This is a genomic window from Bordetella tumbae (genome assembly GCF_054780995.1).
This window is the reverse complement of record NZ_BAAGVG010000026.1, coordinates 1-55696: the sequence shown is the minus strand read 5'-3', so window position 1 is coordinate 55696 and position 55696 is coordinate 1. Positions and strand designations below refer to the sequence as shown.

At 60.8% G+C, this 55696-nt stretch carries 56 protein-coding genes and 1 other RNA gene (1 of these 57 cut by a window edge); 18 read left to right on the top strand and 39 right to left on the bottom strand.

What is annotated here, in order from left to right:
• The 8 genes from ACYVI2_RS28010 to ACYVI2_RS27975 form a co-directional block, all read right to left on the bottom strand.
• A protein-coding gene (locus tag ACYVI2_RS28010) for a TRAP transporter large permease (protein WP_415819234.1) crosses the window boundary here: on the bottom strand, window positions 1-65 show its beginning. The gene continues 1228 nt to the left of window position 1, outside the view; 65 of the gene's 1293 nt are visible here — the first part of the coding sequence; the start codon lies at window positions 63-65; its stop codon lies off the left edge, out of view.
• Entirely contained in the window at window positions 62-547 is a 486-nt protein-coding gene (locus ACYVI2_RS28005; RefSeq protein ID WP_415819235.1) for a TRAP transporter small permease, read from the bottom strand. The genes ACYVI2_RS28010 and ACYVI2_RS28005 overlap by 4 nt, the downstream gene beginning before the upstream one ends.
• 62 nt (window positions 548-609) lie before the next feature.
• On the bottom strand, window positions 610-1635 hold the full coding sequence (locus ACYVI2_RS28000; protein WP_415819236.1) for a TRAP transporter substrate-binding protein: 1026 nt from the start codon (window positions 1633-1635) through the stop codon (window positions 610-612).
• A 56-nt stretch (window positions 1636-1691) separates the two neighbouring features.
• A complete protein-coding gene (locus ACYVI2_RS27995) occupies window positions 1692-2642 on the bottom strand; it encodes an SDR family oxidoreductase (RefSeq protein ID WP_415819237.1) in 951 nt (316 codons plus the stop codon).
• Window positions 2639-3433 (bottom strand): hydroxypyruvate isomerase family protein, encoded by a 795-nt coding sequence (locus ACYVI2_RS27990; RefSeq protein ID WP_415819238.1) that lies wholly within the window; start codon window positions 3431-3433, stop codon window positions 2639-2641. Before ACYVI2_RS27990 ends, ACYVI2_RS27995 begins: the two co-directional genes overlap by 4 nt.
• Window positions 3433-4329 (bottom strand): NAD(P)-dependent oxidoreductase, encoded by an 897-nt coding sequence (locus ACYVI2_RS27985; RefSeq protein ID WP_415819239.1) that lies wholly within the window; start codon window positions 4327-4329, stop codon window positions 3433-3435. Before ACYVI2_RS27985 ends, ACYVI2_RS27990 begins: the two co-directional genes overlap by 1 nt.
• Entirely contained in the window at window positions 4326-6038 is a 1713-nt protein-coding gene (gene ilvD / locus ACYVI2_RS27980; RefSeq protein ID WP_460490383.1) for a dihydroxy-acid dehydratase, read from the bottom strand. The genes ACYVI2_RS27985 and ilvD (ACYVI2_RS27980) overlap by 4 nt, the downstream gene beginning before the upstream one ends.
• 27 nt (window positions 6039-6065) lie before the next feature.
• A complete protein-coding gene (locus tag ACYVI2_RS27975) occupies window positions 6066-6752 on the bottom strand; it encodes a GntR family transcriptional regulator (protein ID WP_415819241.1) in 687 nt (228 codons plus the stop codon).
• A 259-nt stretch (window positions 6753-7011) separates the two neighbouring features.
• Between ACYVI2_RS27975 and ACYVI2_RS27970 the strand changes: the two genes are divergently transcribed.
• A complete protein-coding gene (locus tag ACYVI2_RS27970) occupies window positions 7012-7938 on the top strand; it encodes a ChbG/HpnK family deacetylase (RefSeq protein ID WP_415819242.1) in 927 nt (308 codons plus the stop codon).
• A 106-nt stretch (window positions 7939-8044) separates the two neighbouring features.
• On the opposite strand, the gene ACYVI2_RS27965 is transcribed toward ACYVI2_RS27970, so the two are convergent.
• The 7 genes from ACYVI2_RS27965 to ACYVI2_RS27935 all read right to left on the bottom strand — a co-directional run bounded on the left by ACYVI2_RS27965 (window position 8045) and on the right by ACYVI2_RS27935 (window position 15250).
• Window positions 8045-8815, bottom strand: a complete 771-nt coding sequence (locus ACYVI2_RS27965) for an enoyl-CoA hydratase/isomerase family protein (protein WP_415819243.1) — start codon at window positions 8813-8815, stop codon at window positions 8045-8047.
• Entirely contained in the window at window positions 8808-9956 is a 1149-nt protein-coding gene (locus tag ACYVI2_RS27960; protein ID WP_415819244.1) for an extracellular solute-binding protein, read from the bottom strand. The genes ACYVI2_RS27965 and ACYVI2_RS27960 overlap by 8 nt, the downstream gene beginning before the upstream one ends.
• Entirely contained in the window at window positions 9953-11149 is a 1197-nt protein-coding gene (locus tag ACYVI2_RS27955; protein ID WP_415819245.1) for a CaiB/BaiF CoA transferase family protein, read from the bottom strand. Before ACYVI2_RS27955 ends, ACYVI2_RS27960 begins: the two co-directional genes overlap by 4 nt.
• An 11-nt stretch (window positions 11150-11160) precedes the next feature.
• Complete coding sequence (locus ACYVI2_RS27950; RefSeq protein WP_415819246.1) at window positions 11161-11931, bottom strand: SDR family NAD(P)-dependent oxidoreductase; 771 nt, start codon at window positions 11929-11931, stop codon at window positions 11161-11163.
• Entirely contained in the window at window positions 11928-13124 is a 1197-nt protein-coding gene (locus ACYVI2_RS27945; protein ID WP_415819247.1) for an aldose 1-epimerase family protein, read from the bottom strand. The genes ACYVI2_RS27950 and ACYVI2_RS27945 overlap by 4 nt, the downstream gene beginning before the upstream one ends.
• Before the next feature lie 78 nt (window positions 13125-13202).
• A complete protein-coding gene (locus ACYVI2_RS27940; protein ID WP_415819248.1) occupies window positions 13203-14117 on the bottom strand; it encodes a sugar phosphate isomerase/epimerase family protein in 915 nt (304 codons plus the stop codon).
• Window positions 14118-14155: 38 nt separating this feature from the next.
• Window positions 14156-15250, bottom strand: a complete 1095-nt coding sequence (locus tag ACYVI2_RS27935) for a Gfo/Idh/MocA family protein (RefSeq protein ID WP_415819249.1) — start codon at window positions 15248-15250, stop codon at window positions 14156-14158.
• Window positions 15251-15620: 370 nt separating this feature from the next.
• Here ACYVI2_RS27935 and ACYVI2_RS27930 point away from each other — a divergent pair, with 370 nt between their 5' ends.
• On the top strand, window positions 15621-16631 hold the full coding sequence (locus ACYVI2_RS27930; RefSeq protein ID WP_415819250.1) for a LacI family DNA-binding transcriptional regulator: 1011 nt from the start codon (window positions 15621-15623) through the stop codon (window positions 16629-16631).
• 13 nt (window positions 16632-16644) lie between these two features.
• Here the strand turns inward: ACYVI2_RS27930 and ACYVI2_RS27925 are convergent, their stop codons facing one another.
• The 3 genes from ACYVI2_RS27925 to ACYVI2_RS27915 all read right to left on the bottom strand — a co-directional run bounded on the left by ACYVI2_RS27925 (window position 16645) and on the right by ACYVI2_RS27915 (window position 19324).
• Window positions 16645-17559: an alpha/beta hydrolase gene (locus ACYVI2_RS27925; protein WP_415819251.1), complete on the bottom strand. Its 915-nt coding sequence runs from the start codon at window positions 17557-17559 to the stop codon at window positions 16645-16647.
• Between the two features lie 166 nt (window positions 17560-17725).
• Window positions 17726-18361, bottom strand: coding sequence for a LysE family translocator (locus ACYVI2_RS27920; RefSeq protein ID WP_415819252.1), 636 nt, complete (start codon window positions 18359-18361; stop codon window positions 17726-17728).
• Window positions 18362-18400: 39 nt separating this feature from the next.
• Window positions 18401-19324, bottom strand: coding sequence for a DMT family transporter (locus ACYVI2_RS27915; RefSeq protein ID WP_415819253.1), 924 nt, complete (start codon window positions 19322-19324; stop codon window positions 18401-18403).
• A 156-nt stretch (window positions 19325-19480) separates the two neighbouring features.
• Here ACYVI2_RS27915 and ACYVI2_RS27910 point away from each other — a divergent pair, with 156 nt between their 5' ends.
• The 4 genes from ACYVI2_RS27910 to fusA all read left to right on the top strand — a co-directional run bounded on the left by ACYVI2_RS27910 (window position 19481) and on the right by fusA (window position 24494).
• Window positions 19481-20878: an aminotransferase-like domain-containing protein gene (locus ACYVI2_RS27910; protein ID WP_415819291.1), complete on the top strand. Its 1398-nt coding sequence runs from the start codon at window positions 19481-19483 to the stop codon at window positions 20876-20878.
• A 76-nt stretch (window positions 20879-20954) separates the two neighbouring features.
• A complete protein-coding gene (locus tag ACYVI2_RS27905) occupies window positions 20955-21302 on the top strand; it encodes a protein tyrosine phosphatase family protein (protein WP_415819254.1) in 348 nt (115 codons plus the stop codon).
• A gap of 91 nt (window positions 21303-21393) precedes the next feature.
• Window positions 21394-21861, top strand: coding sequence for a universal stress protein (locus tag ACYVI2_RS27900; protein WP_415819255.1), 468 nt, complete (start codon window positions 21394-21396; stop codon window positions 21859-21861).
• Window positions 21862-22382: 521 nt separating this feature from the next.
• Window positions 22383-24494, top strand: coding sequence for an elongation factor G (gene fusA / locus ACYVI2_RS27895; protein ID WP_415819256.1), 2112 nt, complete (start codon window positions 22383-22385; stop codon window positions 24492-24494).
• Window positions 24495-25046: 552 nt separating this feature from the next.
• Here the strand turns inward: fusA and ACYVI2_RS27890 are convergent.
• Entirely contained in the window at window positions 25047-25850 is an 804-nt protein-coding gene (locus tag ACYVI2_RS27890; RefSeq protein WP_415819257.1) for an alpha/beta fold hydrolase, read from the bottom strand.
• A gap of 140 nt (window positions 25851-25990) precedes the next feature.
• Here ACYVI2_RS27890 and ACYVI2_RS27885 point away from each other — a divergent pair, with 140 nt between their 5' ends.
• The gene (locus ACYVI2_RS27885; RefSeq protein WP_415819258.1) at window positions 25991-26512 is read left to right on the top strand and encodes a YbaK/EbsC family protein; all 522 of its coding nucleotides are present in this window, start codon (window positions 25991-25993) and stop codon (window positions 26510-26512) included.
• Complete coding sequence (locus ACYVI2_RS27880) at window positions 26509-27417, top strand: EamA family transporter (protein WP_415819259.1); 909 nt, start codon at window positions 26509-26511, stop codon at window positions 27415-27417. Before ACYVI2_RS27885 ends, ACYVI2_RS27880 begins: the two co-directional genes overlap by 4 nt.
• 225 nt (window positions 27418-27642) lie before the next feature.
• Here ACYVI2_RS27880 and ybgF read toward each other — a convergent pair whose 3' ends face one another.
• From ybgF to ACYVI2_RS27840, 8 genes are all read right to left on the bottom strand, one after another.
• The gene (ybgF, locus tag ACYVI2_RS27875; RefSeq protein WP_415819260.1) at window positions 27643-28326 is read right to left on the bottom strand and encodes a tol-pal system protein YbgF; all 684 of its coding nucleotides are present in this window, start codon (window positions 28324-28326) and stop codon (window positions 27643-27645) included.
• An 86-nt stretch (window positions 28327-28412) separates the two neighbouring features.
• Complete coding sequence (gene pal / locus ACYVI2_RS27870) at window positions 28413-28916, bottom strand: peptidoglycan-associated lipoprotein Pal (RefSeq protein WP_415819261.1); 504 nt, start codon at window positions 28914-28916, stop codon at window positions 28413-28415.
• Between the two features lie 33 nt (window positions 28917-28949).
• Entirely contained in the window at window positions 28950-30269 is a 1320-nt protein-coding gene (gene tolB / locus ACYVI2_RS27865) for a Tol-Pal system beta propeller repeat protein TolB (protein ID WP_415819262.1), read from the bottom strand.
• 16 nt (window positions 30270-30285) lie between these two features.
• Window positions 30286-31470 carry a cell envelope integrity protein TolA gene (gene tolA / locus ACYVI2_RS27860; RefSeq protein ID WP_415819263.1) on the bottom strand — a complete coding sequence of 395 codons (1185 nt, stop codon included), beginning with the start codon at window positions 31468-31470 and terminating at the stop codon, window positions 30286-30288.
• A 33-nt stretch (window positions 31471-31503) separates the two neighbouring features.
• On the bottom strand, window positions 31504-31980 hold the full coding sequence (tolR, locus tag ACYVI2_RS27855) for a protein TolR (protein WP_094819866.1): 477 nt from the start codon (window positions 31978-31980) through the stop codon (window positions 31504-31506).
• Window positions 31980-32660, bottom strand: a complete 681-nt coding sequence (gene tolQ / locus ACYVI2_RS27850; protein ID WP_415819264.1) for a protein TolQ — start codon at window positions 32658-32660, stop codon at window positions 31980-31982. Before tolQ ends, tolR begins: the two co-directional genes overlap by 1 nt.
• Window positions 32661-32663: 3 nt before the next feature.
• Window positions 32664-33083: a tol-pal system-associated acyl-CoA thioesterase gene (ybgC, locus tag ACYVI2_RS27845; RefSeq protein WP_415819292.1), complete on the bottom strand. Its 420-nt coding sequence runs from the start codon at window positions 33081-33083 to the stop codon at window positions 32664-32666.
• Between the two features lie 52 nt (window positions 33084-33135).
• Window positions 33136-34866, bottom strand: coding sequence for a proline--tRNA ligase (locus ACYVI2_RS27840; RefSeq protein ID WP_415819265.1), 1731 nt, complete (start codon window positions 34864-34866; stop codon window positions 33136-33138).
• 64 nt (window positions 34867-34930) lie between these two features.
• On the opposite strand from ACYVI2_RS27840, the gene ACYVI2_RS27835 reads away from it, so the two are divergent.
• From ACYVI2_RS27835 to ACYVI2_RS27825, 3 genes are read left to right on the top strand one after another with little or no spacing between them, the layout of a single operon-like run.
• Window positions 34931-35506 carry an RNA pyrophosphohydrolase gene (locus ACYVI2_RS27835; protein ID WP_094819908.1) on the top strand — a complete coding sequence of 192 codons (576 nt, stop codon included), beginning with the start codon at window positions 34931-34933 and terminating at the stop codon, window positions 35504-35506.
• Window positions 35487-36173: a response regulator gene (locus ACYVI2_RS27830; RefSeq protein ID WP_415819266.1), complete on the top strand. Its 687-nt coding sequence runs from the start codon at window positions 35487-35489 to the stop codon at window positions 36171-36173. Before ACYVI2_RS27835 ends, ACYVI2_RS27830 begins: the two co-directional genes overlap by 20 nt.
• A 16-nt stretch (window positions 36174-36189) precedes the next feature.
• A complete protein-coding gene (locus ACYVI2_RS27825; protein WP_415819293.1) occupies window positions 36190-37779 on the top strand; it encodes a sensor histidine kinase in 1590 nt (529 codons plus the stop codon).
• On the opposite strand, the gene ACYVI2_RS27820 is transcribed toward ACYVI2_RS27825, so the two are convergent.
• The 11 genes from ACYVI2_RS27820 to ACYVI2_RS27770 all read right to left on the bottom strand — a co-directional run bounded on the left by ACYVI2_RS27820 (window position 37776) and on the right by ACYVI2_RS27770 (window position 49225).
• Complete coding sequence (locus tag ACYVI2_RS27820) at window positions 37776-38708, bottom strand: LysR family transcriptional regulator (protein WP_415819267.1); 933 nt, start codon at window positions 38706-38708, stop codon at window positions 37776-37778. The two genes, ACYVI2_RS27825 and ACYVI2_RS27820, sit on opposite strands and share 4 nt — an antisense overlap.
• A gap of 20 nt (window positions 38709-38728) precedes the next feature.
• Window positions 38729-39634 carry an NAD(P)-dependent oxidoreductase gene (locus ACYVI2_RS27815; RefSeq protein WP_415819268.1) on the bottom strand — a complete coding sequence of 302 codons (906 nt, stop codon included), beginning with the start codon at window positions 39632-39634 and terminating at the stop codon, window positions 38729-38731.
• A gap of 158 nt (window positions 39635-39792) precedes the next feature.
• Window positions 39793-40770 carry a D-erythronate dehydrogenase gene (gene denD / locus ACYVI2_RS27810; RefSeq protein WP_415819269.1) on the bottom strand — a complete coding sequence of 326 codons (978 nt, stop codon included), beginning with the start codon at window positions 40768-40770 and terminating at the stop codon, window positions 39793-39795.
• Entirely contained in the window at window positions 40770-41567 is a 798-nt protein-coding gene (otnI, locus tag ACYVI2_RS27805) for a 2-oxo-tetronate isomerase (protein ID WP_415819270.1), read from the bottom strand. Before otnI ends, denD begins: the two co-directional genes overlap by 1 nt.
• 66 nt (window positions 41568-41633) lie before the next feature.
• Entirely contained in the window at window positions 41634-42953 is a 1320-nt protein-coding gene (locus tag ACYVI2_RS27800; protein WP_415819271.1) for an MFS transporter, read from the bottom strand.
• A 78-nt stretch (window positions 42954-43031) separates the two neighbouring features.
• The gene (gene otnC / locus ACYVI2_RS27795; protein ID WP_415819272.1) at window positions 43032-43694 is read right to left on the bottom strand and encodes a 3-oxo-tetronate 4-phosphate decarboxylase; all 663 of its coding nucleotides are present in this window, start codon (window positions 43692-43694) and stop codon (window positions 43032-43034) included.
• Window positions 43694-44980, bottom strand: coding sequence for a 3-oxo-tetronate kinase (gene otnK / locus ACYVI2_RS27790; RefSeq protein WP_415819273.1), 1287 nt, complete (start codon window positions 44978-44980; stop codon window positions 43694-43696). Before otnK ends, otnC begins: the two co-directional genes overlap by 1 nt.
• A 74-nt stretch (window positions 44981-45054) precedes the next feature.
• Window positions 45055-45969, bottom strand: a complete 915-nt coding sequence (gene ltnD / locus ACYVI2_RS27785; RefSeq protein WP_415819274.1) for an L-threonate dehydrogenase — start codon at window positions 45967-45969, stop codon at window positions 45055-45057.
• Window positions 45970-46078: 109 nt separating this feature from the next.
• Window positions 46079-46951, bottom strand: coding sequence for a FadR/GntR family transcriptional regulator (locus ACYVI2_RS27780; protein ID WP_415819275.1), 873 nt, complete (start codon window positions 46949-46951; stop codon window positions 46079-46081).
• 290 nt (window positions 46952-47241) lie between these two features.
• Entirely contained in the window at window positions 47242-48747 is a 1506-nt protein-coding gene (locus ACYVI2_RS27775) for a tripartite tricarboxylate transporter permease (protein WP_415819276.1), read from the bottom strand.
• A gap of 13 nt (window positions 48748-48760) precedes the next feature.
• Entirely contained in the window at window positions 48761-49225 is a 465-nt protein-coding gene (locus ACYVI2_RS27770) for a tripartite tricarboxylate transporter TctB family protein (RefSeq protein WP_415819277.1), read from the bottom strand.
• 436 nt (window positions 49226-49661) lie between these two features.
• On the opposite strand from ACYVI2_RS27770, the gene ACYVI2_RS27765 reads away from it, so the two are divergent.
• The 4 genes from ACYVI2_RS27765 (at window position 49662) to ACYVI2_RS27750 (ending at window position 51519) form a co-directional block, all read left to right on the top strand.
• Entirely contained in the window at window positions 49662-50123 is a 462-nt protein-coding gene (locus ACYVI2_RS27765; protein WP_415819278.1) for a hypothetical protein, read from the top strand.
• The gene (locus tag ACYVI2_RS27760) at window positions 50123-50425 is read left to right on the top strand and encodes a cell division protein ZapA (RefSeq protein WP_415819279.1); all 303 of its coding nucleotides are present in this window, start codon (window positions 50123-50125) and stop codon (window positions 50423-50425) included. The genes ACYVI2_RS27765 and ACYVI2_RS27760 overlap by 1 nt, the downstream gene beginning before the upstream one ends.
• Window positions 50426-50484: 59 nt before the next feature.
• A non-coding RNA gene (gene ssrS / locus ACYVI2_RS27755) (6S RNA) lies at window positions 50485-50670 on the top strand.
• A 78-nt stretch (window positions 50671-50748) separates the two neighbouring features.
• On the top strand, window positions 50749-51519 hold the full coding sequence (locus ACYVI2_RS27750) for an SIMPL domain-containing protein (protein WP_415819294.1): 771 nt from the start codon (window positions 50749-50751) through the stop codon (window positions 51517-51519).
• Here ACYVI2_RS27750 and lgt read toward each other — a convergent pair.
• Window positions 51494-52282 carry a prolipoprotein diacylglyceryl transferase gene (gene lgt / locus ACYVI2_RS27745; protein WP_415819280.1) on the bottom strand — a complete coding sequence of 263 codons (789 nt, stop codon included), beginning with the start codon at window positions 52280-52282 and terminating at the stop codon, window positions 51494-51496. The genes ACYVI2_RS27750 and lgt overlap by 26 nt on opposite strands.
• 259 nt (window positions 52283-52541) lie before the next feature.
• On the opposite strand from lgt, the gene ilvD (ACYVI2_RS27740) reads away from it, so the two are divergent.
• From ilvD (ACYVI2_RS27740) to msrA, 3 genes are all read left to right on the top strand, one after another.
• A complete protein-coding gene (gene ilvD / locus ACYVI2_RS27740) occupies window positions 52542-54227 on the top strand; it encodes a dihydroxy-acid dehydratase (RefSeq protein ID WP_415819281.1) in 1686 nt (561 codons plus the stop codon).
• Between the two features lie 131 nt (window positions 54228-54358).
• Window positions 54359-54724, top strand: coding sequence for a c-type cytochrome (locus tag ACYVI2_RS27735; protein ID WP_415819282.1), 366 nt, complete (start codon window positions 54359-54361; stop codon window positions 54722-54724).
• Window positions 54725-54882: 158 nt separating this feature from the next.
• A complete protein-coding gene (gene msrA / locus ACYVI2_RS27730; protein WP_415819283.1) occupies window positions 54883-55446 on the top strand; it encodes a peptide-methionine (S)-S-oxide reductase MsrA in 564 nt (187 codons plus the stop codon).
• Window positions 55447-55696: the final 250 nt, after the last annotated feature.

The following is a 55696-nucleotide window of genomic DNA, read 5'->3' as shown; positions in this document are numbered from 1 at the left end:
GCAACGGGCACGCGCAGGAACACCAGCGCCAGCATGGCGCCCAGGGCAATCAGAGATTCGGTCATGGCGTTTCGCTCTGGGTGGAGGCAATGGGGCGCAGGGCATTGGCCGCGTGGTAGATGGCGTCCAGGGCCAGCAGCACCGCCATGAAATAGACGAACGGCGCCAGCGGGATACCGAGCATGGCGGTCATGTCGCCGTAGTCGGCCGTGCTGGTAGCCTTGCCCCACGTGACCCAGGCCAGGAAGCCGCTGACCACCGTGGCCAGCAGGGCGCCGAAGCGGTCTTGCAGGGCCACGGTGCGCGCCGAGAACAGATGACTGAAGCCGTCCACGGTGATGTGTCCGCGCGAGCGGGTCATCAGGGGGATGCTGGAGAAAATCACCGCGATCATCATCAGTTCGACCAGTTCGACCGAGCCGATGATGGGATAGTTGAGCAGGTAGCGGCCGGTCGCATCGACGACGGTCAGCAGGCTCATGCCGCACAGGCTGGCTACGGCAATGGCCTTGAGCAGGGCCACGATCGCGCAGTTCAGGGTTTTCATAGTGTTCTCGCTGTGGCGGGCGCGAGGCGTGGCGCCAGGCCTCGCCTTGCACCCGAGGTCGTTCATTGGCCGTCGAGCTGCTTGATCTCGGCGCGGAACGACGCCAGCGCGGCGGGGCCATCGACACCCGCGGCCGCGGCGGCATCCAGCCAGGTCTGCTCAAAGCCTTTAGTACGTTCTCGCACGGCTGCCACGAGGGCTTCGTCGGCCTGTACAACCTGGATATCGCCTTTTTTCATCACGTTGTTGGCAACTGCGTCGTGCTTGTCCCAGGCCTTGCCGGCCAGTTCGGCCAGGTGCCGGCCCGACAGCTTCAGCACCGTGTCCTGGTCCTGTTTGGACAGGCGAGCGAAGGCATCTTCGTTCATGATGACGGCGTGCGTATCGGAATACAGGCCGCCGGGGAACGTGGTTGCATGCTTGATGATGCTGTCCAGCTTGAACGACACCAACGATTCGGCAGGAAAGAACACGCCGTCGACGACGCCGGTGCTCAGCAGTTCGTATGATTCGGGGGCCGGCTTGGCGATTGGGCTGACGCCCAGCGCCTTGGCTACGTCGGTGGCCATGCCGCCGCCGACGCGGATCTTCAGCCTTTCGAAATCTTCGATGCGGGTGATCGGCTTGCTGGTGGTGAACGCGATGCCGGGGCCGTGTGTGTAAATGCCCAGCAGTCGCACACCCTTGTGCTCGTCGGCCTTGAGCAGGTATTTCTCGTAGGTGTCCCACGCCGCCACCGAGCGCGACAGCGCGGTGTTGCCGGAGAGCGGCATTACCGCGAACTTGGTCAGCTGAAAACGGCCCGGATAGTACGAGTGCGAGATAAACGTGATGTCGACCAGGCCGTCACGCACGGCGTCGAAATGGCCCGCCGGATTGGTGACCGCCTTGGGCAGCAGGCGCAGCGTGACGCGGCCGTCGGTGGCTTGCTCGATTTCTTTCGCCCAGGGCGTAATGAAGTCCGCTACCAAGGCATGCGTGGGTGGCAGCCAGCTGGATACGGTCAACTGCACTTTCTGGGCGTACGCGGGCACGGTGGCGGCGAGCGCCGCGCCAGCTATCGCGAGTGTGGCGAGGGCTTTGATCATGGATGTCTCTCCTGAGGTGGTTTTCGTGTTTTCGTTTGGGCCGATGGGCGGGGGAGTTATGGCGCTTGCGCGGCGCGGTCCAGCAAGGACTCCAGGGTGCCGTCGTGGCGAAAGCCCTCGGCGTCGGCGGCGGGCGTGAACAGTGGTGGCTGACTGCCGAACTGCACTTCGATGCCGGGCTCGGGGGCATAGCGCACCCGCGTGCCCGCCTGGCCGTCGCCGCGTACATCGAACGCCTGCACGATGTCCTGTACCGACACGTGCAGCGCGGGCAAGGTCCAGGCCGTGCGGTCGCCGGCCGGCAGCGTGGCGAGCCAGGCCGCGTGCAGCAGGTTGTCAATGCAACATTGCCGTGACATCAACCACAGCGTGGCTCGTGGGCCGACTGGCAGCGTGCAGGGTTCGCCAGCTGTCAGCGCGCGGATCAGCGTGCTGGAGAAGGCCGACCAGGCGCCATTGGGGGTTGGCGGTCGCGGCACGATGCCGGGCAGACGCACCGAGCGGGCGCGCAGGAAGCCGCGCCGCGTATAGTCCGCGAGCAAGATTTCCATGGCCAGCTTGTGTGCGCCGTAGCTCAGGGCCGGCGCGGTCGGCGTGTCGTCGTCGACGCGATCGGGCAGTGGCGCGCCGAATACCGCGATGCTGCTGGTGAATATCAGGCCGGGCGATTTGCCCTGTTGGCGTAGGCGTTCGAGCAATTGCAGCGAGCCGGCCAGATTGACCTGCAGGCCCAGCTCGAATTGTTCTTCGGCGCGTCCGCTGGCCACGCAGGCCAGGTGGAACACCAAGTCGGGTGCGGGATCAGTGATTTCAGCCAGCACGGACGAGTCGGCGAAACTGCCGGTGACGACGCGCACGCGAGAGTCAGTTGGCGGTTCGTCCATGGCCAGGTCGCACAACGTGATGGTGGCCGGCCTGCCGTAGCCGGGCAGGCTGGGCAGCGCGCACAGCCGCTGCGTCAGCGCGCGGCCGACATAGCCATTGGCGCCGGTGACAAGAATATTCATGGTGCACCGTCCTCGTCTAGTACGGCTTGGTAGGCCTGGCGCCAGGCCAGGCCGGCCGATGTGTCGCCAGCCGGGATGTATTCGCAACCGACCCAACCGGTATAGCCGTGGCGGGCCAGCGTACACAGTGCACGCGCCACGGCGGGGGCGGTCGGGTCGGGCTCGTGGCGACCGGCCGGGCTGGCGAATTGCACGTGGCGCACCAAGGGCAGCACGCTGTCCAGCACTGCGTCCATGTCCAGGCCCTCGCGTTGGGTGTGGTACAGATCGAATTGCAAGCGCACAGCGTCGTGGCCGACCGCCGCGATGATGTCGGCGACCTGGTCGGGACGGTTATAAAAATAGCCAGGCACGTCGGTGCGGTTGAGCGCTTCCAGGGTCAGTGCCACGCCGGCGCGGTTGGCGAGCACTGCACCCTTGCGCAGATTGTCGATCAGCGTGGCGCGGCACGCTCCTGGCGCAGCGTCTGCCGCCGGCACGCCCGCCATGGCGTGGATCATGCCGCACTGCGTGGCCTCGCAGACCTGCAACGCGCGTTGCAGTGCGTGGCTGAAGTCGGCCTCGCGGCCGGGCAGGCAGGCCAACCCTTTTTCGCCTGGTTGTCCGGGCGGGGTGTTGATCAGCACCAGTTGCAGGCCGTGGTCGCGCAACATGGCGGCCAGTTCGTGTGGCGCCAGATCATAGGGGAACAGGATCTCCACGGCGGCGAAACCGTCGCGCGCGGCCGCGGCCATGCGCTGCGCCAGCGGCAGTCCGGGGTATAGCAGCGAAAGATTGGCAGCCAGTTTCATCAGGTTTCCTGGACGGCGGCCGGACCCGGGCGTTCGGGCCAGGCAACGCGCACGATGTCGGACAGGTCGGCCGAGCCCAGCCCTTGCGCGGCTGCGGTCCGGTAGCTGGCGAGCACGCCATTCAGGCCGGCCAGCTCGGTGCCGGTAGCATGTGCCAGCGCCGCGACGTTTTCGACATCCTTGAGCATGGTGGCCACCGTGCCCAGCAACTGCTCGACCGGGGCCGTCATGCGCGGGACAAAAATCTGCAGCAAAGTGGAGTCGGCCCAGCCGCCCGCCAGTGCGGTGTTCAGGACGGCCGCGTCGATGCCGCTGCGCTGCGCCAGCGCCACAGCTTCGGCGATGGCGTTGACGGTGCTGGCTACGATGGTTTGATTACACAGCTTGGCGACCTGGCCGGCGCCTACCGGCCCCATGCGGGTGACGCGGCTGCCATAGGCGCGCATGTAGGGCGAAGCCGCGTCGATTGACTCGGCGGGTCCTCCCGTCATGATGGATAGCGTGCCGGCCTGTGCGCCAGCCACGCCGCCGGAGACCGGCGCATCGATCCAGACGCGGCCGCAGGCCTGCTCCAGCCGATTGGCAAATTGGCGCGCTGTGTCGGGCGCGATGCTGGAGTGGTCCACCAGCCAGGCACCGGGGGCATGATGCACGCCCTGTGCACCGAACACGGTGTCTTGCACGGCGCGCTCGTCGGTCAGGCATAGGAACACACCGTCGCAGCCGCGCGCCGCTTCGGCCGGCGTAGCGGCAAGCTCGGCGCCGTCGGCCTCTAGCGTGCGGGTTTTTTCGGGGCTGCGGTTCCAGATTCGGACGCGATGCCCAGCGGCCAACAGGCGCCGCACCATCGGCGCGCCCATCAGGCCGGTGCCGCAGAATGCCAGCGTTGAGCTCATTCGGCCTCCGGGGTTTCGTACTGCCATTGCACGTTGCCGGAATGGGTGACCGCGCCCTCGTGGGCGGGCCTCACCAGTAGCGCGTATTTTTCCAGCGCGCCGGCCAGCCGAGGCTGTTGTGGCGGCGTATAGGCGGCGCGACGGGCCGCCAGTTCGGCGTCGCTCAGTTCGACATTCAAAGTGTTGGCTTGTGCATCGATGTGGATGATGTCGCCGTCGCGGATCAGGCCGATGGGGCCGCCGGCTGCCGCCTCCGGGCCGGCATAGCCGATGCACAGACCGCGGGTGGCGCCGGAGAAGCGGCCATCGGTCAGCAGCGCCACCTTTTCGCCCATGCCTTGCCCGTACAAGGCCGCCGTGACGCTGAGCATTTCTCGCATGCCGGGTCCGCCCTTGGGGCCTTCGTTGCGGATGATCAGCACCTCGCCCGGGCGGTAGGTGCGTTGCGAGACGGCGCGCATGCAATCTTCTTCGTTCTCGAATACGCGGGCCGGGCCGGAGAACTGCAGCGATTTCAGGCCGGCGATCTTGAGCAGCGCCCCTTGCGGACTGAGGTTGCCCTTGAGCACCGTGACGCCGCCCGACGGATGAATGGCGCGCGAGCAGGGGCGCACCACCTCGCCGTCGGGTTCGGGGACGTCGGCCAATGCCTGTTCCAGTGTGCGGCCGTCGAGCGTGAGCACATTACCGTCTACGTAGCCGCCCACCAGCAGGGCCTTGAGCACGACGGGCACGCCGCCGATTTCATGCAGATCGCGGGCCAGAAAGCGTCCACCGGGCTGCAGATCGGCAATCAGCGGCGTGCGCTGGAACACCTCGGCCACGTCGTCGAGGGTGTAGCGGATGCCCGCTTCGTGCGCGATGGCGGGAATGTGCAATGCAGCGTTGGTCGAGCCGCCCGTCGCAGCGACGGCCGCGCAAGCGTTGTCCAAACTGGCTCGCGTGATCAGCTCGCGCGGCAGCGGACCGCCTTGTGCCAGCGCGCGCATGACGCGCTCGCCGGCCTGCTGGGCAATGGCCAGGCGTTCGCTGTAGACCGCTGGCATCATGGCCGAGCCCAGCGGCGACAGGCCCAGGGCCTCAGCCACCATGGCCATGGTATTGGCCGTGAACTGGCCGGGGCACGAACCTGCCGATGGCGTACAGGTGCGTTCCATGGTTTTCAGATCGGCAGCCGTCATGGTGCCGTGCTGGACACGGCCCACTGCCTCGATGGTGTCCAGGATGGTGGCCTGGCGGCCCAGAGCATGCCCGGGCAGCGTGGCGCCGCCGTACAGGAACACCGCTGGCACGTTCAGGCGCACGATGGCCATCATCATCGCGGGCAGTGTCTTGTCGCAGCCGGCGAGGGCGACCAGCCCATCGTAGGCGTGGCCGCGCACTACCAGCTCGACACTGTCGGCGATTGTTTCGCGCGACAGCAGGCTCATGCGCATGCCGGCGTGGTTCATCGAGGTGCCGTCGGATACTGAGATGGTCGAGAAACTGACCGGCACGCCGCCGCCCGCCGCCACGCCCAGGCGGGCCCGGTCGGCTTGCGGCGCCAGTGCCATCGAGCAGGGCGTGTTCTCGCCCTGGGTGCTGACGATGCCGACGATCGATTTTTCCAGGGCCGCGTCGTCAAAGCCGGTGGCGCGCAGGAATGCGCGGTGCGGCGTGCGGGTCAAGCCATGAGTGACCATGCGGGAGCGGTGCTTGTGCAGGGACATGCGGGTTCCTTGTGAGGCGTACGGGTGCTATGCGCCGGCCAGGGCGGTGCGGTGTGCTGCGAGTTGGTCGAACGCCCAGCAGATGTCGCGTTCCATGGCGGCACGGGCCGCGTCGGCGTCGCGCCGGGCGATGGCTTGCACGATCGTGGCGTGGAGCTCGTCTGACGGCCGTTCATCGGAATGCATCAGTTCGCGGCTGGCGCGCAGGTAAGGGCCCGATTGCAGCCAGAGGCTTTCGATGGTGGCCATCATCGATTCCGAGCGCGCGGCGCGGTAGATCGTGAAATGGAACAACTGGTTGTTTTCGAGGCCGTCCGGCACGGAGCGCGCATCGGCCAGCGACTGGCCGATCTGCGCGGCCAAGCCGCGCAGCATATCCAGTTCGTCGCCGGTGATGTGCTCGACCGCCCACGCCGTCACGCTGCCTTCGATCAGCACGCGGGCGCGCCGGATGTCTTCCAGGCGCGCGCGGGAAATGACCGGCACGCGCATTGACCTGCTTTTCATGGGCTCCAGGGCGCGTTGAGCGGCCAACCGGCGCAGCGCCTCGCGCACAGGCATGGCGCTGGTGCCGAAGGCGTCGGCGAGCTCCTGGATGCCCAGTACTTCGCCTGCCGCGTAGTCGCCCCGCATCAGGTGGTCGCGCAGCCGGCGGTAGACGGCTTCGTTGACCGAGGTGTGGACCAGGGGTTCCAGGGTGCGAGTCGTGGGCATTTAGATCTTTGATCAAAAATCAAAGATGCTAGTTTGGACAAAAACCCGTCGTTCCGCCTATCCAGGTTTCCCCTAGGCAAGCCGGCTGCGCGGCGAACACGGCTGATGGGAGCGGCCATCGTGGTACCGCGGGCCGCTGGCGTTCTGTCCGCTATGTGGTCTGATTCTGGTCCATCGGTTGAGCGTTGCAATCAGAACGACATGCTGAGCGGTTATGGTTACCGGTAATTCCCGCCTCATGGCGAAAAGTGAGCCCAGGATGCCCCACGGCAACGCTGCTACCCGATTGTTCGATTACCGCTCCCTGCCTGCCCAGCCGCCGGTTAGCCGGCCCTCGTCGGACGAAGGTACGGGGCAATGGTGGAAACGCATTGTGGTGTGCGGCGATGATTTTGGTATGAATGCCAGCATCGACGCCGGGATCACGCGCCTCGCGCGACTGGGGCGTTTGAGCGCTGTCAGTTGCTTGGCCCAGGGGGCGACCTTTTCCGACCACGGGCCGGATTTACGAGGGTTTGACCTGGATCTGGGTGTGCATCTGAATCTGACCCAGAGTCTCTGCGACGCCGGGCAGACGTCGACCATGGCCTTGCCTGTGCTGATCGCACGAGCCTATGCGGGGCGCTTGGACGAGGCGTGGGTCGATACTCAGTTGTCTCGTCAGTTCGACGCATTCGAAAACGTCATGGGCCGGGCCCCCGACTATGTGGATGGGCATCAGCACGTGCATCAATTGCCCGGGGTGTTGCCGCGCTTGCTGCAGCTGCTGGAGCGGCGTTATGGTTCTCACGCCCCGTGGCTGCGCCATACGGCGCCGGGGATGCAGGACGGCATCCCCTTGCGCGAGTCGGCCAAGGCGCGGCTGGTGGGCGCATTGGGGGCGAGTGCTGTGGCCCGGGTGGCTGACCGCGACGGATGGCGCACGAATCGTCGGCTATTGGGCGTCTATGAGCAGCAGGGTGGCGGGCGCCGCTATGCGAGGCTGCTGCAGCGCTGGTTACACAACGCGCGCGACGGGGATTTGGTCATGTGTCATCCGGCGTTGCCAGGCGGCTGCGATGCGCTGGCATCGCAGCGTGTGGCGGAGTTCGAGGTGCTGGCGCGCCCTGAGCTCGGCGATTGGATGCGCTGGAATGGTGTGCGTGTTGCGCGGCCGGTTTGCCAGCAGCGCAGTGTTGGTGTGTGAGCTGCGTTAGCGCCACCTGTGTGTACGGATTGGCATAGACATCGGTTCTCCCGTCATCCTATCCGTGTTCGGATCCTTCCCGTACGGCGATGGAGGCCGGCGGGCCTCAACGGCGCTGGAATTTGGGCGGGCGTTTCTCTTGAAACGCCTTGCGTCCCTCCATGGCGTCCGCGGTGGCAAAGCAGATAGTTTGCAGATCGCGTTCGTAGGCGGTGGCCTGCTCCATGGGCATGCTCAGCGCCGCGCGCAAATTTACCTTGGCGGTTTCGGCTGCAATGGGAGCGCGGGCGGCGATCGCCCCGGCAATCGCGGCTGCACGTTCGCGTAACGCATCAGCGGCAACGACGTCACTGACCAAGCCCCAACTCAACGCCTGCTGGGCCGTGATGGGATCACCCGTCATAACCATCAGCGCGGCGTTCGATGCGCCGATGGAATGCAGCAGTTGCGCCGTCATGCCGCCTCCGCCGATCCAACCGAGCTTGATTTCCGGAGAGCCGAGCTTGGCATTGTCCGAGGCGATCCGAATATCGCACGCCAGCGCCATCTCGAGGCCACCGCCAAATGCATAGCCATTGATTGCCGCAATGGCGGGCTTTTTGAGCGCGCGTATCAGATCGCAGTAATCGCGGCGATTGCGGAAATCCCATGGCGTGGCATAGCTGTCGAGCTCCACGATATCCGAGCCTGCGCAAAATGACTTGGGTCCCGCACCGGTCAACACCACGGCACGTACGTCATCGCTTTGATTGCAGGTCTGCACTGCCTGCACAAGCAACTCAGCCATCTCGGGCGTCATGGCATTGAGTTTTTCGGGCCGGTTCAATTCGATCCAGGCCACATGATCTTGAATATGCAGGTTGACGAGACTAGTCACAGAAATTCCTTTCAGCAATCGTGGAGTGCGGCGCGCACAGCGTGTTCAATCCGTCGGCCAGTGTTGCGGGCGAGGCGCCATTGAACAGCCCTTCGCGCAGAAATGCCGACGCGCAGCTTTGCAAAGCGATGAATCCATCATGGCGAGGGCGCAGGCTGGCCGCATTCAAGGTGTCGAATGTAGCGAGATAGAAATGGCTGCTGTCTGCGTTGACAGCTGGGTCTCGCCAACTGGACAGGTGACTCGGCTGGCCGGCATGCTGCGGAATGAAATGGGTTTGCGCATTCTCACCGAGCAACCACAGCAGATGCTCGACCAGCGGAGCGTCGATCTGGCAACGCTGCGAAATCGCGATACCAGTACCGCCGAGAATGGAGCCGGGCGCATTCGATGCGACACGTGGTGCATTATGAAACGTCAATGCTGCACCGGCAGCGACTCTTGTGTAATTCACGTAGCCATAGACCAAAGGGCATAGCAGCACGTCGTCGTGCGTGGTCATGTGATGCAGCAGGGCAATCGGGTTGGCGTCTCGTACGGAAACGGGGCTGAGTGCGGCGAGTTCGACCAGCCATTCGCAGGCTTGTTGAAGTGCTTCCGGTTTATGCCAGCGTTTACCGTCATCTAAAGTGAGGCCCCGGTCCAGCGCGGCACACATCGATAGCAGCGTCAGAAAGGCATGAGGACCCGCCAGCGACAGGGCGACTTGCTTCGTTTGGCGTGACAGCGCCAGGACATCCTGCCATTGCGCAGGCACGGAATGACCCGCTCGCGTCAGCAGATCAGGACGTGCCGCCATCACTTGTGTTGCCGCATCCAACGGTAACGCCCATTGCTGGCCGGCCATGTGATAGCTAGCGTAGGTCAGCCCGATGCTGTTGCGTTCTATCGAACGCAGTGCCTCATCGGGCAAGATCTGATCCAGCGGTTGCAGGCAGCCTTGTGCCAAGGCTTCGCCCAAGTGCGGATGATCGAGCACGATCAGATCGTATTGCTCGCACAATTGCGCGATGGGGGCGGACTCGAAGCCCTCGAGCGAATGCGTATGCCAGTCGATCAATCCAGTCTGATTCGCGGCGGCCTGTAAGGCGGCATAACCCCTGGGATGATCCCAGGTCAGTCCTCGCCAACGTCGGCTCATGCCTGTTCCCCGCACACAATGGCGCCGTGCGCTTCAAAGGCGGCTATACGATCCGCATCGAAACCGTATTCGCGCAGAATCTGTGCGCTGTGTTGGCCGGTCAAGGGCGCACCGCGCTCCACTCGCGCAGGTGTTTTGGTAAAACGAATGGGAAAGCCCGGCGTTTTGACGTGGCCTTCGGTGGGGTGTTCGTATTCGACAAAGGTCCCGTTGTGCGCGATCTGCGGGTCGGCCACGAGCTCGGCATAGCCGTAGACAGGGCTGCACCAGATACCCGCGGCGTTGAGCCGTTCGAACCAGTCCTGCGTCGTGCGACGGGTCATCGCTTCGCGTACGAGGCGGAAAATTTCATCGCGCTGGTTCCAGCCCGCTGCCTCATCGACATGGTCGAGCAGCGCCGGTTGCTCCAGCTCGCGGGCCAACACGGTCATGTCAGGCATGGCCAGCGCCAAATAACCGTCTTGCGTCGCAAAGGTGCCATAGGGCGCACGAATATAACTGTGCGCATGCGGTTCGGCGCTGCGGATCTGGGGCTTGCCGCCCACAGTAAATACCGACAACTCCTGCATTTGCAGCGTTGTGATCGCGTCCAGCATATTGACTTCGACTTTCTGGCCTTCGCCGGTACGTTCGCGATGAAGCAGCGCGGCCAATACGCCCTCAAAGGCGCAGTAGGCCGTGACCGCGTCCACCAGATATTGACCAGCGGCACGCGGCGCCTCGCCATCGCGGCCGGCCGATAGCATGGCGCCGGACATGGCCTGCAACAGCAGATCCTGCCCGGGCCGGCGGGCATAAGGGCCGTCTTCGCCGAACCCCGACATCGAGACATAAATCAGCCGTGGATTCAACGCCGACAGGCTTTCATAGTCGACGCCCAGGCGTTGAGCGACGCCGGGACGGTAGTTTTGAATGAACACATCGGCCTGACTCGCCATCTGGCGAATGATGGCCTGGCCGTCTTCGCTTTTCAGGTCGACGGCGAGCGAACGTTTGTTGCGATTGAGCGAAAGAAAGGACACATTGATTTTGTTGCCCTTGATCCCGCCGGCGGGTGCATGGCGTTGCCATTCGCCCTCTTTGGGTTCGATCTTGATCACGTCCGCGCCGAGGTCGCCCAGCCGTTGTGCGGCAAATGGACCGGCCATGGCGATCGAGCAATCCAGGACCTTGTAACCCGTCAAAATTCCCATGATGAAACCTTTTAGTGCATAACCCAGCCGCCGTTGACAGCGAGGGTCTGGCCGGTGATGAAGCCCGCTTCTTCGGAAGCGAGGAATACGATGGCAGCCGCGATGTCGTTGGCGTGGCCGCGCCGTTTGATGGACTGGCGTTCGAGGACCATGCGCTCGTAGCCGGGCAGGTCGGGATGGATAGCCTCTGCCGCGGTAGGAAAGGCACCTGGCGAGATGGCATTGCAGGTGATGCCCGATGCGCCGAGTTCGCGCGCCAGGGCGCGCGTGTTGCCCAGCATGGCGCCCTTGGATTCGACATACGGCTGTAGCAGTTCCCAGCCGCCCGACAGCGTGATGGAAACGATGTTGACGATGCGGCCCCACTGTTGTTGCCGCATGCCGGGCAGGGTGGCGCGTACGATCTGTAGTGCCGCCGAGACGTTGATGCGATGAATCAGCGCACGATCATCGTCGCTGTAGTCTTCGAAACGTTTGGATGGGTAGATGGCGGCATTGTTGATCACGACATCGATGGCGTGCTCGGCAGTCAGTGAGTCCAGCGTGCGCTGCAGCGCAGCGGTGTCGGCCAGATCCGCCGTGATGACCTGCAATTGACTGGCGAGTGCGGCAGGCACGGCCTTTTGCAGTTGCTGCAGCGCTTCGCTATCGCGATCCAGAGCAAATAATCGCGCGCCTTGGCGCAGCAGTGCCAGGCTGACGCCGTGTCCCAGCCCGCCACCTGCCCCGGTCAGCAGGACGCGGCGGCCTTGCAAGGAAAACGACATGCTCGATGTGTTCATGCCGAAGTCCCCGAGTCCGTGCTGCGGTTCAGGGGCAGAAATTCGCCCGAGAGTGCCGGATAGTCTTCGCCAGGCTGCTGCGCGATGGCGCGTATACGTTGTTCGCATTGTGCGATGTCGTTGGCATCGCCCAGGATGCGGATGCACGTGTCGTAACGGCGTTCCTCTGCGTGCTCGAGCCAGATGAGTTCGCCGCGTTCGCGAGCTGCGCCTTCGCCCAACACATGATTGGTGGACGGCTCGATGCCCATGGCATATTGACCCGCCTGAAAATTCTGCCATTGATACTGGCAGGGAAATTGATCTTTGCGAGTAGTAACTTCGATACCGATGTTCAGGCGATCATTCACCAGTGCGACGGGCACGCAGCCGTTCTGGTCCGCTTTCATTTCGTGTTGCCACACTTGTTCGTGAAATCCCCGTTGCGGCGCGGGCATGCGTTGATAGCCTACGCCTTGTGCACGGTATTCATTGGCATGGGCGGCCCAGACGACGTCCTGGATAGGGGCGAGATAACGAGACGCCTCATCCAGCACGGGATAGCCGACGTTCAAGTGATAGCAGAACATGTGTGGCGTGCGGTAAAAGCCGCGATTGACCACCCGGTCGTGCAATTGAATATCGTTGGTGCCTACCTCGATCTCGATGCGTCGATGCAGTTCCAGATGTTCGCCAAATACCGTGCCTTGCGACACCATGCCTTCGGCCCACAGAAAGCATCGATCGCCGTCCCAGCGTTCGCCATAACCTGTCAGGCGTGCGGGAATCGTCCCGACGCGGCCATGAATCGAGTGTCGAACTTTTTCTCGAGGCTTATAGACGTAGTTGTCCGCCGGGGAGTCGTGCATGAATAGAATGTGATCCAGGCCGCACGTGATCATCAGGCCAGAGAACGAACGCATCCATCCCAGCCCTGATTCGCCCTCGTATTCATGCAGCCCAGGATGGCGAAAGCCTGCCGGCGAATGCCAGCCCACGGCATAGCCACGGAACTCGCATTCGGCGATGTCCATGGCGCGATCGACCAGTACGGTGAACCGCAGGCCCGTACCGCTGCGAAACTCCAGCAGCCGGATATCCCGTTCGACGCCGTCTTGCAGCGTGACGAGCCGCACGCCGGCAAACTGTGCCAGTTGTCCGCAGCGCGATTCGATTTGTTGCCGATTCATGGCGGTGGCATATAACTGTGCCATGGGTGCTTCTACTCCAGAGGCCGGCGCGCTGCCGCACCGGATATAGGGGAAAGGACGAGGTGTGATCGCAGGCTCTGCCTACACGCCGTTGGCCAGCAGCTTGCCGTCCAGGAATGCCTTGGCGCGCGGCACATCGTCTTCGGTCAAGTGCTCGATGATGATGGGGATGTTGGGATGACGTTTGGCCAGGCGCTGCAAATACAGGTCGTAGTTCAGGCTGCCCAATCCTGGTGCCGGCAATTCGATTTCGCCGACGCCTCGGAATGTATGGCTTTCTGCCGCATCCGCGTCACCGATGTCGCTGTGTTTTTCTGATTTGTCGCCTTCGGCGCGCTTGACGTCTTTGGCGTGGGCGATGCAGATCTTGTCGGACAGGGCATCGAATACTTGGTTGAGTGTCTTGTCCATGTCGTCGATGTTGTGGTCTTCGAAATAATTCGTCGGGTCCATCAACAAACCCAGCCCGGGATGATTGACCTCGGCAAACATGCGCAACGTTTCCTCTACGGAGCCGACGACGTTATTGACATAGGTCTCCAGCAAAAATACCGCGCCATGATCGTAGGCATGCTGTGCCAGGCCTTGAATCACTGAGCGGCATTGTTCCCAGCCTTCTTCGGTTTTGTTTTTCGGGTGATGCACCCAATCGCTCTCGGTGTCGAACGTGCCGGTCTCCGAGATCACGTAGGGCGATCCGAGGTACTGCGCGTGCGCGATGATTTCCTTGAGGTAGCCATTACGCCGTTGCCGCTCTGCAGGCTCGGGATGCACGATGTTGGTGTAGGCCGAGATGCAGGAGACAGGCAGGTTGTGCTCGCGAAAGGTATCGCGGATGCGTTTGCATTTTTCGGGAGTGATCTGGCCTGCACTGAGGTCCATGTCCTTGAAATGCAGGTCCAATTGCACCGTGTTGAAGCCCTGTGCGCGGATCTTGGCGGCCGAGGTGGCCAGGTCGTAGGGGAAATAGCCTGAAAAAATACCGGTCTGAATCACGTTTGTCTCCTTGGTGGAGGGCGCTGCCGCCCCTTGGTTTACTTGTGTTGAATCGGAACTTCGTCCAGGCGTACCGTGCGGCGTTCGGCCTCGGATAGGTATGCGGCTTCGATCAGCGCCATGGTTTTGACGTTATCGGCGACGGTCAGTGCGGGCTCGGTGCCGCTGGCCAGGGCGTATTGCAGTTGCTCCATCACGCCGATAAAGGCCTGCGGAAACCACATTGAGGACCATTCAGGCGTGACCCATTGCCCTTGAGTCGCCTGTTTCGACGTGTAGGACAGCGTGGAGGGTTGGCCGTGCGGCCAGCCTATGGTGCCCTTGGCCACGCCCTCGGTGCCCTCGACACGCCAATGGATGTATTGGTCGTCGGCATGACCCTCGCCGCGAGGTCCGGCCCAGACGTCTTCCAATGACAAGGCCATGAGTCCGGATGCGAATTGCAGCGTGGTCGTGACGATGCCGTCGTGATGAGGAAATGTCGTGCGAGGGTCGCTGCGGGTCAGGGTAGTGACGTGGGTCGGCTCGCCAAACAAATAGCGCAGCACGTCCAGGTGATGGACGCTCATGTTCGAGAGCGTGAGCCGATCATAGTCAGCTAAGAATCCCTGCCAGTGGGGAATGGCATGCATGTCGATCTGGGCCAGCACCGGGGTGCCGAGCACGCCTTGGTCAAGCAACTGCTTGAGCACGCGCATGGATTGGTCATAGCGCATGTTCTGATTGACCGAGAGCAGTTTGCCGGCGCGTTGCGCCTCATCACGCAATGCGATGGCTTCCGGCAAAGACAGCGCTAATGGTTTCTGTGCCAGGATCGCTTTGACGTTCGGTGCCGCGAGTGCGGCGCGGATCAGTGCGGGTTGCTGATCTGGCGGGAACGCAATATCGACGATATCGACTTCGGGGTCGTTGATGAGCGCGAGGGGGGAGTCATGGATACGCCCGATTTCCCACCGTTGCGCGACGGCCTGGGCTTTGCTCGGCGTGCGCGAGGCAATGGCGACAACTTGAAAACCGGCTTCGCGATAGGCTGCGAGATGGCACTCCGCCATGATCATCCCGGCGCCGATACATCCAATACGGAACTGGCGCTCTCGCACTGGCGGGTCGGGTAGGAGGGTAAGAGGGGGCATGGCGGTCTCCGAGAGCTGGCCGGTCTTGCAAGCCAGGCCAAAGGGCGGACTCGCAGCGGGCGCTTGATTGATCTAATTGGATGTGATTATTGCATCATTTCAATCTTTAAATTACATCAATAAACATCAGAAATAGCCCTTATTGACAGAAAGAAAGCCTTTCGTTTACCGAAATCAAGCCCGTGACAGCCGTGTGCAAGGGCCTCGCAAGGCATGTAGAGGTTGCTCTCTGTTCCGTCTGTACAGAGGATGAACCTTCGGTGGCAGGCGCATTTCTCGATTGAATTACATCATTTTGATTTAATTCAATCAAATTGATGTGATATGATCAATCCATATACCGACTGATGATGACGTTAAGGTGACCACGATGGCGCGAGCCACCATCACGACGATTGCCGAGGCCGCGGGGGTCTCTACTGCCACCGTCGACCGTGTGCTGAATGGACGCGATGGCGTACGCCGCCAGACGCGGGATCACGTCTTGGCAATTGCGCGCAAGCTGGGCCACGGTGCTGAGCTAGGCCAATCCGAAAACACCGCCATGCGGCTCGACTTTGTGCTGCCGGCCGGCGACAACAGCTTTATGGTGTTGTTGCGCCAGCATCTGCAGGCCGAGGCGCAGTGCCGGCCCGACATTCAGGCGAGATTGCATCTGGTCGAGGGCTTTAATGCCGACAAATTGGCGGCGCAGCTCTATCAACTGAAGGGCAATACCGATGGCGTCGGGCTGGTCGGGCTGGACGACCCCCAGGTTCGAGACGCCATCGCGGCATTGCAGGTCAGCGGCATTCCTGTGTGCACCTTGGTGTCGGATATTCCGACGTCATCGCGCATCGGTTATGTGGGTATCGATAATCGCGCGGCGGGGCGTCTGGCTGCCAGCTTGTTGGGACGCTTTTTACCGCCCGGCGCATCGCAGGGGGTGACGGTATTTCTCGGCTCGCTCGCCTATCGTGGACACGAGGAACGCGAAATGGGTTTTCGAGCGCTGCTCACCGAGGAGTTCCCGCATCTGAAGATCGAGCGCATGCTGGAAATCGGCGACGATCGCGCACGCGCCTATGAACTGACTCGGCAGGTGTTGCAGCAGTCCACGCCGGCGGGCATTTATAACGTCGGTGCAGGCAATTCAGGCATTGGCCGCGCTTTGCAAGAGGCCGGCATGCAGCGCCAGGTCGTGTTTGTCGGGCACGATCTGACAACGACCTCGCGGCAGTTTCTGCTGGACCGCACGATGGATGCGGTGATCGACCAAAATCCACGCGTCGAGGCGCGCGAAGCGATCAGCATGCTTGCTGCTGCGGTGCGAGGCTTGTCCGAGCCTACCTATATGCCGCGGCTGCAAGTGATTTTTCGCGAAAACATCCCATCGAGTTGACGCGCCGCAGTCCTTATCCCGCCGACTGGGCTGCGGTGTTGTCGACGGCTGCAGCCGGATAGGCCTTGCCCGCGTCTCGGATAAAGTCACGCACAGCGGTCTCGTAGACCGCACCGCTGCGGATCGCGCCGGAATGCGAGGCGCCCTCGATTTTGATGACGCGTTTCAGGTTGTCGGGGACTTTGACGGCTGCGGCGAAGAGTTCATCGCTCATGGTGTGCGGCACGACGCGGTCTGCCGTGCCATGCAGAAACAGCATAGGCGTGCTCAGCGTTGCCAGCTTTTCCACGGAGGCAAAGGGCTGTGTCACCAACAGGCTCGCGCCGGGGAGTTTGCCCCATTTCAGCGTGCCCAGCATGGCGGCGATGCTGGTAAAGCTGGATTCGACAATCAGCCCCGCAAAGGCAGGCATGTCGGGACGCGAAGCCAGGTCGATCGCAATCGCGCCGCCCAGACTATGGCCATAGACAAAGCGTTTGGCCGGGTCAGGCTGGCGGCGGGCGAGCTCGCGTAACGCTGCTGAGGCGTCCTCGATAGCGGAGTCTTCCGATGGCAGTCGTGGCGTCGATTGACCAAAGCCGCGGTAGTCGATGGCGAGCACCGAATAGCCCATGCGGGTCCAGCCGGACATGCGAAAGGCGCTGCCATTCAGATTCCAGCGCGCGCCGTGCAGATAGAGCACTGTCGGGGCCGACGTGTTCGGGTGTTGCCAATACCAGGCATGGACTTTGTCGCCGCCGCCCAGCGTCAGGTCAAAGACCTTTGTGCCGGTGGGCGGTTCGCTCCACCAGCGTTGCGGTTCGGGCTCGGGAGAAAAAATCGCTTGCCGTTGCCAGGCATCGAGTTGCGTGCAACCCACCACGCTGGCACAAGCCAGCAGACCGACGACGATAAGACGCCGTAAAGAGAATCGCGGCAGCAAAGACATAAGCAAGATAGCCACAATCGCTGCGGCCGAATACGGAATGCGTTGTCGATCATACACTGCGTTGCGTCATCGAGGCGCGAGCCGGCGGCGCAGCGCAATAGGCGATGTACATGCCGCAGAGGTGACGAGCTGCGGACGAGGTCGACGGTCGCCGAACAGACCGTTATCAGATCATGTCTTGCACAATGGGATATAGCGATGCGACCAGCAGCAAGGCCATGCCGATATTGAACATACGTATCGCGTGGGGGCGATGCAGCAGTTTTTGCAAGGCGGCGCCAAAGGCGACCCAGACGCCCAGGCTGGGCAAGTTGACCAGACAGCACACCAGGGCTGCAAGCATCAGGTTCCAATAGAACCCCGTTTGCGGGGTATATGTGACGATGATGCCCACCGTCATGATCCATGCTTTCGGATTGACCCATTGGAACAAGGCGGCCTGCAGAAAGCTGAAGGGCCGGCTGCGCTGCTGACCGCTTTCCAGAGGGCCGGACTGGGCAATTTTCCAAGCCAGGTAAAGCAGGTAGGCTGCGCCGACGTACTTCAAGGCGGTATAGAGCCAGGGGAACTGATGAAATACGGTGTCCAGGCCGAGCCCCACCAGGACCAGCATGAGCGTGAACCCCAGGTTCACCCCCAGCATATGGGGAATCGTGCGGCGAAAGCCAAAGTTCAGGCCCGACGAGGCCAGCATGATGTTATTCGGCCCGGGCGTGATGGAGGTGACCAGAGCGAACAGCGATAGCGGGCCCAGCAAAAGCCAGAGTTGTTCGCTAGAGGGCATGGCGGTTGCGAGAGACATGATGAATCGAGGGCGATGACAATGACTGAGTGCTAGGTGCTAAGGCGCTTTTTTCACAATGGCACGGCGACCGCCTGCAATGATGGCAATGACGGCCAGCGCAAACACGAAAGTCATCGGTTCGACCTGCTCATGAAATAGCCATGCAGCGGCCAATACGGTCAAAAAGGGCTGCAACAGTTGTACCTGCCCGACGCGCGCGATACCGCCTATCGCCAGGCCTCGATACCACGCGAAAAACCCCAGGAACATCGACCCGAACGCCAGATAGGCAAATGCGCCGAGCACGCCCGTGTCGGGCCAGCCGCGGGTCGTGATCAGGTCCATGCCCATCCAGATGACAGGCCCGGCCAGGATAGGTGCGCTGATGACCAGCGCCCAACAAATCGTACGTGCGCCACCCAGGGTACGCGAGGCCCGGGCACCCTCGGCGTACCCCATGCCGCCGAGGATGACAGCCAGCAACAGCCACAGATCCCCCGTCTGCAGGCTGCCATGGCCTTGGCGCAAGGCATAAGTCATGACCAGGACGGCCCCTGCGCCGGCCCAGCCCCAGAATGCGCCCGACGGGCGTTCGCCGCTGCGCCACGCCGCAAAAATGGCTGTGCAAAGCGGCAATAATCCATTAAAGACCGCGCCGTGCGAGGACGACACGGAGGCCATGGCCAGTGTCGAGGTCAACGGCCACCCGACAACGATGCCCACGGCGGCCAGGATCACGCCGGGCCACTCGTCGCGATTCGGGAGCCGGCTGCGGCCCAGCCACAGCAGCAGCGCGGCCGGTACGGACGCCAGCAGTGCGCGTCCCAGGCCGATCAACAGCGGCGACATCTCGGCCACGGCGATCCGTGTCATGGGCAGCGTGAGAGAAAACACCAATACTCCGACCAGGCCATAGCTATAGCCCTCCCAGAGTGGCGAAGCAGCGGGGGCGGGCACAGCATAAGTGGTCGGTCGCGACATGATTTCAGCAGGCGAGGGTGATCGTTGTGATTTCCCACACTCTACGCAAAGAAAGCGGTACAGTACCTATACACTTTTTCAGTTCACTTTGATGTCTGGCCTGGTAAAACAACCATGACAGTTGAAATATCCTCTCCATCCTCCAACTGGCGGCCGGTGCGTCAGGCCGATGCCACGCTGGTGGCCCAGTTGGCCGACGACGTTGCCCGCCGTATTGATGACCAGGGTCTGCGCCCCGGAACCCGGTTGCCGTCCATTCGCACGATGGCCGAGCAGACTGGCGTCAGCCGATTCACGGTCGTCGAGGCCTACGATCGCCTGGTCGCGCGCGGTCTGGTGCAGTCGCGCCGCGGAGCAGGCTTTTTTGTGCGCGCGCGCCGCGAGCCGCTGATTGCCGAGCAGGCTGCCAAGCCAGATCCCTTGGCGCCGCCGGTCCGTATTGACGTAACGTGGTTGCTGCGCAGTATGTTTCGCGAGCCGACGGCCTCGTCCATGCCCGGTGGCGCGGGGCTGTTGCCCGCAGATTGGCTGGACCCTGACATGGTGTCGGCTGCCGTGCGCGCGGTGGGGCGTTCTGTGCGTGGCAATCTGGTGTCCTATGGTTCGCCGCAGGGGTACGCCCCGCTGCGTCAGCAGTTGGCGTCGCGTCTACAGGCCGAGGGCGTGCCGGCTCATCCCGAACATAATTTGCTGACGACCAACGGCGTCACGCATGGCCTGGATCTGGTCGGCCGGCATTTCGTGCAACCAGGAGATGCCGTACTGGTCGAGGACCCCGCCTGGTTCGTGATTTTTGGGCGCTTGGCGGCGTTTGGCGCGCGCTTGATCGGGGTGCCGCGGGGGCCGGATGGCCCGGATCTGGAACAACTGGACAGGCTCGCCGCGCTGCATAAGCCGCGTCTATTCATCACCAATACGACGGTGCACAATCCGACCGGTCATACCCTGTCGGCGGGCGCTGCATACGATATTTTGCGCCTGGCCGAGCGGCACGATTTTTGGGTGGTCGAGGACGATACGTATGGGGAATTACATCCCGGCGGCGCCGTCAAATTGGCGTCGTTGGACCGTCTGAATCGCGTCATTCTGGCGGGCGGCTTTTCCAAGATGCTGGCGGCCAGCTTGCGCGTGGGTTACCTGGCGGCCAATGCCGAGGTGTTGCGCAGACTGGGGGATCTGAAAATGCTGGCGGGCCTGACTACGCCGGAATTGGGCGAGCGGGTGGTGCATCGGGTGTTGATCGAGGGGCAGTATCGGCGGCATGTCGAGCGGGTGCGCGCGCGCGTCAATGCGGCCCGCGAGCAATGTCTGGCTCAACTGACATCGTTGGGAATGACGGTGCCGCATGAGCCGCACGCGGGGATGTTTGTCTGGGCGGATTGCGGGCGTGATGCCGAGGTGCTGGCCCGTACGGCGGCCGATCGAGGTCTGCTGCTGGCGCCTGGCAGCTTGTTTTCGCCTTCTCAGGCACCCTCGACCATGTTGCGGTTTTCGGTTTCGATGGTGGACACGCCGGGAATATGGTCGGCCTTGTCTGAGGTCTTGGCGGCCTAGGCTGGTTGAGACGTCCTATACTGGCTGCTTACAGTGATTGTTTTTTCATTCTAGGTATTTACCCGAGGAAATCTCCATGTCTGACGTCCAGATTCGACCATTGACTGAGCAGTTCGCGGTGGCCCCGCAGTTGTCGCCCGCAGACATGGCAGGCGTGGCTGCCGCGGGTTACAAAAGTGTGATCATCAATCGTCCCGACTATGAGGGTGGCCCCGACCAGCCTACGGCTGCGGATGTGTCCGAGGCGGCGCGCCAGGCGGGATTGGAGGTGGAGTATCAACCCGTGGTTGGCAGTGCGATGACGGCAGATGATGTGGTCCGATTTGCGGAGTTGCTGCGCACGCTGCCCGGCCCGGTGTTGGCGTATTGCCGTACCGGGACGCGTTGCACGAATTTGTTCGTTGCCTCGCAGCAGCTTCCTTGATCGGCATCAAATATTGCGGAAAGCCCGCAATGTTGCGGGCGGCGTTTTCCGGTAGCATGACATTTCCTACTAGCAGACAGGAGCAGGCATTATGTTCAAGAAAGTCTTGATTCCTACCGACGGCTCCCCGCTCTCGGCCCAGGCCGCCAATGCGGGTATCTGCTTTGCCCGGTCCGTCGGCGCCGAGGTCGTTGCCCTGCATGTGACACAGCCTTTTGCTGCCACCATCGGGTTTGATGGGATGGCTGCGGCCTATGCCATTACTGACGAAGACTACGAGAAAGCGTCGGCGGAGCAGGCGGAAAAGTATTTGAAGCAAATCCTCGCGCGGGCGGAGACGGCCGGTGTGAAGGCGGATTCGCGCGCGGTGTCCAATTTCAATGTGGCCGATGGGATTGTGCAGGCGGCTACCGAGAATGGATGCGATTTGATTTTTATTGGCAGCCACGGGCGTAGCGGGTTGTCGCGCTTGTTGTTGGGGAGCGTGACGGCGAAGGTGTTGTCGTTGGCTACCAGTGCTGTGCTGGTTTATCGCGTTAAAGAAGAAAAGAAGAAATAGCTAGGGGCTTTGCGCTGTTCATGGGTTGAAAACGGCGTCTCTCTTCTGGGGCGCGGGTCGACGGGCGGCGTGGGACCGTTTTTTTTAGGCCGGATGGGTTTTTGCTGGCGAGCGGGTGGCGTTCTTTTGGCGCCGTCGTCCGCCGTGTAAAGGCCTCACCGGCCCTATCGCACGGACTCGCCCCATTAGCAGGGGGCTCGGTCCGCTGCGCGGACTGGGATCCGTGCTCTACGGGCCGGTGAGGCCTTTACACGGCGGACGACGGCTCGCGGTGGGGAAATGCCATCGTCGCGAGTTTTTTTGCCAGGCTGCTTTGGGTTTCTCCTGTCGATTTTTGATTTCCAACGGTTCTTGTTTGGTGCGCTGCTCGCTGTGGTTTGGCGCGTCTTGACGCGCCGTTTTGCAAACCTATTGCAAGGATAGGGCTATAGGGGGTGGGCGTTATTTTGTGGGCGTAATATGCTTTGAGCGCAGTTCTATGACTGCGCTGCATCACTGGATTGAATTCACCAGGAAAGGCTATGACTCGCAAAACGCGCATCGATCAATATCGCAATATCGGTATCAGTGCCCATATCGACGCGGGCAAGACCACGACGACTGAGCGCATTCTGTTCTATACCGGGATCACCCATAAATTGGGCGAGGTGCATAACGGCGCCGCGGTGATGGACTGGATGGAGCAGGAGCAAGAGCGCGGTATTACGATCACGTCGGCGGCGACGACGGCGTTTTGGCGTGGGATGGCAGGGAATTATCCTGAACATCGCATCAATATCATTGACACCCCGGGGCACGTCGATTTCACGATCGAGGTCGAGCGCTCGATGCGAGTGCTGGATGGCGCTTGTATGGTGTACGACGCGGTGGGCGGTGTGCAGCCGCAATCGGAGACGGTGTGGCGGCAGGCGAATAAATATGCCGTGCCGCGTATTGCGTTCGTCAACAAGATGGATCGCATCGGCGCGGATTTCTTTCGGGTGCAGAAGCAGATCGTTGATCGCCTGAAGGGCGATGCGGTGCCGATTCAGATCCCGGTAGGGGCCGAGGATCATTTCCAGGGCGTGGTGGATCTGGTCAAGATGAAGTCCATCATCTGGGATGACGAGAGCCAGGGCGTGCGGTTCGAGTATCGCGATATTCCGGATGAGCTGCAGGATGTGGCGCGCCGATGGCATGACCATATGGTTGAAAAGGCGGCCGAGGCGGATGAGGAACTGCTGGAAAAATATCTCTCGGGCGAGACTTTGTCCGAGGACGATATCAAGCGTGGATTGCGCAAGCGTACGATTGCCAATGAAATCGTGCCGATGCTGTGCGGCAGCGCCTTTAAGAATAAAGGTGTGCAGGCCATGCTGGATGCGGTGATCGATTATCTGCCGTCGCCTGTGGATGTGCCCGCCATCAAGGGGCACGATGAGAAAGACCGCGAAATCGAACGCCATCCGGATGACAAGGAGCCGTTTTCGGCCTTGGCATTCAAGATCATGACCGATCCGTTCGTGGGTCAGCTGGTGTTTTTCCGGGTGTATTCGGGGGTCGTTAAATCCGGGGATTCGGTGTTGAATCCGCTCAAGGGCAAAAAGGAACGGCTGGGGCGTCTGTTGCAGATGCACGCCAACGAACGGCGCGAGATCAGCGAGGTGTATGCGGGCGATATCGCCGCAGCGGTGGGGATCAAAGAGGTCACCACAGGCGACACGCTGACTGATCCGGCGCATGTGATCATTCTGGAGCGAATGACGTTCCCCGAGCCGGTGATTTCTCAGGCGGTCGAGCCCAAGACCAAAGCCGATCAGGAAAAGATGGGCGTGGCGTTGAATCGATTGGCGCAGGAGGATCCTTCTTTCCGGGTGCGTTCGGATGAGGAATCCGGCCAGACGATTATTTCCGGCATGGGAGAACTGCACCTGGAGATCTTGGTCGACCGCATGAAGCGCGAGTTCGGGGTCGAGGCCACGGTCGGGAAGCCGCAGGTGGCGTACCGCGAAACCATACGCAAAACCTGCGACGCGGTCGAGGGCAAGTTCGTGAAGCAATCGGGCGGGCGCGGCCAATATGGTCACGTGGTGCTGAAGCTCGAGCCCCAGGAGCCTGGCAAAGGTTATGAGTTCGTCGACGCGATCAAGGGCGGTGTGGTGCCGCGTGAATATATTCCGGCGGTGGATCGCGGGGTGCGCGAGAGTTTGAATGCCGGGGTGTTGGCGGGCTATCCGGTGGTGGATATCAAGGTCACTCTGGTGTTCGGTTCGTACCACGATGTCGACTCGAACGAAAACGCATTCCGGATGGCTGCATCGATGGCGTTCAAGGAAGGCATGCAGCGCGCCAAGCCGGTGCTGTTGGAGCCCATGATGCAAGTCGAGGTCGAGACGCCGGAGGAGTTCACCGGGCACGTGATGGGAGATTTGTCGTCGCGTCGCGGGATGGTGCAGGGGATGGAGGACATCGCGGGCGGGGGTGGCAAACTCGTACGCGCCGAGGTGCCGTTATCCGAGATGTTTGGCTATTCCACGTCGCTGCGTTCGCTGACGCAGGGGCGGGCGACTTATACGATGGAATTCAAGCACTATGCCGAGACGCCTAACCAGGTGGCGGAGCAGGTTATTGCTGCGCATGGTGGGGGGCGTTAAGGAGGGGCGGCTTTTGTGGTGTCTGGAGGGAGCTTGCTGATGTAGGGCGATGCGTGCTGGGCGTTTGCGTGCGTGGCGGACGCTGGTGTGTGGTCGAGGCATTTGCTGATGCCGAGTGTCGCTGTCGAGACGTCCCGGCCGGGTGCCAGGGAAGGCGCACCGCCCCTATCACAGCGGCTCGGCCCATGAGCAGGGGCCTCGGTCGCCTTCGGCGACTTCCCGCTGTTCAACGGGGCGGCACGCCTTCCTGGCACCCGGCCGGGACTCGCAGTCGTGACTGGCCACGGGTAGTACGCGGACGGATGTTAAGGCCCGCCGCGGGCCGTGGACGGACGGTTTGCTAAGGTTGGCCTTCGGAAGTATGCCGAGGGTCGCGTTTTTCGGAGCTCGCGGAGCGAACGGCTGTTATGGTGGCCAGAGGAGCACGGGTCGGACCGTTGATTTGCTGGGCCCGAGTTAGAGGGAACTGGCGGTAGATCGTGGATGACGAGGTACGAGAGAAGGGATGAACTGCTGCAACAGTCGATCTTGGTCCGCCTCGGGGAGCCGGTGTCAGATCAAGAAGTTCTCTATCGCACTGTTGAAGGCTCGTGGGTTGCCCAGGTTCATGCCGTGTGACGAGCCCACGATGACCTCTTTATGGGCCGAGGGTAGCCACTCTGACAGCGTTTGCAGCACGGCGGGGTAGGGGGCCGGGCTGAGCGCGCCGCCGATCAATAGCAGCGGCATGGCTAGTTTTTGGATTTGTTCGCGGCTCAGCGGGTTGAGCATTTCGGTGGCCTGTCCGCGCAGTGTGGTGGCATTGTCTCGGACCATTTCTTGAAACCAAGGCACCATGCGACGCCATGTGTCGGGGCCGGACACGGTGTCGACAAAGAGCGCCAGGCCGGCATCCAGTTCGCCGTCGTCGATCAGTTTCAGTGAACGCTGCCGAAAGCCGCCACGATCATCTGTGGACGGGTTGGGGGCCAGCGGCCCCGGATCCGCGAGTGTCAGCGTTCGGACGCGCCTGGGTTCACGCAGGGCGGCTTCGAGGGTGACACGGGCGCCACGAGAGTGGCCGACGACATGCGCTGCGCCTTCGCCGACTGTCTCGATAAAGGCCAGCAGGTCGTCGACGTGTTGATCGACTGAAAAGGGACCTCCGCCCCACTCCTGCGGCCAATAGTGGCGCAGGCTGGGCGCCAGCACGCGAAAGGATCGGCCCAGCGGCCCCATCTGAGATTTCCAATACCGGCAGTCGCACAACGAGCCATGCACCAGCACCAGCGGCGTGCCCTGCCCATGTTCGGTGTAGGTCATCGCGTAATCATTGATATAAGCGGTCTGCAGGGGTAGTTGAGGTTCGGAACGCATGGCGGGCACAGGGGGAATCAAGCTCGTGATTCTAGCGCCCTGGGTGGTTTCAGGTCTTTGCGCGCCAGTCGCTGATACACTCATTGCCCTCGCGCCGTATTGCCGGGCGCGATGTATTCGATCACACGGAATCGCCAAGCATGTCAGCTGAATCTGCCTCTGCTTTACCCGAATCTGCACAGCGTGTGGCCCAATTGCTGCAATCATTGGGCCACGAGCATCCCATCGTCATCCTGCCGCAAACCGGCCGTACCTCGGCAGAGGCCGCCCAGGGCCTGGGTTGCGAGGTCGCTCAAATCGCCAAATCCATCATCTTTCGGCGTCGCTCCGATGATGCACCGGTACTGGTTATCGCCAGCGGCGCCAATCGCGTCGACGAAGCCAAAGTCGCCGAGGTCGTGGGCGAGCTGGGCAAGGCCGATGCGCGGTTTGTGCGAGAGATGACCGGCTACGCCATCGGCGGCGTGTGCCCCATCGGTCATGCGGTCAAACCCGTCATGCTGCTCGATGAGGACCTTTTTCAATACGACACCTTGTGGGCCGCGGCGGGTCATCCGCACGCGGTATTCCGCCTGAGCCCGCAACAGTTGGCCGCCATGACGGGCGCACCCTTGGCCGATGTGGCATTACGTATTCCCGCTGCTGAAAAGGCGCCAGAATGACGGATTGGACCTGGGTCTGGATTCCCGCCACCTTGGCGGCTGCGGCCGCCCAAGCCGGCCGTAACGCGGTGCAACGCAGCCTGACGACTACGCTGGGCACCTTGGGGGCAACGCAAGTTCGGTTCCTCTTCGGATTCCCGTTCGCGCTTCTGTTTCTGGCCATCGTATTTGCCATCGACGGAGGCCCGCTACCAGGCATTCATTCAGAATTCCTGCTCTTTGTCGTCGGCGGCGCCGTCGCGCAGATCGCCGCTACCGGGCTCATGCTCGCCGCCATGCGAGAGCGTTCCTTTGTCGTCGTCACCGCCTGGACCAAAACAGAGCCGATCCAGGTTGCCTTGTTTGGCTTCGTCGTCCTGGGTGATCCGCTATTGATCACAGGCGTGTTGGCCGTCATCCTCGCCACATTAGGCGTCGTCCTGATGTCAGGCAACCCTGCCTCTGCCACCGGCCGTGGCAGCCTGCGCCCGGCATTGCTGGGCCTCGTGTCCGGCGCCTGCTTTGCCCTGTCCGCCATCGGTTTTCGCGGCGCGATTCTGACGCTGGACAGCGGCGGCTTTGTCCTGCAAGCCACTTGGACGCTGGCGTGGTCCCTGGGCATACAGACCTTGATCCTGGCCGTCTGGATGATCCTGTTCAACCGCACCCTGCTCATCGCCTGCATGGCGGCCTGGCGCGCTTCCATCTGGGGTGGCCTGTTGGGTGCTACGGCCTCTCAGGGCTGGTTCATCGGCTTCGCCCTCACCGCCGCCGCGAATGTCCGTACCCTAGGCCTAGTAGAAGTCCTATTCGCCCAAATCCTCTCCCGCCGCGTCTTCTCACACGCCACCAGCCGCCGAGAACTGTTAGGCATCGCCCTGATCATCATCGGCGTCGCAGCGCTACTGATCGCTTCAGCAGGCTAGTAGACAACGCCCTAGGCAATTCACTGCTATGAGTCCCTGTCGGGTGCCGGGCAGCCACGCCGGCCCGTTGAGCGGCGGGCAGTCCCCGAAGGGGACCTCGGCGCCTGGTCTTGCGCCGAGCCGCTGCGATAGGGCCGGCGTGGCTGCCCGGCACCCGACAGGGACGGCTTAATAGAGATCCTCCGTGCCAGCATGAGAATAGCCCCCCATGCCAGCGCAATCCCTCTACTGCAGCAACTGCAACCGATTCTTAGCCGTCCCCGCCGCCTGACTATTAGGATAATTCTTAACAATCCGCTCCAGCGAAGCCTTAGCCCCCGTCCGGTTGTTCAGCTCGATCTGGCTACCAGCAATCACCAGCAACGCATCCGGCGCCCGGGCATCATTAGGCGTCTGCTGCACCAGCTGATTCAGCTCTTCGATAGCGCCCTTATAGTCCTTGATTGCATACCGGCTGCTGCCCAGATAAAACTTGGCCGTCGGTGCCAACTGGCTATTGGGATACAACGCGAGAAACGCGGCGAACGAATCAGCCGCGTCCTGGTATTGCGCCTGGCGGAATTGATCGATCGCGCCATCATAGGCCGACTGCTCGCTGGGATCGCTAGCCGTGGCTCCAGGCGGATTCGCCGAACCGTGGCTTGCCTGCCCGCTAGGCTGCTGGCGCGACACCAATTCCAACTGCTCACGCAACTGCGTGATCTCCTGCTGCATCGCCTGCATCTGATCCGCCAGTTGCAGCCGTGCACGTTGATTTTGTTCGTTTTGTTGTCTTACTTGTTCGCGCAAGTCCAGAATGGCCCGGCGGGCCTCATCGTCGGCAAAAGCCTGGGCAGGGGCAGCGAGGGCTGTGGTAGCCAGAGCGACTGAGATGACCAGGGTACGCAGGGGCAAGACTTTATTGCGCATGAGAAATTCCAGAGTCCAAAAAAACAAAAGCGTCGGAACGGCCGCTTGACCGTTCCGACGCGCGGCAGAGCTAGTGCGCGAAAAGCTTAGCGCTGATATTCGATATCGGCGCGGCGGTTTTCCGCGAAATCAGCTTCGCTGGAGCCCGTCGAACGGGGTTTTTCCTTGCCGAAGCTGATGGTCTCGATCTGAGCATCCGTGGCGCCCAGCAGCGTCATCATGCGACGCACTGCGTCGGCACGGCGTTGGCCCAAGGCCAGATTGTATTCGGCGCCGCCGCGTTCGTCAGTGTTGCCCTGGAGCTGCACGCGCTGTTGCTGGTGCGAAGCCAGGTAACGGGCGTGGGTTTCCACCAGGCTGCGGTACTGTTCAGGCACCGTGTAGCTGTCGAAATCAAAGTATACCGAGCGTTGTTGCGCCAGGATGCTTTGCGGGTTGAACGGATCCAGGATCTGGCCGGAGGCCGAGCCACCTGTGCCGCTGCCCGTGGTCGAACCAGCGTTTTGGTCATCTAGCGGTACCGAACTGCAAGCTGCCAACGTGGCGGCCAAGGCGGCAATGGTCAAGCTTTTGGCAATGCGCGTCTTCATGATGTTTCCTTTGCAAAGAAGGGTCATGCGTGTTTAGCGGGTAAAAGGGCCCCACGTGGGTTCACGTATTTCCCCGTTCAGTACGGAGAGCGTTTGCCGCACACGTCCATCACTAGATACTCCTGCCAGCACGCTGCGGCCGTTTTGCACTGCAGCGTACAGGATTTGCATGCCATTGGGAGCAAAGCTGGGTGACTGGTCATCACGACCATCGGTCAGCAGGGCTTCGTTGCCAGAGGCCAGTTGTAGTGATGCGATGCGGAACGCGCCGTCGCGTTTGGAAACGTACAGCAGCGTGGAACCGTCGGGGGAAATTCGGGGTGAGATGTTGTAACTACCGTTAAAAGTCAGCCGACGGGCATCGCCTCCGTCGAGGCTGGTTTGATAGATTTGCGGTCCACCGCTGCGATCACTCGTAAAGATAATAGAACGGCCATCCGGCGTAAAGATCGGTTCGGTGTCAATGCCCGGAGAACGCGTTAAACGGCGCATATTCGAGTTTCCGTCAGCACCAACGATGTAAATTTGCGACAAACCATCGCGGGTCAGAGCCACCGCGAGTTTGGATCCATCAGGCGACCAGGCGGGGGCGCTGTTGTTGCCTTTGAAATTTGCAACAGGGATGCGGGCGCTGGTTGCCAGGGTGTGCACATAAACAACAGGTTTGCCCGATTCGAAGCTCACGTAGGCGAGTTTCCCGCCATCAGGCGACCAGGCCGGCGAGATGACCGGCTCGCGCGAGCGCAGGGCGACTTGCGGATTCTGGCCATCGGCATCGGCGATTTGCAGTTCATAGGTGTTGCCACGCTTGAGCACATAGGCAATACGCGTCGAAAACACGCCGCGAACGCCGGTGATCTTCTCGTAAATGCGGTCAGCGATCTGGTGCGCGACGCGACGCAGTTCCTGTTCGCTGCCGGAGAAGGCAACGCCGTCCAATTGGCCTTTCTTGATGGTATCGCCCAGGCGGTAGCGCACGTCGTAGCGGCCATCGGCGCCGCGGGTGATGCTGCCATAGGCCAGGAAATCGGCACCCTTGTTGCGCCAATCGTCATAGTTGACCTGCGAGTCCACGTTCAGCCCGGCGCCGGAGGCGTTGATCAGGCGAAATTGGCCCGTCCGGGTCAAATCGGCGCGAATAACGTCCGCAATAGCGCGGCCGTGCACGTCATCTACCGCGAAATCGGCGATCGCCACTGGATACTGGGTGGCCCCGGTTCCAGAGATATCAACCCGCAATTGGGCGTGAGCGGGCTGCCAGACCAGCAGAGCGATTGCCGTCAGCAGGGTAAATAGCATGCCATAGGCACGCGCAAGCCCCGGGGTCGAGGGGCGGCTGGAGGCGGGAGTCATTATCAGCAATCTCCTGTCAGTCATACATTCTGTACACAACATCAATAACGGACGGATAGGCGCCCGTCGAGGGTTTGGGGAACGGATTGCAGCGCCGGATACCCGTTTCGACCGCACGGTCAAATACGGAGTTGCCCGACGAGCCGGTCAGATTCAAGCCAGTTACCTTGCCGTCTGAACTCAACTGTACCCGGTATTGGGCTGTCGGGTTAGCCGAACCGCTGCGGGCAGGCGTATCAAACACCACGCCGGGGCGTACGCAGGTGCGCACCTTGGCGGCATAGCCGCTGTCATTGCCGCCACCGCCTCGCTGGTTGCGGTCGGCCGTGCCGCCCGGGATACCGGCGGCGCCCAGGGCATCGCCTCGCATGGCGTCGCGCAGGGCTTTGTCGGCGGCTGCCTTTTTCGCAGCGGCTGCTTTTTCTGCTGCCGCTTTCTTTTCTGCTGCGGCTTTCTCTGCCGCGGCCTTCTTCTCGGCAGCGGCTTTTTCTGCTGCGGCCTTCTCTGCGGCGGCCTTTTTCTCGGCGGCAGCCTTTTCTGTGGCCGCTTTTTGTGCGGCCGCTTTTTCTGCTGCTGCTTTCTCTGCCGCGGCTTTTTCTGCTGCCGCCTTTTGAGCGGCGGCCTTTTCAGCGGCTGCTTTCTTGGCCTCTGCGGCTTTTTCGGCTTCCGCTTCTTTGCGCTCTTGTTCCAGGCGTTGCTGTTCTTTCAGCTCGGCTTGTTTGCGTATTTCGTCTTGGCGGGCCTTTTCCGCTGCAGCCTCAGCGGCCAATCGGGCTTTTTCCTCTTGTTCGCGCTTTTTACGCGCGGCCTCGAGCGCGATTTCGGGATCGGGCTGAGGATCAGGTTGGGCCACTGGCGGCGGGGTTTGGGGCTGGGGCTCGGGCTGCGGCTCAGGTTCTGGCTGAGGCGTGGGCTCGGGCTCGGGCTCAGGTTCGGGTTGTGGCTCAGGCGGCTGAGGTTCGGGCGTGACTTTGGGTTCGTCGGGCTGCTCTTCGGGAGGACGGGAATTGGGCGTATCGCCGCTGGCCCATAGTTCTACCTGGACCGGGCCGGGATTTTCGGTATGCCAACTGACACCAAAAATCAGGGCGATCAGCAGCAGCACGTGCGCCAGGATAGCCAGGCCCAGCGCTTTGCGATTGTCTTGCGCGGCGGGAGAGTGCGGCGCGGTGCTGTCGTGTCGAAAGAGAGGCGGGGTCATAAATGATGTGGCAAAGCGGCGCGCACCAGCGCGTCAGCGCCCTCTGGTTTGCTGTGGTGCGGGCTGGGTCGATTGCTGTGCGGCAGCGCCGCCTTGGTCAACCAGCAGGCCCAGGCGCGTCACGCCATTGCTGCGCAATTCGTCCATGACTTTGACCACGGTTTCGTAGGGCACCTTGCCGTCTGCGGCGATGACCACAGGAGTTTCGGCGGTGATTCGTTGACGGACCTGATCGACCAGTTGGTCGCGCGGGATGTCCTGCAGCGTGGCGCCGGCCTCGCGCATGCGCAACGCCAACTGGCCGTCTTCCGAGATCTGGACCTCCAGCGGCGTCGCAGGCACATCCGAGGCCTGGCCCACCGACGGGAGGTTGATCAGGCCGGGGGTGATCAGCGGGGCGGTGACCATGAAGATCACCAGCAGCACCAGCATCACGTCAATGTAGGGCACGACATTGATGTCGGCCTTCATGCGTCGGCCCGCGCGGCCGTTCGACCGTACCGAAGGCATTAGCGCACCTGGCGTTGGAGGATGTTCAGGAATTCATCGACAAAGCTGTCGAAACGAATCGACAGGCGGTCGATATCGTGCGTGTAGCGGTTATAGGCCACGACCGCCGGGATGGCGGCAAACAGACCGATGGCGGTGGCGATCAGCGCTTCGGCAATACCAGGGGCTACCGAGGCCAGCGTGGCCTGCTGCATGTTCGACAAGCCGATGAAAGCGTGCATGATGCCCCACACCGTACCCAGCAGGCCGATATAGGGGCTGACCGAGCCGGCCGAGGCCAGGAAGTTGAGGTGGGACTCCAGCGAGTCCATTTCGCGCTGATATGCAGCACGCATGGCACGGCGCGGGCCATCCAGAATGGTGTTGACGTCGCCGTTGGTGTTGGTGCGGCGCGCTTTCAGGAATTCGGTCATGCCGGCATCGAAGATGCGGGCCAGGGCGCCCTGTTCGTCACGACGGCTGGCGACGGCCTGTTGCAGCATCGACAGATCTCCACCCGACCAGAAATCGTCTTCGAAACGGCGGGTCTGGCTGTGTGCACGTTTGATAGCCAGCCGTTTGGCGAAGATATATGTCCAGGACATGATGGAAATGGCCAGCAGCAGCAACATGATGAGCTGGACGGGGAGGCTGGCGTGCGTGACCAGCGAAATCAACGACATGTCGTTGGAGACTTGCATGGGTTATTCCTGAAGGGATTCCAATTTGGCGCGTACGACGGCAGGTAATGCCGCCGGACGCAGATGCACTGCATCGACACAACAGATTTGGATATTGCCATGCGCGAGCAGTTCCCCGTCGCGTTCCGCACGTTGGTCGAAATGTATCGACGCGCGGCCCACTCGGGTCACTCGGCTGCGTATGGTAATCAAATCGTCCAACCGTGCCGGTTTACGGTATGACATGTCCAGCGAATGGACGACAAACATCCGTGCTTCGTCTGCGACCAATGCCGACTGCTGAACGCCCAGTTCGCGCAGCCATTCGGTGCGTGCGCGTTCCAGGAATTTCAGATAGTTGGCGTAGAACACGACGCCACCCGCATCCGTGTCTTCGTAATAGACACGGATATTAAAGATGGCTTCGGTGAACGTCGATTCAATCACAGTGAGAGAGCAGCCTTATCAGCACGCCTAGCTTGGTGGGCTGGGCAGTCTACAGCGTTTCCAGCTTGTCCAGCACCTTATTCAGGGCCGACTCGACAGGAATTTTTACAGCATCGCTTTCGCGACGGGCCTGCAATTCCACCACACCGTCGTTCAGGCCGCGTTCTCCAACTGTTACGCGCAAAGGGACCCCTATCAGCTCCCATTCAGCGAACATAACCCCTGGCCTGGCGTCACGATCATCCAAAATGACGTCCACGCCACGGGCGCGCAGTTCGTCATAGAGTTTTACGGCCTCGTTACGAACAGTTTCATTTTTACCCCAGCCTACCGGGCAAATCACGACTTCGAACGGGGCGATGGCCCTGGGCCAGAGGATGCCGCGTCCATCGTGATTTTGTTCAATGGCTGCGCCTGCGATTCGGGTGATCCCGATGCCGTAGCAGCCCATTTGCAGGGTGGCGGGCTTGCCGGTCTCGTCCAGGAAGGTCGCCTTGAGTGCGTCGGAGTACTTCGTACCCAAGAAAAAGACGTGTCCTACCTCGATGCCGCGCTGGATCGCCAGATGGCCCACGCCATCGGGCGACGGGTCTCCGGCCACCACGTTGCGCAGGTCAGCGACGATTTCGGGTTCCGGCAGGTCCCGGCCCCAGTTGGCGCCGGTGTAGTGGTAGTCCTCGCGATTGGCGCCGCAGACAAAATCCGCCATGTTGGCGACTGTGCGGTCCGCTACGACGCGTACCGGCAGCGCCGTGCCGATCGGGCCCAGATAGCCGGGTTTGCAGCCAAAATGCTCTACGATTTCGGATTCGGTGGCAAAGCGGAAGTCTGCCAGGCCGGGGATTTTGCCGGCTTTGATTTCGTTGAGTTCGTGGTCGCCACGCAGCATCAGCAGCCAGATCTGAACCTTGCCGGGCTCGGGTTCGGTCGCCAGCACCAGCGATTTGAGGGTGCGCTCCAGGGGCAGCCCCAGCAGTTTGGCGACGTCCTCGCATTTGGCGGCCCCAGGGGTGGGAGTGGCCTCAAGCGTCTGGGCCGGCGCCGCCCGCTCGGCCAGCAGGCAGGGGGCCTCGGCCAATTCGATATTGGCGGCATACTGGGAGTCGGGGTTGTACGCCAGCAGGTCCTCGCCCGTGTCGGCGATGACCTGGAACTCGTGGCTGCGTGTGCCGCCAATCGAGCCCGTATCGGCTGCAACAGCACGGAATTCCAGCCCCAGACGGCTGAAAATGCGCATGTACGCGTCATACATCTTGTCGTAGCTTTGCTGGGCGCTGGCCTCGTCGCGATCGAACGAATACGCATCCTTCATGGTGAATTCCCGGCCACGCATCAGCCCGAAACGGGGGCGGCGCTCGTCTCGGAACTTGGTCTGGATGTGATAGAAATTCAGGGGCAATTGCCGATAGCTGTGGATTTCGTTGCGGGCGATATCGGTAATGACTTCTTCCGAGGTCGGTTGCAGGACGAAATCGCGCTGATGGCGGTCCTTGATGCGCAGCAATTCCGCGCCGTATTGCACCCAGCGGCCGGATTCCTGCCAGAGCTCGGCGGGCTGCACCACGGGCATCAGCAGCTCGATCCCGCCCGCCGCGTTCATTTCGTCGCGGACGATGGCTTCGATTTTGCGGATGACCTTCAGGCCCAGGGGCATATAGGTGTAAATCCCACCCGCTAATTTGCGGATCATGCCGGCCCGGGTCATCAGTTGGTGGCTGACGACTTCGGCTTCGGAGGGGGCTTCTTTCAGCGTGTTGAGATGGTAGGTAGATGCGCGCATAGTTAAAGGTGGCTATGGATACGTATAATCGACTGTAATTGTATTGAATTCGGTGGGGGTGGCCATGCTTGATCGTGAAGGCTACCGTCCCAATGTCGGCATTATTCTCGTCAACAGCAAAAACGAGGTCTTTTGGGGCAAGCGAATCCGGGAACATGCTTGGCAGTTTCCGCAGGGCGGCATCAAATATGGCGAAAGCCCGGTGCAGGCCATGTATCGCGAGCTCCACGAAGAAGTAGGCTTAAAGCCTGAACATGTCCGTATTTTGGGGCGCACACGTGATTGGTTGCGTTATAACGTGCCGGACCATTTCGTCCGGCGAGAGTGGCGAGGGCACTATAAGGGTCAAAAGCAGATCTGGTTTTTGTTGCGTCTAGTGGGGCGCGACTGCGACGTGTGCCTGCGCGCGACGCAGCATCCGGAGTTCGATGCTTGGCGCTGGAGCCAGTATTGGGTGCCTCTGGACGCGGTCATTGAGTTCAAGCGCGAGGTATATACCCTGGCCCTGAACGAGCTCTCGAGCATTTTGTTCCGGCGCCAGCACGAAACCCGCTATCTGCGCCAACGGGTTCATGGCCCGGCACGCGTTGCCGATAGCCTTTCTGCCGACTCAGACGGCCATGCGCATATTGCTGGTTGAAGACGAGCTCGAAATGGCCTCGTGGCTGGTTCGGGCGTTGGCGCAGAGCGGGTTTACCCCCGATCATGCGCCAGACGCTCGCAGCGCCGAGGCCATGATGAGCACTCACGAATACGACGCCATCGTCATGGACCTGCGCTTGCCCGACAAGCACGGGCTGGTGGTGCTGCGCGACATGCGTAATCGTGACGACCGCACGCCCGTACTGTTGCTGACGGCGCAGGGCGCCTTGCAAGACCGGGTGCGTGGGCTCAATCTCGGCGCCGACGATTTCCTGACCAAGCCATTCGCGCTCGAAGAACTCGAGGCTCGTGTCGCGGCCTTGGTGCGGCGCAGCCGGGGGCGCCAGCAGCCACGGCTGCAATGCGGGTCGCTGTCTTATGACGGCGAGAGCCGTGCCTTTACCCTGGACGGTGCTTTGCTACTGCTCACGCCCCGCGAGCACGCCGCCTTGGTGGCGTTGCTGACGCGTAGCGGCTATCCCGTGGACAAGGCCCAGTTGTTCGGCAAGGTATTCACCCAGGACAGCGAGTCCAGTCTGGACGCTATCGAAGTCGTGTTGCATCGGTTGCGCAAAAAACTCGCGGGTAGCGACGTGCGCATTGTGACGGTGCGCGGATTGGGATACATGCTGGAAAGCAGCGTCAGTGAAACTGCCGAGCTCTGACCGGTTTCGCTTGCCGTTGTTCGGCATTCGGACGTTGTTGATCACCCTGTTGCTGCCAGGGGTGATCCTGTTGCTGGTGATCGATAGCTGGAACGATTATCGGACCTTGTCTGCGATCACCAACGAAGCCTACGACAGCGCGCTGCTCGAGCCTGCGCGGGTGTTGGAAAGCAGTATCGAATTTACCGACGCCGGGCAGTTGATCGTGGCCACGCCGGTGTATGCGCAGGTGATCCTCGAGTCCAAGGCGGGGTTGCGGAAATATTTTCGCATCGAGGAAATCTCCCCCCCGCTTCCCGAGGGATCCGAAGTCGTACCGCCCTCTGGCCGGACGCTGGCCGGTATGCCCGAATTGCCTCGCCCTCCCGCTTGGCCCTCCACCCGCGGCGAGCCCATGTTTTTCAACAGCGTCTATCGTGATGATCCGGTTCGCGTGGTAGCCGTGTTGCGCGATTTGTATTATCGCGGCCAGCACCGTCAGGTGTTGGTGCTCGTCGCCGAAAGTATTGGACGGCGGTTGCAGGCTGAGGAGGCCGCCCGGCGCCAGGAGTTATTGCGTGATGCGCGCATGTTGGCGCTGGTTGCCATTCTGGTGTGGTGGGGGGTGGCCTGGTCATTGCGTCCGTTGACCAGGTTGCGCAATGATATCCGTGTTCGCTCGCCAGAAGACATGACGCCGCTGGATGCGGCGCGGGTTCCCAGCGAGGTGATCCCTCTGGTCGAGGCAGTCAACTATCACATCGAACGGCATAGGCGGGTGTTGGATGAGCAGGCCCAATTCCTGGCCGATGCTTCGCATCAGTTGCGCACACCAATGGCGATCATTCTCACGCAGGCGCAATATGCGCTGCGCGAGCCTGATCCCCAACGCGCCCAGGAAGGCCTGCGCGCCATCGTGGATCAATTGGGGCGAACACGGCGCTTGACCGAGCAGTTATTGTCGTTGGCACATGCCAGCCAGGAGGATTCGACACCTCGCCAGCTATTGGATCTGAATGACGTGGCACGCAATGTCGTTTTGCAATATCTGCCGTTGTCACATGAAAAAGGGCAAGATCTGGGTTGGGTGGCGGCTGAGCCCACCGACGCGCCAATCCTCAATGCCCATGCATCGCGTGCCGCAGAAAGCACAGAGGCGTCCGATACCATCGCCGAGATGGGTGAGGCCCGTGATGGGGACGAAAGTGCCTCCGTAGTACCGGTGTTGCCTGTGTTCGGCAGCGAGGCCGAGCTGCATGAGGCGTTATCGAATCTCTTGCACAACGCCATTCATTATGCCCCTGTGGGGGCGCGGATCACCGTATCGGCGGCCTTGGCTGGCGATCGGGCAGAGGTCTCGGTATCCGATAACGGTCCTGGCATTGATGTGGCATCACGCCATCGCGCATTTGCCCGTTTTGACCGTCTGGGTTCCGGGCGCGGTTCGGTTTCATCGGGATCGGGATTGGGATTGTCCATTGCCCGTGCCTATGCGCGCCGCAATGCGGGCGATATCACGTTGCGTGATGGAGAGCCCAATACTCAGGGCGGAGTCGGGTTGGCGGCCGTGTTGTGGCTGCCGTTGGCGATGCCCAGGGACATCTCGTCTGGCGCCGCCAAGGACTAGACCCCCATCTCGCCGGTATTTATCGTCCTGGCATACACCCCGGGCAGTCGTTCCGAAATAAAGTTCAGCAGCGCCCGTACCGCCGGCGACATGCCTCGGCGCGAGGGATAGATGCAGTGCACGATACCCGTGGGCGCACGCCATTCCGGTAACACTTGCACTAACTGGCCTTGCCGTAATGCGTCATAGATTGCCACGCTGGGCAACAGGGCGATTCCGCGGCCACGTACGGCAGCTTCGGTCAGCACGATGAAATCATTGCAGCACAGCCGCGGCTGCACTGACACCTCGACTTCTTCATTGGCGGCATTACGCAGCCGCCAGCGCACGTCGGTTTGAGGGTCGTTAAAGCTCAGCGTCGCGTGCGCGGACAAGTCTTGTGGTGTTTCCGGGGTGCCGTTGCGCTCCAGGTACGCCGGGCTTGCGACCATGGTGCTGCTATCCTCACCCAAATGCTTGACGACCAGTTCCGCGTCGGTGTCCAGCCGCGTACGCACGCGTAACGCGAGATCGACCCCTTCGCGGATCAGGTCGACGCGGCGATTCGTGGCCAACACCTGTACGGACACTGATGGCCAGGTGTCCAGAAATTCCGGCAGCAGTTGCGCCAGCATTTGCTGCGCAATGGAAATGGGACAACTGATGATGACGGGCCCGCAGGGCTGCGATTGCAGCTGGCGCATGGCTTCTTCTGCTGCGCGGGCAGATGCCGTCATTTCGCGGCAATAATGCAGATAACGTTCGCCCGCCAGGGTCAGCCGCAGTCGACGGGTCGTACGTTGCAGCAGTCGCACGCCCAGCGTTTCTTCCAGATGGGCAATGCGCCGCGACAGGCGCGATTTGGGGATATCCAGGGCGCGTGCCGCGGCGCTGAAACCGCCGTGCTCTACCACCTGAGAAAAAAAGTACAGGTCGTTTAAATCTTGCATGGCGGTACCAGGGGCTGGCCTTAGTCTCGCAGACGGGTGATCAGGCTGGACGTGTCCCAGCGGCCGCCGCCGGCGCGCTGCACATCGCCGTAGAACTGATCCACCAGTGCCGTCAAAGGCAGGCGGGCGCCATTGTTGCGGGCTTCGGCCAATACCAGTCCGAGGTCCTTGCGCATCCAATCCACGGCAAAGCCGAAATCGAATTTGTCGTCCACCATGGTGCCGCCGCGGTTTTCCATCTGCCAGCTTTGTGCCGCGCCTTTGCTGATGACATCCAGCACGAGTTTCATGTCCAGATTCGCTGCCTGGCCGAACGCAATGGCCTCCGACAACCCTTGGACGATTCCGGCGATGCAGACCTGGTTCACCATTTTCGCCAATTGACCGGCGCCGGGAGCGCCGACGAGCGTAACGGCACGGCCATAGGCTTGGGCAATGGGCTTGATGATGTCGAAGGCTGCTTGGTCGCCACCGCACATGATGGTCAACACCCCGTTGACGGCCCCGGCCTGGCCACCGGACACCGGGCCATCTACGAATTGCAGGTTCAGTTCGCGAGCCTGTCCGTACAGTTCGCGAGCGACGTCTGCCGATGCTGTGGTGTGATCAACAAAAATCGCACCCGGTGCCATGCCGGCAAAGGCGCCATTGTCACCGAGCACCACGCTGCGCAGGTCGTCGTCGTTGCCCACGCAGGCAAAAACGATTTGTGCGCCAGCGACGGCTTCGCGCGGCGTGGGGGCACTGTTGCCGCCGAATTCCTGCGCCCAGGCTTTTGCCTTGGCTTCGGTGCGGTTGTATACCGTTACTTGGTGGCCGGCTTTTGCCAAATGGCCAGCCATGGGAAGGCCCATGACGCCCAAGCCAAGAAATGCGACTTTCTGGGGTACGACTTTGTCGTAATCCCTGGAACCGATCGATGCCATACCAAATCTCCGGGTTGTTCGTGTCAAAACCTAAAACCTGAACGTTACCGCAATCCGCGCACGACTCGGTACCTCAGGAGGAAAAAAAGCCCTCAGAATGTAGAGCACCTGAGGGCTTTCTTCCTTACGACTACCGAATTGGCAGCGCGTTGCGCCGTTTATTTCGGCATATCGTCTTCTTGATACGCCCGGATCACGTCGGCATAGTTGCTGTCGGCCTGAAAGCCCAGCGATTTGGCGCGCGTGGCGGCGAATTCGCCGGGCCAGGATTCGACGATCTTTTTGACGGCCTCGTTTGGCTCCCACTTCACCAGATCTGCAACCTGATCGCCTGCGACCTCGCGCAGCGCGTCCACCATCGCTTTCACGCTCACCGACAGGCCAGGCAGGCTGATAGTGCGGGAGAAACCGATCGCGTCGCCGTCCAATTCATGGCCATGGATGAGGTTTTCGATCGCATAGCGCGGCGACATCAGCCACATCTTGGTCTCGGGCGAGACGGGAGCGACGGCGCTTTCGCCGTTCAAGGGCTCGCGCACGATGCCGCTGGCAAAGCTCGATGCGGCGGCATTGGGTTTGCCCGGGCGTACGCTGATCGTGGGCATGCGCAGCGTGCGGCCATCGATAAAGCCTTTGCGGCTGTAATCAGACACCATCAACTCGCCAGAGACCTTTTGCGCACCGTACGAGCTCATCGGCGTGGGCGCGGTGTCGTCCTGCACGATCGCAGGCAGCTTGCCACCGAAGACCGCGACCGAGCTGGTGAAAACGAAACGCGGCTTGTGGCCGAGCGTGCGGCACAAATCCAGCAGCTCGCGCGTGGCATCCAGATTGATGCGCATGCCCAGGTCGAAATCGGCCTCTGCGGCGCCGCTGACCACGGCCGCCAGATGGAACACCGAGGTCACGCTGGTGTCGATGACTTGGCGCAGCAGGGCTGCATCTGCGATGTCGCCGGTTACGACCTTGATGCGAGGGTCATCCAGGTCCGTGGGGGCCACCATATCCAGCAGGATGATCTGCTCGATTTTTTCGGGTTGGCCGCTGGCACCTTTCAGTTCGCCGCGTTCCAGCAATTTTTTGGCCAGGCGTTTGCCCAGGAAACCGGCGCCGCCGGTAATCAGTACCTTACTCATTATTTGCCTTCCGAGTTGGCACGGTACGTACGCAGCCAGGCCAGGCCGTCGCTCGTTGCCGCACGGGGTTTGTATTCGCATCCCACCCAGCCCTGATAACCCAATTGGTCCAGGGTCTGGAAAATAAAGGGGTAATTCAGTTCTTCGCCATCGGGCTCGTTGCGGCTGGGCACGCTGGCGATCTGGATGTGTCCGATCTGATCAAACATGGCGCGCAGTTTCATGACCACATCGCCTTCCATGATCTGGGCGTGATAGCAGTCGAACTGCACTTTCAGGTTGTCGGCGCCGGTGGTGCGTACGACGTCCAGCGCATCCTTTTGATAGCTCAGCAGATAGCCGGGCATATCGCGCTGGTTGATGGGTTCAAGCACGATAGTCAGGCCTGCGGCCTTGGCTTGTTCTGTCGCCCAGGCCACATTGCGGGTGTACAGGTCCAGGCGCGCTGCGCGGTCCGCGTCCGCCGGCAGCAGGCCCGCCATGACGTGCACGCGTTGATTGCCCAGCACGCTGGCATACTCGATCGCGCGCGCGATCGCGTCCTTGAATTCCTGCTCGCGTCCCGGCAGTGATGCAATGCCGCGTTCACCGCCTGCCCAATCGCCCGGAGGCGCATTGAACAACGCCTGTTCGATGCCGTTGTCGACCAGGCGCTGCTTGATCTCGGCGGCGGGAAAGTCGTAGGGGAACAGATATTCCACACCTTCAAAACCGTCTTTCGCAGCCGCTGCGATGCGATCCAGGAAGGGCAGGTCTTGGTATAGGAAGCTGAGATTGGCGGCGAATTTCAATGACATTGTGGTAGCTCCGGGAAGTGCATACAGACTGGGCGCGGCCGATAGCGGCGCGCGCCCAGAGGATGTTTAGCGGTTCACCTCGTTCTTGTTGGTCAAGAACACGGCGACGGCGCCGAGCAGCAGCATGCCGGTCAACATGTACATGCCGGCCGCCGAACTCTTCGTGGCGTCATTCAACAGGCCAATGGCGTATGGGCTGACAAAGCCGGCCAGGTTGCCCACCGAGTTGATGACGGCAATACCTGCAACCGCGCCCGCGCCGGACAAAAATGCCGTAGGCAGCGACCAGAACAAGGGCGAGCAGGTCAACGCACCGCCCGCCGCGATGGACAGGAACACCATTGCCAGCACCGTGTTGTCGGCGTACGCGGCAGAGACTGCAAATCCGATCGCACCAAACGTCGCCGGAATGATCAAGTGCCAACGACGCTCACGCATGCGGTCGGCGTTGCGGCCGATCAGGATCATCGAAATCGCGGCAACAATAAAGGGAATGGCACTGATCAAGCCGATATTGAAGGCACCTTGCACCCCGGTGGATTTCACCAGCGACGGCATCCAGAATGTCAGGCCATACTGGCCCATGACAAAGCAGAAATAGATCAGGCACATCCACCACACTCGCAGATCGGTGAATACCGCTTTGGTGGTGCCGGGGCTGGTCTTGCTCTTGGATTTGGTCTCTGCCTCGATGTCGCGGGCAACGACCGCTTTTTCGTCATCGGTGAGCCATTTGGCCGAACGCACGTCGTTATCCAGATAGAGTAGCGTCACGATACCCAGGACCAAGGCGGGCAGGGCCTCGATGACGAACATCCACTGCCAGCCGCCATGGCCCATATAGCCATTGAAATTCTGCATCAGGTAGCCGGACAGCGGTCCGCCGAAAATTCCTGACAACGGAATGGCCGCCATAAATACCGCAATCATTTTGGCGCGGCGATGTCCAGGGAACCAGTACGTCAGATACAGGATCACGCCGGGATAAAAGCCGGCCTCAGCCGCGCCCAACAGAAAGCGCAGTACATAGAACTGCGTGGGCGTAGATACAAAAAAGAAGCAGCCCGACAAAATGCCCCACGTGATCATGATGCGCGCGATCCAGATGCGAGCACCGACACGATTCATCAGCAGGTTGGAAGGCACTTCGAAAAAGAAATACCCGATAAAGAACAAGCCCGCACCCAGCCCGAACACGGTTTCCGAGAAACCCAGATCGATGGACATTTGCAGCTTGGCAAAACCGACGTTCACGCGATCCAGATAGGCGATGACATAGCAGATCATCAAGAATGGCATGATGCGCCACGCGATCTTGGAATAGACGCGGTTGGACTCCGAATGCGATACCGCGCCAGCGGTGTCGGTCACTGTTTGAGCAGTCACTGTGCTCCTCCTGCTGTTTATGAAAAGGGGTGACGAGCCGCATTGGTGGCGCAGCTCGTGTGGTAACCGGCTCAGGCGCTACCAGCGCGCCTTGAATGTCTGGCGCAATTCATCGATCGCGTCCTCGGACAGTGCCGTGCCTTGCCGTTGCATCATGAGCCACAGCTTGGCGGTTTCTTCGAGTTCTTCCAGTGCAAAAGCCGCGTTGGACGCCGAGTCGTGCCAGACGACGGGTCCCAGGCGCTCAAGCAGCACGCCGCGCACGCTGCTGGCCAAGCCCGCGATCTGTTCCGCAACTTTTGGATCGCCAGGACGGTGATAGGGAATCAGCGGAACATGGCCCACCTTCATGACGTAATACGGCGTAATGGGCGGCACCACGTCTTCCGGCTTCCATACGCCAGCCAGGGTCAGGGCCACCAGATTGGTCGAGTGCGTATGAACGACTGCATTGGCTTGCGCATTGTTGGCGTAGACGTTGCGGTGCAATGCCAATGTCTTGGATGCGCGGGCGCCAGAAATTTGTACGCCGTCGGTGCCCACTTTGCTCAATTGAGCAGGATCCAGCATGCCCAGGCAGGCATCAGTGGGAGTGATCAACCAGCCATCGGTCAAGCGCGCGCTGATGTTTCCGGACGAGCCCACGGTGTAGCCACGATTGAACAGCGCCGCCCCGATGCGGCAGATTTCCTCACGCAGTGTGCTTTCCGCGTTTGCCGCGGCGTCGATAACGTTGGCCATTACAGAGAGCCTCCCACCGCTTTCAGGGCTTTTTCAAAGAAGTCCACCGTGCCGAAATTGCCCGATTTCAAGGCCAGTGCCAATTGCGCGTCGCCATTGCCGTCGATGGCGACCGTCGCGGGTACACCGGGATCGATTTGAGGGCCGATACGCAGGGCACGTACGTCCAGGGCCTGTACCACAGCGCCCGAGGTCTCTCCGCCCGCAACCACGAAATGCGTAACGCCTTGATCCCGCAAGCTGCTTGCAACAGTCGCCAAGGCTTGTTCGACCAATTCCCCTGCGCGTTGCGTGCCCAGCTCGGCCTGCACGGCGCGGACTTCGTCTGGCGTAGCGGTTGCATAGACCAGCACCGTTTTGGGGGCATGCTCTTGCGCAAACGCCAATGCTTGTTCCACCACGTTTTCGCCCCTGGCCAGCGCCAGCGGATCAATGCGGAACGCCGGGTGAGACGCCTTCCAGTGCGCGACCTGGCCGTTGGTGGCTTTGGACGCACTGCCTGCCAGCACGATGCTGCGGCCTTCGATACTCGGCAAATCAGCGGCCGAGCCCGTGGCGCTCAACGCGCCGGTGCGCACGAAATTGCCTGGTAGTCCCAGCGCGACACCAGAGCCGCCAGTAATCAACGCCAGATCGCTGCAACCTGCGCCCAGTGTGTACAGATCATCATTCGAGATCGCATCGGCAATTGCCATCCGGATGCCGGCTTCACGCAAGCTTGCAATCTTCGCCTTGATGGCGTCGGCGCCTTTCTTCACCGTATTCGCGTCAATCAGGCCCACTTTGGATGGAGTCTGACGTTGCAGTACCCGGACCAGATTGGCGTCGCGCATCGGCGTGAGCGGGTGGTTTTCCATCCCCGACTCATTTAGCAATGTGTCGTTCACAAACAAATGGCCGTGATACACCGTGCGGCCGTTCTCGGGGAACGCGGGGCACGCGATCGTAAAGTCCGCGCCCAGTGCTTGCAGCAATGCGTCCGCCACAGGTCCGATATTGCCCTGGTCGGTCGAGTCGAACGTCGAGCAGTATTTGAAGAAAAACTGCGTGCAACCCTGAGTTTGCAGCCACTTCAAGGCGGCCAGCGATTGCTCGACGGCATCTTGCGGTGCGATGGTGCGCGATTTCAGCGCGACGACGATGGCGTCCACATCCTGCACCGGCGCGGCAGGCACGCCGATGGTTTGAATCGTGCGCATACCCTCGCGCACCAGCATGTTGGCCAAATCAGTAGCGCCGGTAAAATCGTCGGCGATGCAGCCCAGCAAAGGCTTACCAGATGTCATGACGGAGATCCTGGGATAGCAGAGAAAAAAGTTGAATATGCTGTGTGCCTGCATCATCGATGCAGGCACGGCGTTTAATGCGTGTTGGGGTCGCGTTTAGGCGGGACTTCAATACCCGGGAAAATCTTGATGACCGCAGAGTCGTCCTCACCACCATGTCCGGCTGTCGAGGCCTGCATGAACATCTGGTGTGCAGTGGCCGACAGCGGCAGCGGGAATTTGCTGGCGCGGGCCGTATCCAGGACCAGACCCAGATCTTTCACGAAAATATCGACGGCCGACAACGGCGTGTAATCGCCGTTCAGGATGTGCGGCACGCGGTTTTCGAACATCCACGAGTTCCCTGCGCTGTTGGTGATGACCTCGTACAACGCATCAGGGTCCACGCCTTCGCGCAGGCCCAAGGCCATGGCCTCGGCCGACGCGGCGATATGTACGCCTGCCAGCAATTGATTGATGATTTTGACCTTGGAGCCTTGGCCGTGTTGGTCCCCCAGCCGATACACCTTGCCGGCCATGGCAGCCAGCACATGTTCGCAGGCTGCATAGGCGGCTGCCGGGCCAGAAGTCATCATCGTCATGGTTCCCTCTGCAGCACGTGCGGCTCCGCCGGACACCGGTGCGTCCAGCATATGCAGACCCATGCCTTGCAGACGCTGACCCAGACGAATGGCAAATTCGGGAGCCACCGTGGCGCATGCGATCACGACCGAGCCGGGCTTCATTGCATGCGCCAGGCCTTGCGTGCCGTCAGCGCCAAACAACACGCTCTCGGTTTGAGCGGCGTTGACCACCAGCAGGACAACGGCGTCGCAGTGTTGACCCATCTCAGCCAGGCTCTGGCAGGCGACCCCGCCTTCAGCGGCGAAACTGTCCAACACCTGTTGCCGAACGTCATTGGCATGGACGTTCAAGCCTGCACGCAGCAACGAGCGGGCCACGCCCAGGCCCATCGCGCCCAATCCAACTATGCCTACGTTCTTCGTCATATTCGTTCCTTCGATTACGTGGATGCCATGACGTCTCGAAAGTGGTTGCGCGGACGTCAGCGTGCGTCTGGCATCGGAGCTGCATGTGCCAGGCGCGGGTGGCAGGATGTCAGGTGTCGATCCCCGCGGTATTGGCTGGACTCGTCTTGCGCTTGCGTGAGCGCGGAGTGTCCGCAATAACCTGTTTGCTGGCACCTTTCGGCTGCGCTGCCGCACGGGAGGTGCCGGCAGAGGGCTTGCGGTCTTTTGTGACCGGATGCCCTGTCAGGCTGGCTGCTGCCTGCGCACTTTGTTTCAGGCGTCGCCCAGCGTTGTACAGATGGGTTTGCGCCATGTGACGCGCAGAGACTGGATCGCCAGCGCGTATTGCATCGACCAGCGCCTGGTGTTCTTCGTGGACCTGGCGTGCAAAATCGGCGTTTTGTGCCTCGTTGTTGCGCGTAATGTGCACGGCCGCTTCCAGATACTGATTCAGGAAACGCAACGTGTTCAACAGAAACGGATTCCCTGCAGCTTGGGCGATGGTCCGGTGAAACGCCACATCGGCCAATACGCCGTCGTTGCCTTTGGCCACCTCGTGCGAGATCTCAGCCAGTGCATTTTCAATTTTTCCCAGTTGGCGCGCTGTACGTTTTATCGCCGCCTGCTCGGCCGCTTCCGCTTCCAGCGCACGTCGCACGTCCAACAACTGCAACACCGCGCTCAAGGAGCCTACATCGCCGGGGTCAATGCGCAGCGGCATGACCAGGCCATGGCGGCTGACATACACACCGCTGCCTTGGCGCGATTCGACGACTCCCTGGCTCTTCAATTGCGCCGTGGCTTCGCGCACGACGGCGCGGCTGATGCCAAATTGCTCTGCCAGCACGGCCTCGGACGGCAATTTTGCCCCCGCGGGCAGGTTGCCGTTGCTGATTTGCTCCAGCAGCGCCTGTGCGACACCGTCGCTCAGCCCCGCACGAGAATTGACTTTCTGGAACATGTCTCTGGGTTCTATTTCTAGTTGATTTACTCTGAAAACCACCCTGGTTATCAGACAACTTTGCGGAAGTTTAACCGACGAAGTCAAACTGTCAAATTCCCCCAGGGATGCTCTTTCTGCATACGGAACATCCCGCGCGGTGCCTGGATCAGTTGTCTCAAAAGACTACAGGCTCCTCCGCGTTCAAGGCAAAAAAAAGCCAGGCACTTCATAGTGCCTGGCATCAGGGACGCGATCTATTCATCCCCTTCCGACACCTATACGCAGTGTCGGCAGGGGCGTGCATGCGCTCACTCTTCTTCGACGAACGTCTCTTCACGTTTCTTGCGGATCGACGGCAACGCCACAATCACGACCAGAAACACTGCGACAGCCAACAGCGAAGCCGACAGGGGACGGTCCACGAACGTCATGAAGTCACCGCGCGACAGCAGCAGGGCGCGACGGAAGTTTTCTTCCATCATGGGGCCCAGCACCAGGCCCAGCAGCAACGGGGCGCCTTCACACTTCAGTTTCGACCAGACATAGCCGATCACACCAAAGATCGCCGTGGTGAAAATGTCGAACGTGTTGTAGTTCAACGAATACACCCCGATCGTGCAGAACACCAGAATCGCCGGATACAGGATGCGATAGGGCACTTTCAGCAGTTTGACCCACAGGCCGATCAGCGGCAGGTTCAGCACCACCAGCATCAGGTTACCGATCCACATCGAGGCGATCAGACCCCAGAACAATTCCGGGTGGCTGCTCATCACCTGAGGGCCGGGCTGAATGTTGTGGATGGTCATCGCACCCACCATCAACGCCATCACTGCGTTGCCCGGGATACCCAGGGTCAGCAGCGGGATGAACGACGTCTGTGCCGCAGCGTTGTTGGCCGACTCGGGGCCGCCCAGACCGGCCGGATGGCCTTTACCGAAGCGCTCGGGGTTCTTCGAGATCTTCTTTTCCAACGTATACGAGGCAAACGAAGACAGCACCGCGCCGCCGCCGGGCAGAATACCCAGCATCGAGCCCAGAATCGTGCCACGCACCGCAGCCGGAGCCGCTTCCTTGAACTCTTGCTTGTTCGGATACAGCGAGCCGATCTTGTCGGTAATGTCGACGCGATTCTCTTTCTGTTCCAGGTTGGTCATGATCTCGGCAAAGCCGAACACGCCCATGGCCACGATGGCAAAGTCGATACCGTCTTGCAGTTCGGGAATACCGAAATCAAAGCGGGCGACCCCCGAGTTGACGTCCGTACCCACCATACCCAGCAGCAGGCCCAGGATGATCATCGCGATCGCCTTGGGCAGCGAGCCCGAGGCCAGCACCACCGCACCCACCAGACCCAAGGTCATCAGCGAGAAATACTCGGCGGGGCCGAACTTAAAGGCGACTTCAGCCAATGGGGGCGCAAAAGCGGCCAGCAACAGCGTTGCGACGCAGCCGGCAAAGAACGAACCCATGGCGGCAATTGCCAGTGCGGCGCCCGCCCGTCCGTTACGCGCCATCTGGTGGCCGTCGAGCACAGTCACCACGGCGGACGTCTCCCCAGGGAGTGCCACCAGGATAGCCGTGGTCGAACCGCCATACTGCGCACCGTAATAAATACCGGCCAACATGATCAGGCCGGCTACCGGCGGCAGCACGTACGTGATCGGCAGCAGCATCGCGATCGTCGGAACAGGGCCAATCCCGGGCAACACCCCGATCAAGGTACCCAGAATACAACCCAGCAAAGCGTATAGCAGGTTCTCGGGCGTGAACGCCACCGAGAATCCCAGCATCAAGTGATCAAATAATTCCATGGCCGAAGACTCCTTAGTTCATGCCTAGAAACGACGGCCACAGCGGGAAAATCAGCCCCAGCCCTTTGATGAATGCCAGATACGAGAACACCACCAGGAAAATGCCGTTGCCGATGGCCACTTTCAGGTTGAACTCGTGGCTGGCCAGGCTGCTGACGACGACCAGTGCAAAGACCGAGATATAGACACCCAGCAATTTCAGGATCAGGGCGTACAACACGACGGATCCGATCACCAGGAAGGTGATGCGCCAGTCGAATTTGTCGACATGGGTCTCCGTTGCTTTTTTGCTCAGCGAACCAAGCAGCACAATGGCGCCCAGTAAGGCCAGGACTAATCCCAGCGCGAAAGGAAAGTACCCCGGCCCCATCCGGGCGGCAGTCCCCATTTGATAGCTCGTCGATTGCCAAGCGGCTGCCAATCCGATGGCGATGAACATCACCCCGGACCAGAAATCCTGCCGATTGCGTAGCTGCATGGTCTACTCCTATTTACAGCATGTGAGTTAAAGCCAAGTCGTTCAATGAACGATGCTCTGAAAAAATGAACACCTCGTCGTGCTGCTCGTTGTTATGAAATCGAGGTGCGTCTTTTGAGCAGGGCGCATGGTAGCGAAGGGGCCTGGGCCTGCAAACCCAAGCGGTTCGAGATGCGGATGGGGTTTTCCCTAAAACTGGCATCCAAGTTGTAACCTTGGGCCACTACCGGTCCAAAATGAAAGCAAAATGAAAGTAAATAGAAAGACAGGCGAAAGCCTGTGATCGATCAACGCTTGATCAACGCAAGTCCTGTGTCAGAATTCTTTGGTACCAGCAGTTTTGAGTTGTTAGCTGCAAGTCCTACAGAATATTGCTGGTTTTCTCACGTTGCGTATGGCCTCCCAGCCAATGCGCGGATGGTTTACGATAGCGCCCATGCTGCAAGATCTAGATCAACTCGCCGCCCGTATCGGGCAATTAGTGCAACGCACCCGGCAACTTCAGGCCGAGCGTGATGCGTTGCGTATCAGCCTGGGCCAAAGCGAAGCCGCTCAGCGTGCATTAGAGCAACGCTGCAACGAGCGTCAGGCCGAAATTTTGGTGCTGCAGACCAAATTGCAGGAGCACGACGGGGCGGTCGAAGACCTCCTGTCCGAGGCGCGCCAGTCAGAAATAGATCTGCGTGCGCAGCTTGCCCGCCAAATATCCGAGCAGCAGACGCTCGAATCTCGTGCCCAGACTCGCGAGGCGGAATTGCTCGGCAGCCTCAATGCCAAAGACACGGATCTGCAACGCCTGCGTGTCGCCACAGATGCCGCCCGCGAGCGGATCGATAGCGTGTTGGCGCGTCTGCCGGGCGCTGCCGCCGAAGACCAATCCTCCGGAGCGCAGCCCTGATGGAACGTATTGATGTCACGATATTGGGGCGCGATTATTCTCTCGCGTGCTCCACCGAAGAAAAGCCCACCCTGTTGGCCGCCGTGCGCCACGTTGATCAGCTCATGCTGCGTATCCAGGGTTCTGGCAAAGTCTCCAGTAACGAACGCATTGCCGTCATGGCGGCTTTGCAGATTGCCAGCGAGTTGTTATCTATGAAAGCGCCCGACGGTCCCCTCGGAGGTTTGGCGGTAGGCGAGTTCAAGGGTAGAATCGAACACATGAATTCCCTGCTTGACGACGCATTGTCGAAACAGGGGTAGCAGTACGGACTTCGGTCCCCAGCGTGTCGGTATCACGCATGATTTGATGTTTTTTCAGTTTGTCCCTGCCGTGCTCGTGACCTGGCCATACATTCTCTGAACCTATGTCTTACGGCATATTGGTTGCGTGAATGGTGAGTGGGAGTGATTGTCTACCCGTAGACGAACCCGAAGCTCAACGGATCGCGACCACCTTGAACCTCACGGTTCGAGATGCCGGCCTAGACGGCACAGGCGGGGCATCTATTCCGGCGGACCTGGGTTTTCTCTCAGGTCCGCGCCGGATGCCTCTCTTTCCCACTCTCTTATACAGGTCTGTCATGATGCACTCCTTTCGCGTGCCTTCATTGAACCGTCTTGCGGCTGCCTGCTGCGCCGCATTCGCCTTGACGGCCGCGCCGTTGGCGCATGCTCAGCAACCGCCTGCGCCGCCTCGCGCGCCTGCGCCTGCTGTACATCCCGACGAACGCGTGCCCGAATTGACGCTGCAGGCGTCTGCCTCTGCCGATGTGCAGCAGGACACCGTTCGCATCACGCTGGCCGCAGAGTTCGATGCCGACTCACAGACCAAGGCCACGACCCAATTGAGTACAGTGCTTGATGAGACCGTCAAGCGTACCGAGGGTGCAAAGGGCATCCAGGTCCACACCAGCGGCTACAACGTGTGGCCCAACACGGACGAAAAAGGCAAAATCCAGAATTGGCGCGCACGCGGAGAAATCATCCTCGAGTCCAAGGACTTTGCCGCTGCCTCGGCATTGGCCTCCAAGCTGTCCGACAAGGTCGCCATATCGCAAATCAGTTTCTCGCTGTCACGCGAGGCGCGCGACGCTGCGGAAAAGAAACTGCTCAGTCAGGCGGCCGATGCCTTTCTGGCGCGAGCACAGGCCGCGGCCCAGGCTTTCGGCTATAGCAGCTATCGCGTGCAACAGCTCGAGCTGAGCGGAGGCGGTTCACCGGTCCCGGTACCGAGACCGATGGGTGCGATGGCCAAAAGCAGCCTCAGCAGTGCAGCCGGCTACGCCGATGCACCGCTCGAGGCAGGCCAGGTCACCGTGACGCTTTCCGTCAACGGGACTGTCGCTTTGCAGTAAAGAAAAACATCACGACGCCGATGAGCACCATGGGCAGGGACAGCCACTGTCCCATGCTCATGCCTCCGGCGAGCAAGCCCAGAAAATTATCCGGTTCGCGCGTGAACTCCACCAAAAAGCGGAATGCGCCATAACCGATCAAAAACAGTGCGCTCACTTGACCGAGGGGGCGAGGCTTGCTGGAAAACCACCAGAGCAGGGCGAACAGCACAATGCCCTCCAACCCCAGTTCATAAAGCTGCGAGGGGTGGCGCGGCACATCGGTGCCCGATTGCGGAAATACCATCGCCCAGGGCACATCAGTGGCGCGGCCCCAGAGCTCGCCATTGATAAAGTTACCCAGACGGCCTGCACCCAGGCCCAGGGGAATGAGCGGGGCGATGAAATCACTGATCGTAAAGAACGACACCTTCTTTTTACGCGCAAACAGCAGCATCACCAGGATCACGCCGATCAGCCCGCCGTGGAAAGACATCCCACCTTCCCAGAGGTAAAAGATTTCCAGGGGATGGGTCAGGTAATAGCCGGGTTTATAAAACAGCACATAGCCCAGACGGCCGCCCACCACCACGCCCAGCACGCTGTAGAAAATAATATCTTCCAGGTCGCGCGTATTGAGCGCCGGCGTGTGGCCGCGTGTCAGGCGTCGCCGGCCCAACAAATAAACCAGTGCAAATCCGACGAGATACATCAGGCCGTACCAATGAATAGCGACGGGGCCGATGCTCAGGGCAATAGGGTCAAACTCGGGATGGTGCAGCATAATCCGCCATGCAATAAAAGATTGGGTCGATAATAACCGGCACAGGTGTCGTTATGCCGCTCGGTATGTAATGACTCTCAAGGAAATGCCGAATCAGTTGGGCCAGTAAATTTTCCATATCCAGGAAAATCAAAGACCTGGACGCTCTTGAACTTGCTACATTCGACTTATTCAGCGCGATTCCTTGATTTTCTTGCTCCTCAGCAAGAAGCGAGCTGGGCGGCACCCTGTTCAGGAGCGCCCAATATGGAGACAGACCATGCCCAATAACGAACGTTCACGCCACGTGACCCATGGCGTCGCCCGTGCGCCCAATCGGGCGATGTATTACGCTCTGGGCTACCAAGAATCCGATTTTGATAATCCCATGATTGGAGTGGCCAATGGTCACTCCACCATTACGCCTTGTAATAGCGGCCTGCAGCGCTTGGCCGACGCCGCCATCGATGCGATTCGTGAGTCGCGCGCCAATCCCCAGGTATTTGGCACGCCCACCATCTCCGATGGCATGTCCATGGGCACCGAGGGCATGAAATATTCCCTGGTTTCGCGCGAGGTGATTGCCGACTGTATCGAAACGGCGGTTCAAGGGCAGTGGATGGATGGCGTGGTCGTCATCGGGGGCTGCGACAAAAACATGCCGGGCGGCATGATCGCGCTGGCCCGCACCAACGTCCCGGGTATTTATGTATATGGCGGCACCATCAAGCCCGGCCATTACCAAGGCAAAGACCTGACCATCGTCTCGGTGTTCGAGGCCGTGGGCGAGTTCACCATGGGGCGTATGGACCAGGAAGACTTCAAGCAAATCGAGAAATGCGCGATTCCGGGTTCGGGATCCTGTGGCGGGATGTACACCGCCAACACGATGAGCTCTGCCTTCGAGGCGCTGGGTATGAGCTTGCCGTATTCCAGCACGATGGCCAACGAAGACGACGAAAAAATCGTATCCGCGGCCGAGTCGGCCCGGGTTCTGGTCGATGCCGTACGGCGCGGCGTGCGACCACGCGACATCATTACCCGCGAATCCATCGAAAATGCCGTGTCCGTCATTATGGCCACGGGCGGCTCGACCAACGCGGTGCTGCATTTTCTGGCCATCGCGCATGCGGCTGAGGTCCCCTGGACGATCGATGACTTCGAGCGTATTCGGCGCCGTGTCCCCGTTATTTGCGATTTAAAACCATCCGGCCGCTACGTCGCCACCGATCTGCATCGTGCGGGCGGAATTCCGCAAGTGATGAAACTCCTGCTGGACGCGGGATTGCTGCATGGGGATTGCATCACCATTACTGGCAAAACCATCGCAGAAACTTTGGCAGACGTTCCTGCGGTACCTCGTTCAGATCAAGATGTGATTCGGCCGATAGACCGCGCTCTGTATCCTCAGGGGCATCTGGCCATTCTCAAGGGCAACTTATCTCCCGAGGGATGCGTCGCCAAAATCACGGGCCTGAAGAATCCCGTCATCACCGGCCCTGCCCGCGTTTTCGATTCCGAAGACGAAGCCATGACAGCCATCATGGACCGTCGGATCCAGCACGGCGACATCGTCGTCATCCGTTACGAGGGCCCCAAAGGCGGCCCGGGAATGCGCGAAATGTTGGCGCCGACCTCCGCGTTGATTGGCCAGGGATTGGGCGAGACTGTGGGTTTGATCACCGATGGCCGTTTTTCGGGCGGAACCTGGGGCATGGTCGTCGGGCATGTGGCTCCCGAGGCCTATGTTGGTGGTCCCATTGCCCTCATTCAAGAGGGCGATTCAGTTACCATCGACGCTCATCAGCTGCTGCTGCAGCTCAATATTTCCGACGAAGAGTTGGCGTCGCGTCGACAGGCCTGGGTCCAGCCCAAACCGCGGTACACCAGGGGCGTTCTGGCTAAATTCGGCAAATTGGCCAGCACGGCCAGCCGAGGAGCGGTGACAGACGCCTTTGAGTCCTGACAATTTGAGCTCAGGCCCGGTTGGCCACGCAGTTGTGCGAAAGGGGGCGGCAGTCAGGAGGCCGGCAGCCGAAATCCAGGATGTCGCCGTTTCGCGATTTTGATGTGTTTTTTGAACTTGAGACAGCACGGATGTATGTAACGACAGGCAGGACGGCCGCCATTGTTTTCGGCCTATGGACAATCATTCTGTCCCCCATTGGTGCGCAAGCGGCCGACCAATCTACAGGCGAGGCCTTGGCGCAAAGCAAAGCCTGTATGGCGTGTCACCAAGTCGACAGCAAACGCGTGGGGCCGCCATTGCGCAGTATCGGGGAACGATACGCCGCGGCGGGCGAGGGCGACGCCATGGTGCAGTACCTGACAGGCAAAATCCGCTCCGGCGGACGAGGCGTCTGGGGGGCCGTACCCATGCCGGCTCAACCACAGGTCAGTGAAGAGGATGCCCGCACGTTGGCCGAGTGGGTGCTATCTCTGGCGCCGGCTAAATCAAAGTAGTCCCGGCTGACTTGGTCTTTATGCCTTTATATATAGCGGCCCGTCTCCATATCTGTCCCTCTATCTATATATAGAGCGACGGCGCCATTCCTATCTGCTATCTAGATATAGTAGATAGCAGCGGCAGAGAAATGCCTATTGAATAAGGAACCATGATCATGTCGGAACCCACATCTTCCCCGGTTACCGAGGTTGCCATCCTGGGCGGAGGCTGCTTCTGGTGCGTCGAGGCCGTCCTCGAGGATTTGCGCGGCGTCGTCAGCGTGCTGCCCGGCTATAGCGGCGGCCATGTCGATCATCCGTCGTACGAGCAGGTCTGCGGTAAAGCCACCGGTCATATCGAAGTCGCCCGCGTCGAGTTCGATCCCTCAGTATTGTCCTATGCCGACCTGTTGCGGGTATTTTTCGCGACGCATGACCCGACCACTCCGGGGCGTCAGGGTAATGACGTGGGCCCCCAGTACGAGTCCGCCATCTTTTGGCAAAACGAGACCCAGCGCGAGCAGGCCCAGACCGTTATCGCCGAAGTCGATGCGCAGCATATTTATGATGCGCCCATTGTGACCCAGCTGCGCGAGCCCGCCACGTTCTGGCCCGCAGAGGACTATCACCGTAATTACTTTGAATTGCATCCCGAACAGGGCTACTGCCAATTCGTGATTGCGCCAAAGGTCGCGAAATTCCGTAAACAATTCAGCGATCGACTGAAAAAACACGGTTAATACCCGTTCTTTCCTGGGGACGACTGGCTTTCAAGCCTCTCGTCCCCAATTTTTTTGGGGATTTCAGAAAAAAGTGCCGGTATTGCCGTAACGGCTTTGTAATGTGTGCTATAGTCTCGCTCCTTCGCTGCTTGAACACGAACTCAGACGAAACGCAGTTTCAGACGAGACGGATTCAGGCGGTGGGGCCGAAGTGGTGACGCAGTAAATTCCCGCGATGATGATTATTTGAGATCTAGTTGCACCGAAT

Excerpts from the sequence above, each read along its gene's own strand:
- ACYVI2_RS27930 (WP_415819250.1), top strand. The coding sequence starts at position 15,621 with ATGGCGCGAGCCACCATCACGACGATTGCCGAGGCCGCGGGGGTCTCT.
- tolA (WP_415819263.1), bottom strand. The coding sequence starts at position 31,470 with ATGACCCCGCCTCTCTTTCGACACGACAGCACCGCGCCGCACTCTCCC.
- ACYVI2_RS27970 (WP_415819242.1), top strand. The coding sequence starts at position 7,012 with ATGCCCCACGGCAACGCTGCTACCCGATTGTTCGATTACCGCTCCCTG.
- ACYVI2_RS27975 (WP_415819241.1), bottom strand. The coding sequence starts at position 6,752 with ATGCCCACGACTCGCACCCTGGAACCCCTGGTCCACACCTCGGTCAAC.
- ACYVI2_RS27900 (WP_415819255.1), top strand. The coding sequence starts at position 21,394 with ATGTTCAAGAAAGTCTTGATTCCTACCGACGGCTCCCCGCTCTCGGCC.
- tolR (WP_094819866.1), bottom strand. The coding sequence starts at position 31,980 with ATGCCTTCGGTACGGTCGAACGGCCGCGCGGGCCGACGCATGAAGGCC.
- ybgF (WP_415819260.1), bottom strand. The coding sequence starts at position 28,326 with ATGCGCAATAAAGTCTTGCCCCTGCGTACCCTGGTCATCTCAGTCGCT.
- ltnD (WP_415819274.1), bottom strand. The coding sequence starts at position 45,969 with ATGACGAAGAACGTAGGCATAGTTGGATTGGGCGCGATGGGCCTGGGC.
- ACYVI2_RS27835 (WP_094819908.1), top strand. The coding sequence starts at position 34,931 with ATGCTTGATCGTGAAGGCTACCGTCCCAATGTCGGCATTATTCTCGTC.
- ACYVI2_RS28005 (WP_415819235.1), bottom strand. The coding sequence starts at position 547 with ATGAAAACCCTGAACTGCGCGATCGTGGCCCTGCTCAAGGCCATTGCC.
- ACYVI2_RS27735 (WP_415819282.1), top strand. The coding sequence starts at position 54,359 with ATGTATGTAACGACAGGCAGGACGGCCGCCATTGTTTTCGGCCTATGG.
- ACYVI2_RS27840 (WP_415819265.1), bottom strand. The coding sequence starts at position 34,866 with ATGCGCGCATCTACCTACCATCTCAACACGCTGAAAGAAGCCCCCTCC.
- ilvD (WP_415819281.1), top strand. The coding sequence starts at position 52,542 with ATGCCCAATAACGAACGTTCACGCCACGTGACCCATGGCGTCGCCCGT.
- denD (WP_415819269.1), bottom strand. The coding sequence starts at position 40,770 with ATGAGTAAGGTACTGATTACCGGCGGCGCCGGTTTCCTGGGCAAACGC.
- ilvD (WP_460490383.1), bottom strand. The coding sequence starts at position 6,038 with ATGTCCCTGCACAAGCACCGCTCCCGCATGGTCACTCATGGCTTGACC.
- ACYVI2_RS27880 (WP_415819259.1), top strand. The coding sequence starts at position 26,509 with ATGACGGATTGGACCTGGGTCTGGATTCCCGCCACCTTGGCGGCTGCG.
- ACYVI2_RS27920 (WP_415819252.1), bottom strand. The coding sequence starts at position 18,361 with ATGTCTCTCGCAACCGCCATGCCCTCTAGCGAACAACTCTGGCTTTTG.
- msrA (WP_415819283.1), top strand. The coding sequence starts at position 54,883 with ATGTCGGAACCCACATCTTCCCCGGTTACCGAGGTTGCCATCCTGGGC.
- ACYVI2_RS27935 (WP_415819249.1), bottom strand. The coding sequence starts at position 15,250 with ATGCCCCCTCTTACCCTCCTACCCGACCCGCCAGTGCGAGAGCGCCAG.
- otnC (WP_415819272.1), bottom strand. The coding sequence starts at position 43,694 with ATGGCCAACGTTATCGACGCCGCGGCAAACGCGGAAAGCACACTGCGT.
- ACYVI2_RS27925 (WP_415819251.1), bottom strand. The coding sequence starts at position 17,559 with ATGTCTTTGCTGCCGCGATTCTCTTTACGGCGTCTTATCGTCGTCGGT.
- ACYVI2_RS27815 (WP_415819268.1), bottom strand. The coding sequence starts at position 39,634 with ATGGCATCGATCGGTTCCAGGGATTACGACAAAGTCGTACCCCAGAAA.
- ACYVI2_RS27995 (WP_415819237.1), bottom strand. The coding sequence starts at position 2,642 with ATGAATATTCTTGTCACCGGCGCCAATGGCTATGTCGGCCGCGCGCTG.
- fusA (WP_415819256.1), top strand. The coding sequence starts at position 22,383 with ATGACTCGCAAAACGCGCATCGATCAATATCGCAATATCGGTATCAGT.
- ACYVI2_RS27750 (WP_415819294.1), top strand. The coding sequence starts at position 50,749 with ATGCACTCCTTTCGCGTGCCTTCATTGAACCGTCTTGCGGCTGCCTGC.
- ACYVI2_RS27915 (WP_415819253.1), bottom strand. The coding sequence starts at position 19,324 with ATGTCGCGACCGACCACTTATGCTGTGCCCGCCCCCGCTGCTTCGCCA.
- ACYVI2_RS27985 (WP_415819239.1), bottom strand. The coding sequence starts at position 4,329 with ATGAGCTCAACGCTGGCATTCTGCGGCACCGGCCTGATGGGCGCGCCG.
- tolQ (WP_415819264.1), bottom strand. The coding sequence starts at position 32,660 with ATGCAAGTCTCCAACGACATGTCGTTGATTTCGCTGGTCACGCACGCC.
- ACYVI2_RS27905 (WP_415819254.1), top strand. The coding sequence starts at position 20,955 with ATGTCTGACGTCCAGATTCGACCATTGACTGAGCAGTTCGCGGTGGCC.
- ACYVI2_RS27890 (WP_415819257.1), bottom strand. The coding sequence starts at position 25,850 with ATGCGTTCCGAACCTCAACTACCCCTGCAGACCGCTTATATCAATGAT.
- ACYVI2_RS27945 (WP_415819247.1), bottom strand. The coding sequence starts at position 13,124 with ATGGCACAGTTATATGCCACCGCCATGAATCGGCAACAAATCGAATCG.
- ACYVI2_RS27775 (WP_415819276.1), bottom strand. The coding sequence starts at position 48,747 with ATGGAATTATTTGATCACTTGATGCTGGGATTCTCGGTGGCGTTCACG.
- otnK (WP_415819273.1), bottom strand. The coding sequence starts at position 44,980 with ATGACATCTGGTAAGCCTTTGCTGGGCTGCATCGCCGACGATTTTACC.
- ACYVI2_RS27955 (WP_415819245.1), bottom strand. The coding sequence starts at position 11,149 with ATGGGAATTTTGACGGGTTACAAGGTCCTGGATTGCTCGATCGCCATG.
- pal (WP_415819261.1), bottom strand. The coding sequence starts at position 28,916 with ATGAAGACGCGCATTGCCAAAAGCTTGACCATTGCCGCCTTGGCCGCC.
- ACYVI2_RS27950 (WP_415819246.1), bottom strand. The coding sequence starts at position 11,931 with ATGAACACATCGAGCATGTCGTTTTCCTTGCAAGGCCGCCGCGTCCTG.
- ACYVI2_RS28000 (WP_415819236.1), bottom strand. The coding sequence starts at position 1,635 with ATGATCAAAGCCCTCGCCACACTCGCGATAGCTGGCGCGGCGCTCGCC.
- ACYVI2_RS27765 (WP_415819278.1), top strand. The coding sequence starts at position 49,662 with ATGCTGCAAGATCTAGATCAACTCGCCGCCCGTATCGGGCAATTAGTG.
- ACYVI2_RS27990 (WP_415819238.1), bottom strand. The coding sequence starts at position 3,433 with ATGAAACTGGCTGCCAATCTTTCGCTGCTATACCCCGGACTGCCGCTG.
- tolB (WP_415819262.1), bottom strand. The coding sequence starts at position 30,269 with ATGACTCCCGCCTCCAGCCGCCCCTCGACCCCGGGGCTTGCGCGTGCC.
- ACYVI2_RS27770 (WP_415819277.1), bottom strand. The coding sequence starts at position 49,225 with ATGCAGCTACGCAATCGGCAGGATTTCTGGTCCGGGGTGATGTTCATC.
- ACYVI2_RS27960 (WP_415819244.1), bottom strand. The coding sequence starts at position 9,956 with ATGAGCCGACGTTGGCGAGGACTGACCTGGGATCATCCCAGGGGTTAT.
- ACYVI2_RS27820 (WP_415819267.1), bottom strand. The coding sequence starts at position 38,708 with ATGCAAGATTTAAACGACCTGTACTTTTTTTCTCAGGTGGTAGAGCAC.
- otnI (WP_415819270.1), bottom strand. The coding sequence starts at position 41,567 with ATGTCATTGAAATTCGCCGCCAATCTCAGCTTCCTATACCAAGACCTG.
- ACYVI2_RS27830 (WP_415819266.1), top strand. The coding sequence starts at position 35,487 with ATGCGCATATTGCTGGTTGAAGACGAGCTCGAAATGGCCTCGTGGCTG.
- ACYVI2_RS27885 (WP_415819258.1), top strand. The coding sequence starts at position 25,991 with ATGTCAGCTGAATCTGCCTCTGCTTTACCCGAATCTGCACAGCGTGTG.
- ACYVI2_RS27760 (WP_415819279.1), top strand. The coding sequence starts at position 50,123 with ATGGAACGTATTGATGTCACGATATTGGGGCGCGATTATTCTCTCGCG.
- lgt (WP_415819280.1), bottom strand. The coding sequence starts at position 52,282 with ATGCTGCACCATCCCGAGTTTGACCCTATTGCCCTGAGCATCGGCCCC.
- ACYVI2_RS27780 (WP_415819275.1), bottom strand. The coding sequence starts at position 46,951 with ATGTTCCAGAAAGTCAATTCTCGTGCGGGGCTGAGCGACGGTGTCGCA.